Genomic DNA, 57,671 nt, shown 5'->3' with positions numbered 1-57,671 from the left:
CCCGGCCATGGCCTTAAATATATTCAGTGCAGTTTCCGAATTAATAACCACACAGCCCACTTTCAGGGGAATGGAGGCCTCCGGAACAATTCTTTGAGTCAATTCATGAACCAGAACCTGTTCATCACCAGCAGGATAGATATCCCGCAGTTCCATTACTTCCATATAATCTGTAAGTCCCAGAGCCGCGATTCTTTCTCGCATAAGGACAATGACTTCTTTGTGTTTGCCTTTGATACCGATGATGGCTTTGCGAGCTTCAATATATCTTCCCGCCGCTTCCATTCCTTTGATTATTTCATCAGGAAACTGCTCCATCAATTGCTGATCCACTCTGAGCAAGGGTTCGCATTCAGCTCCGTTGAGCAATATATATTCGGCTTTGGAAGTTAGTTTGGCGTGAGTTGGAAATCCAGCTCCTCCCGCCCCAATAACCCCTGCATCCTTGATAATGGTCAGTAGATCCAACGTTTCTCACCTCCATGTTTAAAACTTACAGTCTTCGTCAATGATTCCTACAATGACGGCATCAATCGGTATGTCTTCCCGATCCAACATTTTGCGAGCCGAACTGCCCGTACAGACAATCACTCGCTCGCCAGCGCCTGCACCGATGGTGTCGGCAGCGATCATCAGACGACCAGCATCACTACCACCGAGGACTTCTAGCATCACGAATTTCAGTCCTACGAGGGAATCGGCTTTTCTTGTCGACCATATGCTATCCATTACTTTTGCTGCTATCATCGAATCTCACCTGTATTTGGTTCTTTCATTTTATATTGTATTTCTTGAATTGCGGCTTCCACCGACGCGGTATCTCCAAAGATGGCGATCATAATTAAATTCTGCGGGCAATGGCCTTTAATGTCTTCCACTACTACCCCAGCTGCTTTTTCTGCGATATCAGCAGCAAAAACCATATCAATCAGCTTCCCCTGAACCAAACCTACAGCATCATAGTTCTCGAGGGGGATCGAGGAAGCCGAACCTTTGCGCCGAAAGAGAATATCCACAGTCCCGCTAGAAGGGGATTTAATAATTCGATAATCCATGCGTAAACGTCACTCCTGTCTAAAGGCTTTCCTGTGTGCAGTTAAGGGCAATCCCCAAAGGGGTTACAAACATGGGGTTTTGCGGTTTATAAGTAGGAAGGTTAGTTTGTTTGGCGATAATGTCTTCGATTCCTTCCAGGCAACAGGTTCCACCTACTAGATAGATTTCTTTTACTGGGTATTCGGATATATGCCGACTGATAATGGAGGAGACTTTTTCAATGACAGGTCGTACTATGGTAATCAATTCCCGATGGTTTTTAAAATCCCGCTTGTATTGATCTGCATCGTCAAAACTCATTTTATAGGCTCCGGCAATGACCAGAGAAAAGTGAGTGCCACCTGTAGGTTCATCGGCAACGTAAATCACATTGCCGTCTTTCAGGATGGCAATCCCCGTAGTACCGCCACCAATATCGACAATCGCACCGTCTTGAATCTTAAGTACGGCATTGGCCGCCGTCGGTTCATCCAATACGTTGGTAACTTCGAAACCAGCCCCCTGTACCACATGTTTAATAGCTCCTGAGTCAAGGGTATCAGTTCCCGGAGGAAGCGCCGCGGCTGCATAGATCAGTTCTACGCCCAGTTTCTGTTCGAGTTCTTGTTTTAATTCTTTGACTATACGAATCGCCCCGATATAGTCCACCACCATGCCATCTTTGACGACACTGGCAAAACGATAGGCACCGGCAACAGGCTGATAATTCTCATCAAGGACTGCTAGCACAATATAGGCTGTTCCCAGGTCAACACCAGTGTAATAAACGGACGATTTATTCAATATTGGTGTTGTGATGACTTTCTCAAAATCACGAACGAGTTGATCGCAGTATTGAAAAGCTGAATTTACCGTTTCCATTTTTGTCCTCCTAAACACTTCCACATCATTATGCAGAGTATGTTAATGATCAGATTGACCGTATCAATCAGGTCTTGCCGTGAACAGGCCTGCTTCTCCTCATTCCAGAAGGCTTCCAAGAGGGCTGGCTCGACTTCTAGGAGGGAGGCACGTAAGTGATTTAACTGGACAATCTCTTTTCCGTTTTCCAATCTCACGTGAAACTCATTGATCTCAACGGATTTTTCCAGATCATCGGATCGTTTCTTAATTTCTTCTTCCGACCATCCCCAAAATTGGAGGTTGTCCGGGGCTATCTTTTCCCGTTCAGCATTTTGCACGTTTTTGAAGCATTTACCTAAGGCCATGACCTCTTCTGACAGGTCAGAGTCTCCAGAGTGTAAAAGTTCTGCCGCGATTAGGAGAAATAAGGACTCTATGCAATCCATTCTTCTCCGCAATCTCAAGGTACACCAGGTTTCTCGAACTTGTACCTGATTTGATTCGTCGATGTTTGATTTCTTGCCCTCACTACACTGAGTCTGTCCCAGCGTGACTCGTCTGTCTGTTAGAAATTGGCGGGCACCTGGCGTAATCTTTGTATCTAGTTCCAAAACGTAATGAGTAAAGGGTTCTGTTTTATATAAATCTCGCAATTCCATCTCGGTGATGAATTTCATTGCCTCACCTACCTTTCCTGAAATCTCTTTATATCAAATATCTCATTAGTTAATTGCTGGAGCGTATATCCAGAAAACATGAATAACTAAAACCTAAGAATATTAATGGAATGCTATATATATGAAGAAAACTTATTTCTGTTAAGTTGTTTCTTATTTTCCAAGTAAATATTGTTTCAAGACTTCCACTCCTATATTGTCTTTCAAAGAAATCCAGAAGTATGGTTCTGTAATTCCGATTCTTTTCAACTGTTGAATGCACAAATTAACATTTTCCGGAGCTAAGTCAGTCTTGGTAATCACTCCAATAACGGGACAAGTAAACGTCATGGCAAAACCAGGCGGATATACTTCAACGAGTCTGGATTGATCAACAAGGATGAGTACATGAGATGCGGCTTGTGCAGTTGCAATCAGGTATTTGTACATAGAAGCGTTTTCAAGATATGAGCCCGGTGTATCAATGGTATTTTTCCCATAAATAACATCTTGTGTCTTTTTTAATAACCTAGTGGAATCATTTAAAACATTGGCAAGGGTTGATTTGCCAGCTTGGGTTGGTCCGACGACCATAATTCGTTTTTTCATGTGCGTGTAATCTTGGCAGGCGTGAAGCCTAACAACTTTTCCAAGGTGTCATTAATGGCAATCATGGCTGCTTCGACACTTGCCACATCACCGGAAATGACTAGGGATCCAGTAAAACGATCAAGAAAACCGATCTCTACGTCCGATGTCTTTGTGGCGACATCGGCTGCTATAATTGCCGTCTCACTCGGAGTGAGGGTTAAAATGCCAATGGATCCTTGTTCTTCAATTCCCAGGCGTTCATATATTTCTTGTACGGGCGAAGCTATGATATGGGCCAGAGTGACTTGCTTGCCAGGCACAGATTCCTGGATAATACGTTTTCTGTCAAACTCATCGCCTACACTCATAAAACCCCTCCGTCCTGTCTATAGCCTTTAATGTCTGATGACCTCGACCTTTAAGTCATAACCTTTAATGAGTTCTTCGATTTTATCCAGCTCTTCTTCTTTGAAGCTCAAATCTTCGGTGATGGTGTACAACATGTCCAATTGCTTATATTTGTTGATGCCTAATTTATGATAAGGAAGCAAGTCGATGCCCTGAAAATTCTTGTAGGTTTTAAAAGATTGTAGAAATTCCAAAGTTTTGCCAATGGTGTCTTCACTATCATTCAATCCCCTTATGAGGGGCATCCTGACTTTGACATTAAACCCTCGGTGTATGAGTTCAGTTAGATTATCTAAAATACGTTCATTGCGCACTCCGGTAAGTTCATAATGCCGCTCAGAATCAATTTGCTTAATATCATACAGAAATAAATCGGTAAACTGAGCTATCATGAGTAGGGAGTCCAGCTTCACATACCCGGAGGTTTCGATGGCTGTGTGGATTCCCATCCGTTTGCATTCCATCAGGAGATTGGTGGCAAATTCTGGCTGTGCTGTAACTTCCCCTCCCCCAAGAGTGACTCCTCCACCTGAACTGTGGTAGAAGAGCATATCTTGTTCGATGATTTCCAGGACTTCGGAAATAGTTTTGTCCGTGCCGACAATGGACAAAACCTGTTTAGGACAAACGATTTCACACTTTCGGCACCCTATACAGTCAATGTTTCTCTTGACTTTATGCCTAGGTGTTTCACTTCTGAATCGCAATTGCCCGTCTTCTTCATTCAGGAAACAATGTATGTGGACGGGACAAACAGGAATACAGTTACCACAGTTAATGCATAAATCTTCTTTGACCATGACCTGATATTTACGAACAAGTCCCTCAGGATTAGAACACCAAAGGCATCTCAGAGGACAACCTTTAAAGAAAATTAATGTTCTAACCCCCGGTCCATCATAGATGGAATATTTCTGGACATTGAAAATTCTCGCTTTTCTCTCTAAGATGCTACTGGTTTCTGTACTCATAATGTCCCCATCCCTTAAAGAAAACTCGGCTGGCGCGAAAGCGGCCGCCTTAGTTGCACTTATGCTTCCAGAAAGTATTACGTTAAGTTATGCTTTCTGGCTAGCATAAAATATGGCTACTGAAAATTCAGGTTTGATTCCAACTTTTAGGAAGATACTTTTTGAGAAGTCTTCTCCCTTCATCGTTGATGGAGTAGTAAATGACCAATTCACCTTTGTCATCAAATACTACATCATTATCGTCGACGATAAAGTTCGCTTTCATGTCCAAGAGATGATCAATAAAGACTGCTTTTTTAAACTGCTTTTCTGTGCCATATTCGCCTTGCAGTGCCTTCATAATCTGCTCGACAGAGGTTTTTTCAACAGTGGAAATATAATGAAGCATTCTAAATCGCAGTGGTAATAGATCCGCCATGATTATGCCACCTCGCCTTTACTGAAGAATTGCTTAGGATTAATAGCCACAAGAGTTGTACCAATTAGTACCAAGCCACTGCCTATAACCAAGTTCTGTGTAAGGGGTGAGTTCAAAAAGATAACAGAGAAGATAACGCCCCACATAACATAGGTTCCATTAAGAGCCATCCCTTTGGCGACTCCGACTGTACTGTTGGCCTTATACCATGCCAAGTAAGATACCGCTCCAGCCAAGGCAGCAATAGCAAAGGCGCCAAAGGCTTGGGGTAAAGTCAGGACTTGGGAAATGACAGCCCAGCCACCGACGAATGGAAGAATGAAAATAGCTAGAAAAAGACCGGAAGTCAGTTCTCTGATATTGATTGCAATTTTCGGGTCAATCATGGACATACCGAATACTGCCAAAACGGCTTCAGCGCCCCAACCCAAAGCAGCTAACGATGCAAATAAAAGACCGATGTAGAAGGTTTCGCTGTTCCCACCTTCGGGCGGTACATAGGATATGACGATAGCTCCGATAACAGAGATAAGCATGCCAACCCAAACGCGGGGCACAATGTTTTGTTTGAGGAAAATCCGGGAAAGAAGAGCACCAACGATGGGATATAATGCGGTAATTGTTAAGGCATAAGCAGGACCTGCCATAGAAATTCCCAGAAGGTATCCACCATTAGCAATAGGTCCACCCAGCAAAGCGGCTACGACAACCATTAGGCCGGGAAAGGTTTTGAGACTACGTTTGATTTCCTGTAAACGTCCGGCCCCACCGTTATAGAAGAGTAGCCATAGGCCTGCAATAAAATCATTCATACAGGCAGCGGCCAGTGGGATGGCAAATATGGCAGCTTTTCCACCCATTACAGGCACAAGAGCTAAGGCTAACCCCAAGAGTACACTGTTCAAACCCCAGGTACAGCCGCTAAAAAGACCTGTGAAGATGCCTTTTCTGGCAAAATTGGCATTCAATTTTTCCTTCATCATAATCGCTTTTTGGTTTCCCGATATGCTCATCTAGACTATGCTCCCTCCTTATTTATGGAATATCTGAAGAACTTACATTCTTCCGATATTTTCCACACAAATTAAAGTTTTATCCAATCGTACCACTCCCACTTCTACAAGCGGGAGTGGTACCCCGTACTAAAAATGATCCAACACGGTTCTGCTGATGATTTCATCCTGTACTTCCTTGCACAGTTCTACGAAGTAAGCGCTATACCCAGCGACACGAATTATCAAGTCTCGATACTTGTCAGGTTCGATTTGGGCTTTCTTCAAAACTTCATTGTCAACATAACTGAATTGCATCTGACCATTGCCGAGAATAGACGCTGTTCTGAGCAAGGTGATCAGGCCATTCTCTCCTTCAGGCGTTTCCAGAATGCCGCGTAACAGTTTGAAGTTGTGTACCATGCCGATACTCATAGACTCGTTACTAAGCTTGCTGACCGATTTAATGATAGCTGTGGGTCCCAATTTATCGGCACCCTGGGTCGGGCTGATTCCGTCTGACAAAGGTGTCCAGGCCAGACGTCCATTGGCTGATGCGCCGGTAAGTTCCCCGATGGGCGTATTGTTGGAAATGGAAAGTGTACCATGAGTGAAGCGCGAATAGAGCATCTTAAAGGTGTTGTGAATCCGTTCAGTCCAGATAACGATATCTGCAGCAATTTCATCAACATAGTCGTCGTCATTCCCGTATTTCGGTGCATTCAGGCAATCTGTCCGAATGGTTTCGTAGCCTTCAAAATTCGCTGCCATAGCGTCTCCGATTTGTTGGAGCGTATATTTCTTGTCCTCGAAGACCAACTTTTTAATAGCCGCCATAGAATCTGCATAGGTTCCCAAGCCCGAGAAGATAAGTCCGGGGCCGCAATTGACAAGAGCGCCGCCGCTTGTAACATCCATGCCTTTTTCCATACACCCTTCTACCAGCAATGACATGAGGGGTTTTGGAACAAGGTCGCGATGAACGCGCTGACTGACAATGGTTCCAATGGCAGACAGGCGGACAATATGCTCTATTTGTTTTTTGCAGGCAGCGTCAAATTCTTCATAGGTCTTGATATTGTCAAGATCTCCCGTGTCAATACCTTGCATGGTGCCATGCCATTTCATCATGCCGTGATTCAGAACAAATTCTATGGCAATGGGCCATTGGGTATAACCGGTGGATGTCCACTGATAGATTCTGCCGGATTTTTGAGGTTCCACGCAACCCATGAGGCAATAGTCGCGCGCATCTTCAATGCCGAATCCCTTGGCAAGCATCATTTTGATATGCGTATCATCAAAGTGACAGGCAGGGAATCCAAGCCCCGCTTTCACAACATCTACAATTTTCTTCAGATATTGTTGCGGTGATTTATTATGAATTCGGCAAGCGAGGGACGGTTGATACATCTTGGTAAAACGAACGGCATCCATGATCAGATAAGTCAGGTCATTGGTTGCATCGCCACCGGTTCTCTTCTGTCCGCCTATGGTGCAGTTGATAAATGGTTGATAGCCGGCGAAATATTTCGCTCCCAGTTCACTGGACAGCCACATGACTTCAGAGCATTTAATAATAAAACAGCTCAACAGTTCAAAAGCTTCCAGTTTGTTCATTCGGCCAGATTCCATATCGACCTTAAACATGGGATAAATGTATTGATCCAAGCGTCCGACGGAAATTCCTGTCTGGTTTTCTTCCACCACAAACAAGGATTGCAGTGTCCAGATCGACTGAAGTGCTTCATGGAAGGTGCGGGGAGGGTTGGCCGGTACATGAGTCAGAATATCGGAAATCTTGTAAAGTTCTTTCTGTCGAGCTGAGTCATGTTCTCTGTCAGCCAGCTCTCTTGAATAATCAGAAAGTCGTTTGGCATAAGCCAAAATACCGTCACAAGTCTCAATCTCCGCTTTATAGAAGTAAATCTTATCTAAATCGTCCGGGTTCTCCATGGACAATTTGCTCAATCTGTCGACAGCTTCCTGTCTTGCACCATTAATACCTTTTTTAATCAGGATGACATCATAACCTGGGCAGGTGTCACCACCACCGTTTACCTGATGATAAGAAAGATCACTTACAAACGATTCGCCTGAAAATGCCCATACGCCAGCTTCTTCATATTGTGTCTGACAAATCTCATCCAGACTCTTACCTTCCCAGTAAGGGAAGATCTCTTCCCGCAAAACCCGCTTGTCTTCTTCACTGATTTCAAAGGGATCCTGCATCCGGGTTGACATGGTGTCCAGTTCGTCTCGAACCCATCTCCAGGCAATATCTGGGGATACAGCACCAGCTCTCGGTTTACCGCAGGGATGTCCCACAATCAATTCATCGTTTTGAATCAGCAAGGGAGCTGTTTCACAGGCTTTTCTAAAGCACTTGGCCCGCAGAAGGATTTTGGGCAACCCCGTATTTTCTTTGCTCACTTGGGTGAAGGCTCTGGCACGATAGATACTAACACTTGGTTTAACCTTTAAATATGCTGCTTTCAATCGCTCCATGCGCGGCGTCAGTCCCGTGATTTCCCCTTCATACACAGGCGATTTTGTCACACTGTTCGTTGCTGGACTGTTTGCGGACAATTCCTTGGAAATTCCTTGAAACAGCTTCATGATGGCGGCCGTTTCTTCCGGGGACAAGTGTTTTGTTACATCCGCAAATTTATTCGAAAATTCTTTAATATCCAACTTTTTTTCCTCCCTCTTACTTTAAGTAGCAGGATAAATTTCTTATTCTCTGATCTATTAAAATGATTTTTGATAGATACCAATTAGATCTTCTCTAGACGGCTGTCTAGGATTGGTGGGAGTACATCGATCATGAAGGGCCAGATCAACCATATTACTCACTTCGTTCTCAAATTTGCTTTTATCAATTCCCAATTCTCGAATACCATTGGGGATGCCCAGTGATTTCTTCAAATCCTTAATGGCCTGCATGAAATTTATTGTCCCTTCCCGGTAAGTCCGAGCTGGTAATTGCAAAATAGCAGCCAGTTTTGCGAATTTTTCCGAGACATGTCTACTGGCATTGCTATTCAAATTAGCGTTATATTCAAGCACTGCACTCAGTAAAAGCGCATTTGATCGCCCGTGGGAAATGTGAAAAGTTCCTCCTAAAGCATGGGCCAAGCTGTGGTTAATCCCCAGATTCGTATTTGTAAAGGCCATACCCGCTATACAGGATGCGTTTTGAATGCGTTCTCTCGCAAAAGAATTGCTTACATCGTTGTATAAAGTCCTGAGATTATCAAAAATTAATTGCACCGCCTTCTCCGCAAGCGCATCTGTGCAATCAGTTGCCTGCGTAGAAACATAAGCCTCGATGGCATGTACCAAAGCATCTATACCGGTATCTGCCACCACCGCCTGGGGAACATGCTGGATACAAGTGGAATCAAGTATGGCTATATCCGGAGCCATCCACTCATCTACTATGCACACTTTTTCGCCTTCCGCAGTAATGACAGAGAAATTCGTCACTTCAGATCCTGTACCACTTGTGGAAGGAATAGCAATAAATAGTGGTTTCTTAAATTCTTCCCCAGCTGCCTTTTTGAACTGCCACAAGGAGTATAAAATGCCCTTGGCAGCATCAATGACAGACCCTCCACCCAAAGCAACGATGGTATCTGCATGGGTTTCTAGGTATCTCTTCATCCCCGCAGCAATGACTTTTACATCCGGATCAGGGAGGACTTCCGTAAAAACAGCAGACTTTATTCCTGTTTCATTGAGATAATCTATAGTTTTTTGGAGGTACCCCAACTTCTCCATTACGGAATCAGAAACAATAAACGCACAGGTGCCTTTGATTTCTTTAAGAAATTCCATGGATCCCTCATTAAAATAAATCTTAGGTTTAATGACAAATTTTTTCACTAACTCCGTCACCTCAATCGTCTCCGCACTACTTTAGTTGCTCTAGCAGTTTTTCGAGCAACTCTTTCAAATCATTCGTACTTTCAATGGATCTCTGATTCGTGGAGCAACGAGTCCCGCTTGTTTCAGCGACTTCCTCCGCCTGCACACCGTTAGTTATATCCTCCAGCTTCCGCACACTATAGCCGACTTTTCGGATATTAATCAAGTTCATTGGTGTGACATTATCAGAAGTGAACCCGCCACCTGCTGCGCCGGAACCCAAGGTTAATGCCGGAAAGAGATTTGTTGTCGCTCCTATACCCCCTAATGATGCGGGAGTATTCACCAGCACTCTTGATACTGGTTTTTTTAGGGCAAATTCCCGAATCACACTCTCATTCTTCGAGTGAATGACCAGGGTATGCCCCTTGCCCTCATTGATAAGCAATTCTATGCATTTTTCACAGGCATTCATCCAGTCCTTTTCAACATAGAATGCCAGAACTGGGCAAAGCTTTTCTCTTGAATACGGATTGGTGGAGGACACATATTTTTGTTCTGAAATTAGTACTAACGTATCTTCCGGGACACATAGGCCGCTTAATCGTGCCAACTCTAGAGCCGATTTCCCGACAATTCCCGGATTCAAGCTGTCATCAGGACGGGAAAAAAACTTACTAAGCTGAACTGACTCCTGTCCTGACATGAAATAAGCTCCATTTTTCCTGAGCTCTTGTCTTACTTCATCGGCAATACAGTCCTCAGCAACAATGGATTGTTCCGAGGCTGAGACAATTCCGTTATCGAAAGTTCTGCTGAGAATAATATCTGCTACTGCCTTTTTAATGTCAGCCGAACGTTCAATAAAGGCGGGTCCATTACCCGGGCCACCATAAATAGTCGGTTTTCCGGATGTATACGCCGCTCTGACCATCTTGGGCACACCCGTAATCAGAATAAGCGATGTGTCTTTGTGGTTCATCAACGCTACCGTACCGTCCACAGCCAGCGTTCGCAAATATCCGATGGCACCATTTGGCAATCCACTTTCTTCCGCCGCCCGTATTAATATATCAAGCACCTTGGCGATCGTTTTTTTGGCCTTAGGATGAGGAGAAAAAACAATAGCATTACCAGATTTTATGGCAATCAGGGCTTTATATATTGTAGTGGATGCAGGGTTGGTTGAAGGGGGCAACGCGGCAATAACTCCAACGGGTACGCCAATATCCATGGTCTTGTTTTCTTTGTCTTCACGAATAATACCGACAACTTTCATGTCCCTGATTTTCTTATAGAGAAATTCACTGGCAAATACATTTTTGACAAACTTGTCCTGCCATTTACCAAATCCTGTTTCTTCTTGGGACATAATGGCTAGTTCTTTGGCATATTTATGCACTGCTTCAGCCATACGCCCAACAATTTTATCCAGTTTTTCCTGGGGAAAAGACGCCAGTATCTTTTGCGCCTCGCGGGCGTTTTCCACAAGAATCCGGGCCTCTTGAACGGAGAGCAAATCATTGTCAATTCTATTCATATCCCAGTCATTCCCCCCTTTCCACTCGCAGAATCAGAGGTTTAACAAATGCGTTATTTACCAGTCGATAACGTATTTGGCAATAATCTTCTCTACGTCCGGATGCGGTCTGGCAATGACATTGGAGCTATAGATCTTACCAATCTTGCTGGCTTCTTTGATGCCTGCTTCTACAGCCGCTTTCACCGCGCCTACATCCCCACGAACTACAACGGAAATCAAACCGGAAGCCACATTTTCATACCCAACCAATTCCACATCCGCAGCCTTGCACATGGCATCCGCAGCTTCTAGCACCGAAACCAAGCCATACGTTTCTATGAACCCTAATGCACCATTTTTGTCCACACGGATACCCCTCTCCAACATAGTCAATGTTTACTCCGCATCAATGTCATGTCTTGTAACAATCTTACCTACCCGGCTGATGGGGCGCGGCATAACATGGGAGGCTGTCATCTCGCCAATGGCCGCTGCCGCAGCTGCACCTTGTTCTACAGCTGATCTTACTGCTGCCACATCACCTTTAACCATGACAGTGACAAGCCCGGAGCCTACATTTTCATACGAAACAAGAACAACGTTAGCAGTTTTACACATGACATCCGCTGCTTGTATTGCCGGAACCATACCTCTTGTTTCAACAAGACCCAATGCCTCTTCTCCAAAGTATTCCATCGAAACAACCCCTCTTTCTATAAATTTTAACTTCCAAGGATTGTCTTTTATCTTTTTATAGATCTACCGATATCTGTTACTTTTATAATATTGCATGCGGAAAATAGTATTTTGAAGAATAAATAGATATAATTAGCATTATTATATCTATTAAAATTCAGTTCTTGTATTAAAGCGATTTACTTGCATAATTGAGACAAACGTCAAAGAATCACTAATACGTCAAGTTAAGACACCTTTATCAACAAATTGCGATTTAACAAACTCCCTAGATTATTGAAATTATCCGACCCTAGCATGAACTATCCGAATTCATCGGTCCAGATGTATTGATTTTGTTAGCTTTTTTTGCTAAAGTAAATTAACAATAAACCTAAAATCCAAGCTTGATAACTTGGTGGAGTTATATATGAAAATGGAAGAATTAGTCCAAGAAAAGTTGCGCTATGCTTTTCACGATGAAAGCATCGTATTTGACAAATCCCGCTTTGCTGGCGGACTTACCAATTACAACTACATAATGAACATTAAGGGTATCGAATATGTCATCAGGCAACCGGGCGGCATGACAGATCAGATTATTGATCGAAAAATAGAAAGGGTCAATAATCATATTGCCTCAGAGTTTGGCGTGAACTCTGATTGTATTTACTTTGATGAAAACAGCGGAATCAAAATAAGCACATACATAAAAAATAGCCGAAACATGGCTCATGCTAATCCAGGCTCCTCTAAAAACCTGGAAACTGCTTCCAGTATAATGAAGCAAATCCACTCCTCTCCAAAACATTTTTCAAACCGCTTTGATTGGCAAATGGAGCTTTCCAAATACGAAATGATTATCGAACAACTGCACGGCGACTTTTTCTTTGATTACACAACCCTAAAAGACCAATTAGTCACTTTTGTCCAAAAAAATATTAAAAATACAATCTTAGTCCCCTGTCACAATGACACAGTGCCTGAAAACTTTATCATTGACGATACTGGCAGAACATACCTTATAGACTGGGAATATTCTGGAATGAACGATCCCTGTTGGGATGTGGCAGCCTACATTCTTGAATCCAAACTATCCTCAGAAGCTATCCACCATTTAGTTCAGAATTACTTCGGTCATCCACTCACCCCTATGGAAGAATTAAAAATAAAAAGCTTTATGATGGCACAAGATTTACTCTGGACAGCCTGGGCTTTAATCAGACATTACAATGGAGACGATTTTCTGGAATACTGCTGTATTAGATATGAACGCTTTCGAAGAAACATCAAGACAATGACTAAATCCCCCCATTGTTCCATTGCCAGCATGGTCCTGAGTTAAAACTACACAACGTATATTGGTGAAGTTCTAACGAATATTTCTTTTTAAAATGCAAAAAAGTCATGAGGCTGTACAATGTAGTACCTCATGGCTTTTTTCAATGTTAATGACTAGACTGATAAATGCGTTATTGTTGAACCTCAGAGTTACAATTTTCGTAGTTTTTTTTTGCGACCTTAGAGGTATTCCATAATATGCGACGAATAATAATTCTATTATAAGACACAAAAGTCACAAAATAGATTAAGGAAGGTGTAATTGTAACAATGAAAAAAAGTCTTGCAAAATGGTTTACTGGAATGATGATCGGAACACTGCTCCTGACTACTGCCGGATGCGGAGGGGGTTCTGCACCCGCCGCTAATTCTGCTTCACAAGGTGGAGAAGCTGCCAAGATCGGTGTCGTCGCCTATATGTCTGGGGGCGGAGCGGCCTATGGCCAGGCCCAGAAGGAAGGTCTGGAGCTCGCTAAGGATGAGATCAATGCCCTAGGCAAGGTTAAAATTGAACTTGTATACGAGGATTCCCGTGGGGACAAGACCGAGGCCATTAATGCGGCAAATAAATTAATTAACAAGGATAATGTCGTTGGAATTATTGGACCGACTTTAAGTGGAGAAATGTTTGCAGTTGGCCCGATTGCTCACCAGTCAGGAGTTCCAATCATGGGAACTTCAACCACGGCTGAAGGGATAACTGATATTGGGGAGTTTGTCTTTCGGAATGCATTGCCTGAGTCTTCAGCAGTCCCCCAAGCCGTCAAGATGGCCGTTCAAAAATATAACTTAAAAAAAGTTGCCCTTATGTATTCTAGCAATAACGACTGGGCCGTCTCCGGTTATAAGACGATGGAGCAAGCCCTTAAGGATAATGGGGTAGAAGTATTAGCTACTGAGACCTTTGCCGATAAGGATACGGACTTCTCCGCTCAGTTGACAAAGATTTCCTCCTTAAAACCAGACGCCGTCATGGTATCAAGCCTCTATCAGGAAGCAGCCCTCGTTTTAAGGAAAGCCAGAGAAACTGGAATTAATGTTCCCTTTGTCGGTACGAATGGCTTTAACTCTCCAGAGTTGATCAAGATCGCCGGCAAAGCAGCGGAAGGGGCGATTGTGGCGAGCCCTTGGTACCCAGGTAAAGAAAATGAAAAGATTAAGAAGTTTGTTGCAGATTATAAAGCAAAAAATAATAAAGTACCCGACCAGTTTGCCGCCCAAGCATATGATGCACTTTACATCTATGCTAGTGCTTTGGAGAAAGCCGGCTCAAGCACAGACCGCACAAAGCTACGCGACAGCTTAGCAACCATTAAGGATTTCCAAGGTGTCACCGGAAAGTTTGCTTTTGATGATAAGCGGAATCCCTTGATGGACGCTACTGTTTTGATCGTGAAAGATGGTCAGTTTACGGAACTTAAATAAACTTTAGGAGTGAAGGTCTTGTTTTGGCAACAATTGGTTAATGGCTTGACATTAGGAAGTACCTATTCATTAGTCGCCTTAGGATATACCCTAATTATGGGGGTCCTAAACATTATCAATATGGCTCATGGAGAAATATTTATGTTCGGAGCTTTCGTCGGATTGTTTCTGATGACTTATCTGAAGGTGAATATCTTTGTGGCCATGGCTGGCGCCATGGTGGCCGGTGCGTTGCTAGGTACTCTTTTAGAACTTCTGGCCCTGCGTCCCTTGAGACGCCGGGCCGTTTCCGATCTGGCTCCTTTGATTAGTACGATCGGAGTATCAATCTTTCTTGAAAATCTGGCCTTAAAAGTCTTTGGGCCGCAATCACGGGCTTTTCCTTCTGGAGCATTATCTGGAGCTCAGATACAACTTGGGCCGGTACGAATAACCCTTGTCCAAATTGTAATTCTTGGAATATCCTTTGGCTTGATGTTTGTTCTTCGTTTTTGGTTGTCTAAAACTCGTGTTGGCAAAGCCATCCGCACAACCGCTGAGAACATCGAAACGGCCAACCTCCTAGGTATTAACACCAACAAAATCATCTTATTAACCGTCGCACTCGCTTCAGGGTTAGGAGCCGTTGCAGGAGTTCTGGTTGGACTCTCTTTTAATGCAGTTGAGCCCACCATGGGATTGAGTATGGGCTTGAAAGGGCTTGCGGTTTTGATCCTTGGTGGAATGGGTAATATCACTGGAGCTATGTTAGGAGGCCTGATTCTAGGAATCGCCGAAGTATTCACTGTAGCTTACGGTGCATCTTCATATAGGGATGCCGTAGCCTTTGGTATGATTATTCTGATTTTATTTATTCGTCCTCAAGGACTTTTTGGGTCTTCGTCGCGACAAGGAGGACGCTTCTAAATGGACGTTATATTTAATCAATATTATCTTCAAATCGCAATATTTGTGTTGGTGAATGCCATCCTTGGGGTAAGCATCTATATGACGCTATCAACGGGGCAGCTATCATTGGGAAATGCCGGCTTTATGAGTATCGGAGCCTATACTTGTGCGATCCTGACCGTAAAAACAGGTTTACCCGTCTATTTGGCCATTCCAATCGGTGGTATCGCTGCAAGTTTCATTTCGATAATCATTGGATTTCCGGCTTTACGACTTACAGGAATTTATCTGGCGATTGCTACACTTGGATTTGGAGAAGTTGTTCGAGTCATCGTTTTAAACTTATCAATTACAAATGGTGCCTTAGGGATTTCCGGAATCCCTACCCTTGGAACAAAGATCGGCAAAGTGCTCTCTTCCCTAGGTTTATCTAAGGGGTTTGGCGGGTTAAGCGCTCAGCAGACCAGTACCTTGCTGGTTTTAGTTCTTCTCATTCTCATCCTCGCTGCTCTGGTATTTTTCTGTACGAGACTTAACCGCTCAAGAGTCGGTCGTGCCTTTGCTGCTATTAAAGCGGATGAGTCGGCGGCCGAAGCCATGGGAATCAATACGACGTATTATAAACTACTTGCCTTTGCTTTAGGAGCTTTAATCGCCGGGATGGCTGGCGGTCTATCCGCCCATTTAACCTTTTTTATCGGGCCGAAGGATTTTGCCTACCACCGTACCGTTGAGATCCTTACTTTTGCGGTCTTAGGCGGAAGCGACTTAATTATAGGTCCAATCGTCGGAGCATTACTGCTAACCTTGCTACCTGAACTGTTGCGCTCAGCTTCTGAATACCGTCTGATGATTTACGGAGCGCTGATGGTTGCTATGATGGCCTTTCGTCCTCAGGGACTCATTAGTGAGGAGACGGTTCGTTTCTGGAAGCGTAAGCTTGGAAGGAGGATTAAATAATGACGTTAGTCCTTGATCAAGTGAGTAAAAGCTTCGGTGGTTTGGCTGCGTTAAGTGACGTGAGTCTTAAGGTGAATGATGGGGAAATCCTAGGGATTATCGGTCCAAATGGCGCTGGCAAGACGACGCTCTTTAACCTAATCACGGGAATCTTTCTTCCTACCGAGGGAAAGATTAGCTATCAAGGTAAAAGTTTGTTAGGCATACGGCCGTATAAGGTTACAGCCTTAGGCTTAGCTCGGACATTCCAAAATATCCGTCTGTTTGGGCATATGAGCCCTCTGGACAATGTCATGGTCGGGGCACATTGTCGAACTAAGGCTGGAGTTTGGAAAGGATTATGGCGCACTCCCGCCCAGCGCAAAGAAGAGAAAGCGACCCGAGAACGTGCGCAAGCTCTACTTAAGTTAGTAGGCATTGAAATAGACACGGATGCCCCTGCGGGTTCACTCCCCTATGGGCAGCAACGGCGCTTGGAAATTGCCAGGGCCCTCGCCACAGAACCCGAATTAATTCTTCTCGACGAACCTGCGGCAGGGATGAATGAGAGTGAAACCGAAGACTTGAGTCTTTTGATTAAGAAAATACAAACGATGGGGAAAACCGTCATATTAATTGAACATGATATGAACCTTGTCATGAACGTCTGTGACCGACTCGTGGTGATTAATTTCGGGCAAAAGATTGCTGAGGGCACACCGGCCGAGATTCAGCAAAACCCGTTGGTCATTGAGGCTTATTTGGGCCGGGAGGAGGCGTAGAGATGCTGAACATCAGCGGTTTGTCAACAAATTATGGTAGTATTCAAGCAATCAAAGGGATCGACCTAGATGTTCCCAAAGGCTCGATCGTTTCCCTCATTGGAGCGAACGGAGCTGGGAAGACAACCACGATGAAGTCTCTTGTTGGACTTCTCAAGCCTCACGCTGGGCAGATTAAATTCCTAAGCCAGGAGATTCGAGGTTTCGCCCCTCACAAAATTGTAAACCTGGGTATGTCACTAGTCCCGGAGGGTCGGAATATTTTAGCAGGGATGACGGTTCTTGAGAACTTGGAAATGGGAGCCTATCAGAGGAAGGATAAAGAAGTTCTAGCTGATTTAGAGAAGATTTTTAAACGTTTTCCGATCTTAGGGGAACGGAAGCAACAATTAGGAGGAACACTTTCTGGAGGGCAACAACAAATGCTGGCGATTGGCCGTGCGCTCATGGCTAGACCGAAGCTTTTATTGCTTGATGAACCCTCCATGGGCTTGGCCCCTCTGGTTGTTGCTGATATCTTCAAGGTTATTCAAGAGATCAATCAGGAAGGTACGACCATTCTTCTTGTTGAGCAAAATGTCCGTCAAGCCTTAAAGATTGCTCGCTATGCCTATGTTCTTGAAACAGGGAAGATCGTCTTGCACGGGAAAGCTGAAGAGGTTGCCAAAAATCCTCGTGTTATGGAAGCCTACCTGGGCGGAGCGAAGGCAAATACCTAATGTATTTAATGCATTAAATGTATTTGTTAGTCAATTCATTTCATCATCTAATAATCCCCCCCTTGTCTAGGTGTGGGGATTATTTACACGAAGATTTTCTTTATTTATCCAAACCAATCCAACCTGTAAGCCGAAGAGAGGAGAAGTTAAAACATGGGAGATCACACCTATAAAATAGTAAAAAATAAGGTCACCGAAGGACTCCAGGATATGGAGTCACGGAAGGGACGATTTCGAGCCTTTGATGCAATTCGCCCAGCCATGTTAAAGATGGTTCCTAATTATCCCGAGCTTTCCGATCGTTTGCGCAAGATTAAAAAATACAGTATGGATCATATGGATGAAGTAATTGCGAAAGCGCAAAGGTCGTTGGAAGGAAAGGGCTGCACAGTTTACCTTGCTGAAACTGTTGATGATGCTCAGAGATATATTGCCAGCCTCATTCCGAATGAGGGGTTGGTGGTTAAGTCCAAGTCGAATGCGGGTAAAGAAATCAATATTTCACATTACCTCGAAGATCGTGGTGTGACCGTAGTAGAAACTGATCTCGGAGATCGAATTAACCAACTGGCGAAGTGCGAGGCGAGCCATTCCCTTGCTCCTGCTATTCACATTCCTATCGAAACAATAACCGAGCTTTTTTCTGAAGAGGCAGGAACAACGTTGGAATGCACTCCCGAAGCATTGGTAGTGTCTGCGCGCAAGGGACTCCGCAATTTTTTGGTTAAAGCGGATGTGGGAATCTCGGGTGCTAATGCGATTGCAGCAGATACGGGGAGTATCTTCGTGACTGAGAACGAAGGAAATATTCGGGCGGTTTCGATGATGCCTAAAGTACACATTGTGATCGCAGGTGTGGAGAAAATCGTCTCGACCCTTGAAGATGCTATGCAAGTTGTGCGGGCGGCAGCGGTCTTCGGCGTCGGCCAGGATATCGGGACCTATGTTTCAGTGATTTCAGGAGTGAGTGAATCCCTCGATCCTGATCTTGAGGAGTATTCACACGGTCAGGGGCCTAAAGAGGTTCATATCGTTTTATTGAAAAATGGTCGTAAGGAAGCGATAGATGCAGGATTTAAAGAATCTCTTTACTGTATCAATTGTGGAAGCTGCTTGAACTTCTGTCCAGTCTATGCGGAAGTTGGTGCTAAGTACGGATATAAGTACCTCGGGGGACGCGGCCTAGTCTTTGCTGCCTTTCATGGTGACTTAGAAAAATCTGAGGAAAATGGCTTGTCTCTCTGTATTGGATGTCAGAGATGCCAAAGTGCATGCCCCGTACAAATGGCGACACCAGCTATGTTATGGAAGCTTCGGCAAGATGCTGTCTCCAAAAAAGGGCTAGGTTGGAAGAAGGATTTGGTCTTCTCGATGTTAACCAAACCCCAGACACTACCAGTGGTAAGTAGACTAGCAACGACATTCGGAAAGTTAGCCTTAAAAGAATCTGGTAAGGGGATGACCTCCCGTTTAACGTTCAATTCCTTGGGGTTACCGCAAGAGCGTGTGATTCCGCGCTTCTCTGACAAGTCCTTTACGAAAATCGCCAAACCTAAAATGATTGCTAAACCGATTAAAAAGGTTGGTTTTTATCCTGGGTGTGTCGTCAATTACACTGAGACAGATCTTGGAGAAGCTCTTCTTCATGTCTTAGGAGAAAATAACGTTGAGGTTAAACTCGCCAAAGAGGATGTTTGTTGTGGTATCCCCAGTGTTGTGAGCGGAGATCTAGATCATGCCAAAACTATGGCTCTAAAAAACATCGAGATTTATAGTTCTTTCGATATCGATGCCTTGGTTTTTGTTTGCCCGAGTTGTGCAGTCGCTTTCAAAGAAGAGTACCCTAAACTGTTTGCGGAGGATTCCCCTGAGCTTCAGGAAAAGGTGAAAAAACTCGCTCTGAAGGTAAAAGATATTAATGAGTTCCTTATCCAAGATATTGAGTTAAAGCCTCCTAAACAAATAGTCACGGAAACCGTGACCTATCATGATCCTTGTCATCTCGCTCGAAGTATGGGTGTGAAAAAGGAGCCACGAGAACTTATCCAGAAGATCCCTGGGCTGAAATATGTGGAAATGCAGGATGCCGATACCTGTTGTGGATTTGGTGGATCGTTTAGCTTGAGCTTCTATGAACTATCACAACGGATTAACGAAGGAAAATTGAAGAACGTTGCCGATACTGAGGCCACCACTCTTGCGACGAGTTGTCCTGGATGCATGGTTCATTTCCGCGATGGGATTGCTCAGCACAAAATGAAGCAAAAGGTTTCCCACGTAATTCAGATTCTGAGCCGAGCCTATGGGAGGAGATGAGAAGAATGAACAGTACAAAAGTTCAAAGGATTTTAACGCAAATTAGTTCTCGCCGCGATACGCTTCTTCAGGAGTATCCTAATTTAGCTAGCCAGGTGCAAGCCATCAAGAGCACGATGGCGACCAATCTCAAAGAATCTGTTGAAAAGGCGACTACTTCTCTCAAAGGTAAAGGCTGTCATGTGATTTTTGCTAAGGATGCCAGAGAGGCTCAAGAGCAAATCCTGAAAATCCTGGCGGGCAATCAGAGCGTAGCGATGAGTAAAAACTCTGTTTTCACCGAAGTTGCTCTGAGAGATTATTTGAAATCGAATATGGTTGAGGTTCTTGATACCGATCTGGGGGAAAAGGTTGTCGGGACAAAGGTCGAAGCGCACCCTTGGATTGCTAGTATCAATACGTCAATCCCCAACAAAGAATGGGTAGCTCAGATTAAGGATGAGATCAAGCAACAGGTAGCCCATATGGAGTATGGAATTACAGGCGCAGAGGCCATCATTGAACAAAATGGAACCCTTGCCCTATTAGAAAGTGAGGGAAATGTACGATTCACCTCGAATCTTCCGTATAACCATATTGTGGTGGCAGGAATCGATAAAATCGTCCCCTCACTCGAAGATGCCTTGACCGTTTGTCGAGCGATCAGTGTGTATGGAATGGGAAAAGATATTCTTAAATATATTTCCTTTATCAGTGGACCTAGCAGAACGGCGGATATCGAGTTTAGGATGGTCCAAGGTATGCATGGTCCCAAAGAAGTGTATATCATTTTACTCGATAATGGGCGTTTAGCGGCGGCTGAAAACCAGCAGTGGGATTTACTTAAATGTCTGCACTGCGGAGGGTGTCTCGTCGATTGCCCAAAATACCTTGCAGAAGGGTTAGAGAGGGGCTATTATTACACCGGGAAAAGGGCAAAAGTCTTAGCGGCCTTTTTAGAGGGCTCCAAACAAGCCAACGATGCGGATTGTGGAGACTGCTCATTGTGTAATAAAAACTGTCCCGCGGGTATACAAGTCTAGCTGGCGCACTTAGAGCATTGCTGGATACCGATTTCGGAGATAATAAGCAAACAAGACTTCCAAGTCTTATTCGAAATCAAAAAGTCATAATGAAATGACAGGCGGTTCCAGGGTCAATAACTGCACAAACGAACAATGATGCCAAGAAAGCCTGGACCGATCGGTCCAGGCTTTCTTACAAAACAACTGATTAAATACAGCCATCTAATATTGCACTTAATGTACCTCTTAATCATTAAACAACAACATGCGATTATCTTCCTAAATAAGAAAAATGCATATAATCATTTGACGATTTCCAAGCGTTTCCTCCCCATGTAAAACCGTGTTTATTGAACGTGGTCACCACATTGCCTTTTTCAGGTAAGGAATAGATGTTGTTCGCTGGATCCCAAAAGGAGCCAGCTACAATTACTCCACCGCTGGTTATCATATAGTTCTCATTCTTGAGGCGTACATCTTCATGCACCTCAAAGGTTTTCGTTATGTATGCATCGTGCCATGAGCAACATTGAAGTTGCTATCTAATTCCCTTAATAGCAGAACCATATGTCCAGAATTTAATTATAATCATACAAATAAAGATCAGCTGCATATTATATCAATGAGTGAAAGGAAGTGAAGATCAAGTACACTAAGGTATTTATACAAAAGGCATAGTTTGAAAGGAGTGAAAATAAATAATGGGGACGATTTCAAGAAAAGTATATGCGATTATGCTCGCGATTTTATTCACATTATTTAGTTGCGCTACTCCAGTTTTTGCAGCAAACGACAGTGTCCATGGAATGCCTTTAAGATTTACCGTCTACATGGTGGTTGGCACAATAGCATTCATTGTAATCCTTGCTATTACGACTACACACAAAAAAAGTAGCTAAGGGTTCAAGGTACACTGAATCACTGGTGAAATGTTGTAACGAGATTAAAGTCCATAATCGCCTAAACCATTGGTTTAGGCGACTTTTCTGGCATGGCTACAGAAGAAAAGCAGGTGCCTCCCTCTATGAGGGTAAGAATATTGGAACACTTAAAGACTGGGTATGCCTCTTTAACTTCTTCGCTGATTTTAGTCAGTTGTGATGTCTGTGCCAACAGTCTGCCATGTATCGCCACTATGGTACTCTGGGGAACCTCTTATACATTTGCTCTAAGACCCTAGTCAGAAGTTCATTGAGAATTATGCGTGTCGAGTTGTCTTTTTAATTTTCTGAACCCAATATACATACTAATCCGCCATGGTAGAATCATGCTAAAGGCCAGGATAAAGAAAATACCGCTCATTTGGGCAGGATCGATATTTATGGTCTCAGCAAGAATAATTTTCGCAATCATCCTTAAAGCAACTAAGCCTATCAATGCTACTAAAAATAGCTTTGATCTTTGGAGATAGATTTGGTTGTCTCGAATTTCAAATTTAGAGGTTTTTATTAAGATGATCGAGAAAAGCATTCCCATGACAACGGAACTTATCAGTTCAGTGAATGTTGGCCTAAACATTGGTAGTATAAACATACTCGCACCAGTAGCCATGAACAATGGTGGTAAAATAATCTTTTTTGCTACTGCTGGTTTTTTTGTGTTTCTCAATCGCACCAAATTGACAACAACAACCATGAACAACGACACAACAATTGATGCAATTAGTAAGAACTGTTTTGTTAACATCATTATGATTAACCCTTCTGTCGTCCAGTTTTACACGTACCAAAATCTAACTGTTTGCTTTCATCAATGAAGCAAACAGTTAGATTTTGCAGACTTAAAGAGATAACGAGAACTTCTATCTAGCTTCCTATTGTTCAATTGTTCTTTAGAACTGACAACCATCCATAGACTTGATGGTTTACCACTGCCTAATAAACTTGCGGCAGATATTGCACTTACTGCAAGCTCAGAATTCGGAACCATAACACGTTCCATTGTACTATAAATCGTTTGGAAAGGCCAAACCAAGCTAATGAAATTCCAGTACCAAAGACTGAGTTGTTATTCACGTACTGCGTTGTGGATGAGAGAGCAACGCACTGGCTAACCCAATGCGTTGCTGCATGCCTTTACTATACGAACGGACTACCAAATACTCAAGCTTAAGACCTTACAAAATCTTTCTGTGTGCATCGAGTATGGAGCTGCATCATTATAACATTCATAAGCTTCTCTCCGCCTTAGCTTGAAATATGCTTGTTTAGTTTATCAATCAGTTCCTGTACCGAAACGCCATGCACCATGCAAGCCTGCTCCAGGCTTTCGCTAGTGGAAGAAGGACAACCCAGACAATGCATTCCCATCTCTAAAAAATAAGGTGCCGTTGTTTGGTCTGCCTTTAAGATTTCCCCGATTAACGTATTTTTTGTCACGGTCATTTTCATTTCCTCTTTTCTTTAAAAATATATTTAGTTAATTAAGCTTATTGATCTATTAACTTGGTGAAGAATCCAGGTCCTGTCAGGACTTGTTCAATTTTAGGCAAAGCGATCCCTAAGGCTTCTTTCAATACATCTTCAACGGTTTCCACCGCTACAATTTGAACCTTATTTTTAACTTCTTCCGGGACATCCAAAAGATCGGCAACATTATCTTTGGGAATCAAGACTTTGGTGATCCCAGCACGTTCCGCAGCTATCAATTTTTCCTTTAATCCTCCGATTGGAAGAACAACACCCCTAAGCGTGATTTCCCCCGTCATGGCCAGTTTCGCATCCACCATGATCCCGGTAATCAGAGAAGCAAATGCCGTAAATAGGGCGATTCCTGCAGACGGCCCATCCTTGGGAACGGCTCCGGACGGTACATGAACATGTAAGTCTTTATCTTTAAACTGAATGGCATTCACCGGCAACCGAGATTTCAAAAGACTTAAAGCAATCCTTGCCGATTCCTTCATAACATCTCCTAACTGACCCGTTAAGATGATGTGATCGTTTCCAGGCATTTCTGTTGCTTCGATAAACAGAATTTCGCCCCCCACCGGCGTCCACGCTAATCCGGTGACAACGCCCGGCGGATTAATTTCTTGAGCCATGTCATGCCTGGACATTTTTCTGCCCAGAATCTCCTCCAAGGCATCCGCTTCAACAACATAAGGTTTTTCAATGGTTCCAAGTACAATCTTTTCCACGACACTTCTGGCAATGGCGGCCAATCGTTTCTTTAGTCCCCTGACCCCGGCCTCCATGGTGTAGTCTGAAATGATGTTCTTTAAGGTTTCATCACTGATTTGAACATCAGCCTCCGTTAAACCATGTTCTTCTAGTGCTTCCTTAATCAAATGATTTTTACCAATGTTAAACTTTTCATTCATTGTATAACTTGAAAGCTGGATGACTTCCATGCGGTCCAACAAGGGGCCGGGAATGTTTTCAAGGGAGTTTGCTGTTGCAATAAAAAATACGTTGGACAAATCGTAAGGCAAATCCAAATAATGGTCTGTAAAGGTATTGTTTTGTTCAGGATCCAACACCTCGAGTAACGCACTTGCTGGGTCCCCGTTATAACCCGTCATTAATTTATCCACTTCATCTAAAACCATAACCGGATTCATGACACCAGCCTTTTTGATGCTTTGCAGGATGCGTCCGGGCATTGCACCTACATAAGTTCTGCGGTGCCCACGGACTTCAGCTTCGTCGCGAATACCACCCAGACTGAGTCTCGTATATTTTCGGCCCAATGCTCCCGCGATACTCTTGCCCAGGCTTGTTTTCCCGGTTCCAGGAGGACCCACGAGCAGAAGGATAGAACCATGTTTATCTTTCTTTAATTGCATGACCGCAAGATGCTGTATGATACGGTCCTTTACTTTTTCTAGGCCATAATGCTGCTCATCTAGGATACGCCGGGCTTCTCCAATATCAACGAGTTTCTCCGCCTTCATTTCCCAAGGTAGTTGTACAAGAAGATCTAAATAGTTTTGAATCACATTATAATCCGAGCTTGCAGGATTCTGACTTTCCAGTTTGCTTAACTCTTCTAGTGAAGCGCTTTGAATCTCTTCAGGCATGTGTGCCTCTTCAATGCGTGTTTTATAATCTTTCTTCTTTTTGCCGGCTGGTTCGTCTTCATTCAGTTCTTTCTGAATCTCTCTTAGCTGTTCCCTCAATACTGCTTCACGATAATTTTTATTCGCTTTTTCAGAAAACCGTTCGGACATTTCGATCTGGAGCTGAATCGATTCTTTGTAGTGTAAGAAATAATCAATAAACGTCAAACTGCGCTCCTTTAATGACGCTGTTTCCATCAAGGTATATTTTTCTTCCTTTGAGAATGGAAGAAACCGCGAGATATATCCTATCAGAACATTAAGATCCTTTATCTCATCAATGGCTTTTACAATACCCTCTGACTCTCTGAATTTGGCTCCAACTTGATGAGATATATTTTGAATATAGGTCATCATTTCTGTCTGACCGGTTTCGTTGAGGTCGATGACTTCCTGCGCGGAAACTGTTTTTCCAGTGATCATGTTTTCGGCAATGTTGATATCCGATACTTCCACACGGTTTAAGACCTTGACTTGAACATGGTATCCTTTTTCGCCGGGGTTCACCTCTAGTACTTCAAGGGCAACGCCTGTTGTGTAGAAATCCTCCACCTTGATTTCATGTCGGTCCCTATGGCGCTTTAACGGCAACGCCACAATCTCTTGATTTTTGTCTCGAATACAGGCCAGCTCATCCTCGCTGAAACGGTCTATTCTTAATGGATAAGTCATTCCTGGTAATAAAACAAGATTTTCTATTGCTAATATCATATAAATTGTCTCCTCTTTCATAAATGAATGCTCGTTTATTGACTTTTAAATAGGGAAGCGAGTTATTACCCTCGCTTAAGAACTACTAGTAATCTACCCTTTTGAGACCGAATGACCCTAGATCAGACTAGTTTCAAAAATCTCTAAGAAGTGCCTTTTGAATGATATAAATCAACTCGTCCAAGCGTTCCATGGCAATGCTTTCAGACTCACAACTTTTCACTGCAATCATTTTTACAGGGGAAAACAGAATAGCGTACAAATTATCATTGTTGAAATTATTTAATATCTGCCGTTTCTTTAAATCCGTCAGCAACTGATTTAAATCCGCCGGTCCCTTCATCGAACCACAACTGCTCTGAAGGACAGGGCAGGTACTGAATTGTTCAATAAAATGAAAGACTTCTTTGTTTTCAATAATAAAGAAATAATATCGCCGAATCAATTCCGCAATGATTTCTTCCCCCACCATATTGGGACTTAAACATTGAAGCAAATATTGAATCGTGTCTTCCGAATATTCCAGATATATTTCTCTAAGCATGGCCTCTTTATTTTCATAATAGATATATACTGTCGCTGGAGATACGCCAGCGGCCTTTGCTATTTTTGAAATAGATGTGCCCTGAAACCCCTCCTCCAGAATCAATTGCACTACTGCAATTTTAATGCATCTTTGCTTTTCGTCATCTTTTCTTCTCATGCGCGCCGCCTAACTTTTCGACAAAATTGATGATAAATTTATAATAAACGATCATTCATTTATTGTCAAGTGGGACGCGAGTGAATTTTTAAGCGCTGTAACCTGTCCCTCTGCATTTAGTTTGTTACATCCACAACTAAGAAGCTGAGTACTGCGGCATTCATCGGAAGATCAGATTCGCTTCATGGGTATCTGGATCCTTGGCAGCGAAATCGCTCAACTCCCATATAGTTCCTTGATTGTTCTAGCCTGTCCCAAATACGAATGCGCATTCGTATTTGGGACAGGCCTGGACAAGACGTGGCCCGGATAGGCAAAACCCGAAACAAACACCATAGGAAATGACGTGAGGGGGAGAAAAACGGACTTTGACTTTCGAACAAAAACGCTCTGAGAGAGCCAGAAAAGTGGAATGTGAAAACAAGCAAATTGACTGTCAGAGAGGAATTTGGACTTTTAAATTTAGTCTAATCGATTTTCATTTAAACAATAAGAGGTATATACTAGTGCATCCGGGTAAAAATTGGCCAACCTTACATAGTTATAGGACTCTAGAAACAAAGAAATTTAATGTAACCTTTTGACATGCTCAACCCCTCTATATATTGAAGGGGGACAATCAGACGAAAATGGGTTTTGGCCAACTTGTCATAGTGTTAGTTATCGACGCAACATCTTTAATTAAACACTGAAATTGAATGTATAAAGGAGAAAAGAATATGAAATTTATAGGTAAATCTAAAGCTATAGCAGTTACTATTTTATCTGGTGCCGTATTATTAACATCAAGTAGTGCTGTTTTTGCTTCTAGCCAGACTGAAGTTCAAGCAAAATCTGTCGTTTCTGAAAAGGCATCAGTTATTAGCCCAAATTCAGTAGTTCTTCCAACTGCGGTGTGGGATGTTGCAACCAAGGGGGGGTATTATTTTTCTGGATGGTCCAATACCCAGACTTTGTATACTGAGTATAGGATTACCGGCAAAACCACTTATCATCTTCATGTTTATGCGGCTAAGGCTATGACTGTGAAGGTGAAAGACATCAATACAGGCTACACATACTCTACTAAAAGTATGACCACAAACAGTTTTGCTGATTGGGATGTTTTGGGAAATGGAATGACTGCTTCATCACAAGTTTATGTTTCATTTTCGGGCACAAACATTGACTTTAATGGAACTATAGATTAATGAAAAAAGTATAATATTAAAAGCCCCTAAAGTCATAATATTGGATTCAGGGGCCTTCTTTAATTTTTAGAAGGTCTTTTTCTATGGAGGTTTTATTTTTATATGTCAAGTAATATGCTAAAAGTATTAGCTTTGTTTTTTATGGTAATAGATCATATCGGGAGTTTTATTCCCGGTTTGCCTGTATATTTTCATTGGATAGGAAGACTCTCCGCACCTATTTTTATATTTTGTTCTGCATGGAGTTTTACATATACAAGTAACAAAAAAAGTTATCTTATAAGGCTTTATGCTGCCAGTTTGGTAATGGCTATAATACAGTGTTGGCTTGTTATAGATAACAATTTTTTCAGATCGCTTTTCTCCCTGTGTGTTATTATATTTTTAATAGACTCCTATAAGAATAAAAATACAAAATTCAAAAAATATTTATATGTTTATTTGACATGGCAAATTATTAGCGTTGCTATTTGTATCTTTTTGCTAAATGTTATATTTCCGTCGGCATACTTCGTCTCTTATTTTTTATCGGCACTGTTTGGAAACGTATTTTTATTAGAAGGTGGACTGGTTTATGTATGTTTGGGTGTTTTAATATACCTAACAAAAAACAATAAAAAATCATTGATTATAGGATATATAAGTTTCTGCGTTCTTTATTTCATAGTAACAGTAAAACCCTATCTGCCAATTTTCCTTGGCAAACTGTATACTTGGGGTCTGCCCTTTTTATCTGATACCATTGAATATACACTAAACATGATTATCGGCTTAAGACCAATGGATATAGGAGGGTCAATGTTTTTCCAAAATTATCAATGGATGATGATAATGGCCTTACCCTTTATACTTGCCTATAATTCTAAAAGAGGTAAAAAGATGAAATACTTTTTCTATATATTTTATCCTGTTCATATCGTAATACTTTTTTATGTTGGAAATATGATTTTTAGATAAAACAAAGAAGCAGAGTTGAGAGTTAAAGACCTTAATTCAGTAAATCCGGTCAGGATCGAGGCAAAAAAAGAGATGCAAGATAAGTTATAAAGATATAGGGATGTCGCCAACAAAACCTACTATAAGCGTGCCAACAGTGACAAGTTAAGATTAACACATGATTATCTTTTATTATTCTTCATGGCCTCTACTAAAGCGTCTATGACTTTGAACTGAGATCTATATCCCAGAATACAAAAATTAAGAGCCCTCCCAGTAGAATCAATTATCTACTTAGGGAGGGTAATTTTATAGAAAACAGGAGAGCAGCAAATATGTTTTAACCCTCTTTCGCTATCAAATTTTGTTTACGCCTCCCTATATAGAGACTAAAACATGGCAAAAGGTTACGTGAAAGGTAATATTTTTTAATTTAAGAGGATTTATTTGATATTCCTTGAATTAGTAATCGAGGGGGGTTAAAAATTGTCATTATATGGTATCGATTTAAATATATTTGAAATTCTTGTCAAGCAAAATTATAAAAAAGTCTACCAAATTGTTTATACTTATACCAAAGATAAATATATATCAGAGGATGCGGTTCAACAGGCGTTTATGATAGCCTATAATAAGATACATCAATTGAAAGACAAGGATAAATTTGCTTCGTGGGTTATTTCTATTGCTATAAATGAAGCAAAAAGAATGTTAAATGATAAAAATAATGCCCCTATGATCACCTCGATAACGGATATCCACTTAAACCAGCTGCCAGATAGTAAGGAATATGATATAGAACTCAAAGAAGACATTGGCAATGTCCTTAATAAATTAAAACAAAAAGATATGGAAATCTTAGTGTTTAAGTATTATGCTGACTTAACATTGCAACAGATAGCTGATTTATTGGGCAATAAGCTATCAAATACAAAAGTTAGATTACATAGAGCGAAGGAAGCATTTAGAAAACTGATTGATAATGATATTAATGAAAATATAGGAGGTTAATACTCAAATGGCCTTATCAGAAATAGAGCTTGACCAACTAATAGCAAGTCATCTGTCAAAAGATTTAGATGCCAATATTGAGGTTCCCGATATTGAGGATCAATGGCAGAAAATTAAGGGACAGATATTAAAAGATAATCCAGTAATCAAAAGAACTTCACCTAATATAAAGAGAGTCGCTGTGGCTGCTGCAATTCTCATATCAATTGGCTCATTAAACTTCTTGTACCCAAACAACGCAAATGCTGTGGGGGGGAAGATCGCTGAGTTTTTTAACTATATTGTTGGAAAAACAACACAAAATAAAGCTGAAACTTACAAATCGGTTAAAGACTCTGGTGTGCCAACGATACAGGATGTTGGAGATATTTTTGAAAAAGAAGTTACGCTTGCTGAAGCGCAGACTTCGATCCCTTTTAAGTTGGCCACCCCAAGTTATCTACCACATGGAGCTAATATAACAAGGGTTGTTCTTACGTCTCTAGGCGCAGATGTTTATCAGATTTCTATTGAATATAATTTTAATGAACGTGCAATCGTTTTTAGCCAACAAGTTAGCTCTAATGGGATTTCACGGGGAACGTTGTATGATACAGATGATACTGTTATAAAAGAGCTATTCGTTAACGGTAGCCCCGCTATCTTATTTATGAGAAAGAATAGGATAAACACTTTAAATTGGGAAACAAGGGGTCTATTGCTACAAATTAAAGGAGAAATTACCGAAGATGAAATTATAAAGATGGCTCAATCTGTTAAATAATAAATACCACGGCTTAAACCGTGGTATTTATTATTTAGGGATAACATAGCTGTACCCTTTAATTGTTGGATTCTTGAGCATGATACAGGTTAACTATTATTCATAATAAATAGATGTCGAGTAAGATTGACCGCTCTCGTTTACGCCGCCATTCAATGATGTGTGTTGTGCCATTACCCTATAATTATACCCCTTTGATACTGTAATGGTCTTTCCCCCAAAAACATAATCCGAATTGGCGTTACTGTAACTATAGCTGCTTAATGTAGACCATTTCCCTCCGGAATAATATTGCAAACTCAATTTTAGACCTATTTCCCCGACTGCATAGGATGTTGATGTTGAACCAGTAATCCTGATTGTACCATCACCATTGTTAGCTATATAGCATTGTCCATCTGATATTGTTTCGTAAGCTTGTGGTGTTACTACCCCACTCCCGCTTAATTTGGCTTCCGTAGCTCCTAAAGCTACTTGGGTCCCTAGCAGCATGAAGATAGCTAGAAGCAAAGGAATAAGTTTTTTCATTGCACATGTCCCCTCTCTGTTATTCTAATATATAGAGTATAAGAGTGGTTCAAAAGGTTACAAGTATTTGGTGTAAATTTTTAAAAGCAATACGGAGGGTGTAGTTACTTGGGGTAATTGACTTAAGGAAGAAGGACTTAAATATTACTAATATTTAACATCCGATAATGGGTGCGTATAGGAACCTAGCGATTGATTAAGAAACGCTTTAGCTCAATGCGTCTTTTGAATGAGTCAGAAGGAGTTCATTATTTCAGACGAAACCTATTCAAAAACAGAATTACACCTCTGTAAAACTGGTCATTACGGACCATGACGGTAAAATACTCTTTGAGCATCTATAGTAGGTAGTTAGTTAGTTGGCATCAGCTAATAGAGACATTTAAGATACTTTTGGGTCGATTCAATTAGCAGTATAACAGCGAGTTTTCTCAAACTGGTGTTATTTCTTAACAGTTGGTAAAATTTTTGCCAAACATATGTAACCTTTTGTACCCCTTTTATACTCTATATAATGTGTGAGCAAATAAATCTAGTACTTCACTCGCAAATTCAAGTTTTAGTGCAAATGTTAATGCAACTCTAAAAGTGTATACCTCTGGATCGTTCGGCGAAATTCAAAATTGTACTGGTATAGGGTCAAAGATGGCAGTCGGAATGAGTGGCTCCACATGGACCCAGATGTATACATGGTCAGACCCAGCTACAGGATCATCAGAATTTCCAACCACATCGGTTACAATAGGAGCTAGCGGATATTATGTACGTGTTGTATCTAACAGCGTAGGATTCTCGGGCGGAGCAGGTTTTACGGTAACGGGCGAGACCTCTAGTACTACAACATATACCTCTGAAACTCAAAACCTCACCTATACTTGGAATTTGTATTAATAGCTCAGCTCCGTTAATAGTTATATTGACAATATCAGTTAAGTTATGCGCTTAATTGATATTGTCACCACATAGGTAATAGAATGAACTAACGACTTGTTACTCTAAAATAATTTCTTCATTTTTTTAGCTTTCGCGTTCAAATATGTTTCAATTATTGTTGGAGTTAACACTAATTGCAAACATATTTACATAATAGGGAGGAGAATAGTTAATGTTTATTTCAAAAAATAAGTGGATCTTAATATTTTCCGTTTCAATAATTGCAATATTAATTTTATTTTTAAGTTTGAAAGATAAGCCTAGTACTGTAAAAATTAATAATATGGAACAGGCGAAACAATATCTTGAAAATCATACATTTGGCGATATATCCATGATGCAGTTATATAATCAAATTCTTGTCTATAATTCTAGTATTGATCAAAAAATAGAATTAGAAGAATTAAAAATTGGACTTACTACTGATTATAAAGTAAGAGTAATGATTATGAATGTCATTGATACGTCTAATGCTGAGTTGAAGAGTTACTCTATACAATATAATAAAGAAACTAATTATTTAAATGTAATAGAAAAACAAGGAGAAGAAAACAAAACAAGACCATCCGCAACAGAAGTCTTAACAAAACTTGATAAGTACAAAGACCGAATAACGTTTCCCAAAGGAAATTATTCCTATTATAATGTTAATTTTTATTCATCGGGCTCTATAGGCCCAGGAGATAATCTATATGCAATTAATGATCAAGGTGTACATATGATAAAGGATACAATGCTAGAAGGTTTAATTTTTATGGTATATGGAGATTCCATAAAAAAAGAGGATTCTCCGATTTATTACATAATGACTTATTAATGGGGTTGCATACATGACTAAATTATAAAATCAACCTTTTACCTTTTGTACCACTTATATACTCTATATATCAGAATAATGGCGAGTAGGGAATTGGTCAAATTGCATAATTTCAAATATATGTATTTAAAATTATGATGAGGTGATATAATTTTACACGAGGCGTGTTGAGGTGGCGGAGTGGTTGATCGCACTCGACTTAATCGAGCGGTGGCTTAGGTCATTCGCGGGTTCGAATCCCGTCCTCTCCTTGAACCTTAAAAATCGTTTATTGGGCAACTTTTATGGAACGATACACATTTATTACATGAGTCCAACACAAAAGCACCAGCGTCCTTTCTGGACCTGCTGGTGCTTTTGTCATAATCTCAGTTATAGGACGCAAAAAGCGATTTGAACGTTATCGATCAATGCGATACTTTTTAAAGGAGAATGAACGATGAACCCACAAGAAAAAGTTTTTGAAATGCTTAATGCTTTAAATATCGAATACCAGATCATTAATCATCCAGCTGTTTTTACAGTGGAAGATATGCACCTGAACATAACTCAATATGGGGATGTGTGTAAAAATCTGTTCTTAAGTGATGCAAATGGTAAACGTCATTTCCTTGTGGTTTTAGATAAAGACAAAAAGGCCGATTTAAGAATTATTCGAAATCAACTAGGTTGCACAAGATTGAGCTTCGCTTCTGAAGAAAGGCTTTTTAAATACTTGCATCTTCAAAAGGGGCAAGTAACCCCACTAGGGATAATTAATGACCCGGATTCTTTTGTCGAGGTTGTACTAGACAATGATTTAGCAGGAAAAAACAAGCTTGGATTTCATCCGAATGATAATACTGCTACGGTATGGATTTCTTTTGATGCTTTGAAAAAAATCATTGAGCAAAATGGTAATATAATTCACTTTGTAACTATTTAAACCGGGTGCTTTATGTAATGGACCTAGTATTTATAGCCATCAGAAAACGTGGATTATTCTATCATGACCGTCAACAAAATGCGGCTAGGTTTTGAATACCTGCCGCATCGTTGGAAATTCAAGTTATTCGGCATCTCCCCCACTTGTCACATTTTCTCCGTCATACCTCTCACTAGAAAATCAATTACCTTATTTTTATACGCTTCATGGGTCACTGGATCCTTGGCAGCGAACTCGCTCAACTCCCATATCAGTTCCTTGAATGTTCTAGCCTGTCCAAGAATCGTATACGCGTAAGATTCTTGGACAGGCCTGGCTTCTGTATAGATGTTACTTTTTTATAGTTTGGCCGCAGACTGTAACCTCTGGACAAGCAGGATCATAACTAAATGGACAGGCTGAGTTCACCGCGGCTGGTCAATAGGTCGGAAAGGATGTGAGGACGATGGCGGTAAATGCGACGTCTTTAAATTCGACGCTGATTGTAAAATACCAACCGGGACCACACCCGCCGGCGGCCCGGAGATCAGGCAGAAAAGCCTGAATGATGTGAAGGCTAACGCCATGGTACAGGATGTTTATGATGTGGCGGCAACTTTATGCAACGGTCTCGTCCCTAATAACCTTCCTCATACGTTTAATCCATGTGCTCGCATAAGAGAGACCAGCTTTTCACGGTTTGTATCCTCCATAGTAGTGAGAGGCAATCTGAGATAATCCTTGCAGAAACCCATAGCTGCCATAGCAGCCTTGACCGGAATAGGGTTTACTTCACAAAACAGTGCGTCTAAAAGGGTAGAAAATTTAAATTGCTGCTCTGCACTGCCGGCAATGTCACCATTAAAGAAACGGGTGCAAATCTCACGTGTCTGTGCCGGCATAATGTTGGAAAGCACAGAAATGCCACCAATTCCACCAAGCGCCATAAGTGGAAGTATCTGATCGTCATTGCCTGAATACAAATCAAGCTTGCCACGCACACGCGCCATCGTTTCAACAATCTTCGAAATGTTACCATTTGCTTCTTTAATCCCTACTATATTTTCGTGTTCAGCTAATACCTCGTAGGTTGCGGGCTCAATATTAATCCCTGTCCGTGAAGGCACATTATAGAGAATGATAGGCTTTGTACTCTTGTCTGCAATTTGTGTAAACATTTTAATCAGGCCTTTTTGCGTAGCCTTGTTGTAATACGGGGTAACTACGAGCATTGCATCCGCACCTGCTTCGCAGGCACAAAGAGTGAGGTCATGCGCGTATTCGACGTCATTACTACCCGTGCCTGCGATGATCGGCACTCTGCCTTCTGCGTGCTGAACTGCGAATCTAATTGCTGCTCTGTGCTCGGCGTCAGTTAGGGTCGACGCTTCACCTGTGGTTCCACAAATCACCAGAGCATCAATCTCTTCTGCAATTTGCCAATCGATCAATTTACCAAGCTGTTCATAATTAATTCCTGTTTCGTCCAGAGGAGTGATGAGAGCAGTGGCGATACCTTTGAAAACAGTGTTCTTTTTCATATTAATTCTACGTCTCCTTTTAAATAAAAAAATAGCTGATACGGAATCAGCTACTAAATTACCCATATGATTTTCCAATCATACTGTAATATAGATAGCTCTCCGCAAACGCGACAGTTGAACAAATCTTATTTTGTTCAACCAGCCCAGTCCCCACGTAATTGGGATGGACTTCGGCATCTACACCTTTCACCGAAGCTACGGTCTTGCGTAAACCTTAACAACTTCGGGTACTGATTGTACAATGCACCTCTATCGATTATATTCAGTCTATTCATATATCGTTATACTTGTCAAGCCCAAATTAGTAGAAGCACAAGGATACGGGAGTACAATGGAGCGGTTCTTGTATATTAAATCCTTCTTGCATAGTAAAGGGTTCGGAAATCAAACCTTTTAACGATACCTATACTTTTTAACGAAAGGTAAGAATTCTGTCCGAGGAGGTGTGCATCTTTTAATGATAATGTGCAAAAAATGAAAAGCGTCGTTTCAAACGATGCTAAACTTGCTCTAAAAGGCCGAAATGCCCAGTGTTACTGGACTTTCAATTGTATCAATTATTGAGTTATGTTATGTCTAATAACTCAATAATTGATACAATTGAATTATGTACATCCTTGTGCTTCGAGGGGGGTGCATTTTCATTTAGTGGGGTGCGAATTTAAGAGGGTGCCCTTAGGGCTAAAGAGTGCTTTTTTATGGGATATTGCTAAAGCTGTACGGTTGTTCCAAAATTATTAACGATTAAGGGTTGTATAGCTCTTGAAATTTTAAATGCCGTATCAGAGACGTTCCCTCCTTCTAAAAGTAAGGACGCAATCTTTCCTGAAGAGTCAATATAATTTATTATGAGGTAGTAAGTGTACGATCTCTTTTCCTTGCTTCTGACTCTCAACCCTATAGCAAGCCCTGTTTGGCCGGAAATTAATTCTCCAACGATTCCTTGTGCCGCACTACTATAAACGATGTTTGCTATTTCAACATCTGTTTTTACTTCGGCTGCTCTTATTTGATCGAGATCAAGGTTAAATGTAATTCCTCCACCCTCAACGACGAGGCTATTAGCCGTCACGTATACATAACACGATGTTTTTTCCGCTATCGGGAGTCCCTCTACGTGTATTAGGCTACTATCGACAATTATTCCTCTTTCTTCCTTCAGTTGTTTTTGCTGCTTCTGCACCTTTAATTCCCTCTTTGCCTTGAATCCAAAAAATGCAAACATGATCGCAAATACAAAGGGTATCCAGGGATTCTCAACGCTTCCTGGCTCCATAAGTCCAATTAAAAAAATTCCTGAGCCTAATATGGCTACAAATATACATAAGATAAAAGCTACAAGTCCAATGACCCTATTATACATTGATTAACCGCCCCACCTTTTTACCCATATCATACCAGTAGGTAACGATGATTACAATTCATCGTTACCTACTGGTATGCTCATAGAATCAGCCAATTGTTGTAAGGTGAAATCAAAGTCCATCTCTTTCCCTACACTGCTTTTGCCCTCATCAATATAGTGACTTATATCGCAAAAAAATCTTTATTCCAAATATCTGAAGTTATATAGTTTTGAATTTCATTCAACATTACTACTCGAAGATTATCGGGGCATCAAAGTTTGCGGCATAGACGCTACCAGTAAGGGCATCTGGGAAGTTGTTGCCAGTGGCTATACAGACGCTTTGTCCCGATAAATCGAAGTATTGGGCTACAGCCAGAGAGATTGCATAACGGTCTTGAATGAAACTTAAGAAGAAAGCCACCCCTTTCGAGGTGACCTCCGTTTCTATATAAAATCTTCCTTCACATACTTTGAGTAAAATCCGACAAGCCCTTGCGCTCCGGCTTTAGGCCTTCGGCAAGCGCAAGCGCCTTTTCCCAGGTTTTTTCTGTTTCATATTTAAGAAATTCGTATAGGGATTTCAATTCCTCAACTTCATCATACTTCTGGAGGCATTCATAGTACAGCCGCTTCTCCTCGTCATAGACAATAAGGGGCGGATGGTCGCGGGTCATGAGAAAATAGTTCAAAAGGGTCCTGCCCACTCTGCCATTACCGTCCGCGAAAGGATAAATGTACTCAAACCGGGCGTGAAGATAGGCGGCTGCTTTCACTACATCCCCGCCATTGTAGGCATTCATTTCGGCTATCAGCTCCGTCAGGTCACGTTCCACATCATCCGCGGCGGAACCAACCTCATGGACTCCAGTCACATAATCGTGTTTTTTAAACTCACCCGGACGTTCCTCGTTTTCTATATACCTGCGCTCATCGTAGGTGCCGCTGGTGAGAACCTTATGGATTTCTCTGATCAGCTCGACACTCAGAGGTTCCTTTTTTACGATTTTGTCTTTTAAAAACTCATAGCAGAGCTTTTGGTTTTGCTGTTCGAAGATAGCGCGGGGACTGCCGGTGTAATTTGCAACCTTGCCGTTTTCAAAGATTCCTCTTGTATCGTGATAAGTGATTTCGTCGTTTTCTATCTTTCCGGAATGGAACGCAAACAGGATACGGAAGCTGTCAAGGTATTTGTCCAGCTCGGCGGCAGACAATATTTTGTATGACTTCCACAGTTGGACGGCCCGGCTGTATTGCTCCATGTGCGTTCTCCCTTTTTCACCATTACTTTCCTATTATACCATACCGCTCGAGATTTTAAGCAAACCTGGAGATTCCTTTCTGTTAGGAAGAATCCTCATTGGCTTAAGAAATTTCAGTTCTTCTTAATTGCAGAGCTAATCTCACCCATTCTCCCATGAATCCTATTTATTTTATTTCCTGTTTTCGGGTCATTAGCGGTGGTTGGATTAGGGAAATGAACCTTAAAAGCGCTGCCTTCTCCAAGTTTGCTGAATACTTGAATTTGTCCCCTATGTTCACTAGCAATCCAGGCAGCAATCGCTAAGCCCAGACCTGTTCCGCCTTGTTTTCGAGAACGGGCTTTATCAACCCTGTAAAATCTCCTAAAAATCTTTTCTTTCTCAGAATTATCAATCCCTATACCGCTATCTGTCACCGAAATTTCAATTGCATTTTGTATTATAAACATTTTCAAGCTAACAGTACCGCCTGCCGGTGTATATTTAAAAGCATTATCAAGGAAGATGCTTACCATCTGTCTTACCAAGACTTCATCACTATACATTATCACCATAGGCGCTATAGATGATGTGAATATAAGGTTCTTACTCCGAAACAGGGGCTTAAAACGAGAGACAAGTTGGGTCAAAAGATTTGACAAATTAAATTCGTCATGTTTAAACTGAATTTCACGCGCATCAATCCGGGCAATAAACAACAAGTTATTAATCAGCTTACCCATATTCTCGGTTTCACTGTAAGCATTTTGCAGCCAATCAATATTATCTTTAATACTGCCGTCCTTGTCTGCTAACGCGACATCTAGGTTACTTTGTACTACTGTCAGCGGGGTTCTCAGTTCGTGTGAAACATCAGCGATAAATTCTCTTTGCCGCTGCCAGGCATGCCTGACCGGCATCATAGCCCGACCGGCCAGCCACCACCCAAGTAAAGCCGCTACAAGAATAGATGCCACACCGGTTGCTATTAAAAGGTTAGTAAACTTGCTGATAAACTTATTAAGCATACTGAGATTACAATACGTCTGTACAACTCCATTTTCCTCGTTGTCATGAAAAGGAGTTGAAAAGATTCGATAATCAATTCCTTGCAGACTGATGATATCCCAGCGTTCTTCTTGGTCCAGCCAGGTCTGCAGTGCAAATTCCTGACTTTCCTGAAAAAGAGCCTGATTTTGGATAGTAGATTGGGTTATATCTATATTTTCATCCCGCAAGATATATTTAAACAACGGGTCAATATATTCCTCACCCGCGGGAATATTGCCCTTTTTAGGCGGTCTATCATCGAATTCCGGCAAAATGTTCAGATCTCTTACCAAGGCTGCCTTTACTTTCAGATCTCGGTCGGTTGTGATTTTATTGGTATAATGTACATTAAAATAAGCAATGCTGATGAACAGAGAAATAAACAATACTAACATCAGTGTATAGTAGAAATTTAATCTCATCCGCATATTGCGCAGTTCTCTAAACATAATTACCTCGCTTCCAGGGTGTAGCCAATTCCCCTCACCGTGGCAATAACATGACTGGCATTACCTATTTTCTTCCTAAGATAATGAATATATATTTCTATGTTATTGTCGGTTACCGTATTATCGTAGCCCCATACTTTATCGATTATTTGCTCACGGGTAAAGACCATGCCCGGCCTTCGCATGAGCATCTCCATAAACTGCACCTCTTTATAGGTGAGCTTAATTTCCTCCTTATCAATGTTAAGTGAAAGGCTGTCTGCATCCAGGCTCATATTACCTAGACATAATTCTTTACTGATATAGACAGATTGGATTCTGCGCGATAAAGCCTTTATTCTGGCCATAAGCTCTGCCATCGAAAAGGGTTTTCCAAGATAATCGTCGGCGCCCAGATCCAGACCGGAAACGCGGTCGGTAATCGAATCCAGAGCAGTTAAAAGCAATACCGGAGTTGTTATTCCGCGGTTGCGCAATTCTTTCAATAGTTCCAAACCACTTTTGCCCGGAATCATAATATCTAATATGATAATATCGTAGATTCCTTTTTCCGCCAGCATTAAACCATCGTTTCCGTCTTCAACACAATCCACTTCATAATTCTTCTGCTTAAGAGTATGAGCTATTGCCGCGCTTATCCGCTCTTCATCTTCGATTATCAATACTCGCATGACGGCCACCTCAATTATTGATAGAACTTTCGCCTTGACACAATGCGCTTTTTCTGTCAAAGGTGAAAGCTCCCTATCAAATTCCTTCTGTATCCTCTTTAGCTGTTTATCGAATTATTGCCCAGAACAAGCTCATCCTTATTTCCGGAGAACTTGCGCATTACTTTACTTCGCCAGTCATCAAAAATACTATATACGACCGGCACCAAGACTAGTGTCAGGACAGTAGACACCAAAAGACCTCCGACAACAACTGTTGCCATAGGCGCCATGGTTGAGGCCTCCTCCCCTAATCCAGCTGCCAAGGGAAGCATAGCCAATACAGTGCTTAGTGAAGTCATCAATATAGGCCTTAGTCTTACCCGGCCCGCTTCGATAATCGCTTCGTTCTTCCCCATCCCTCTGTCACGAAGCTGTTTCAGGTAATCAATTAACACAATGGCGTTAGCAACTACAATCCCCATCAGCATAATAATCCCGAGGAATGAGCTTACACTCAAAGATTTGCCTGTTATCGCCAGCGATAAAATGGCTCCGATGATAGCTGTAGGCATGGTAAACATGATTATAAAGGGATCAAAGAAAGATTCATACTGTACAACCATGACCACATACACCATAATAATCGCTAACACCAGGGCCATAAGCAGGCCCGAAAAGCTTTCCTGCATTTGCCTATTAGCACCACCGAAGCTAATGCTATACCCTTCTGGCAGGTCTATCTCGGCAGTTTGGGTTCTGATTTCCTGGTTAACACTATTGTTATCCCGTCCATAGATATCCCCGGTGACCGTGGCCTGGCGAACCTGATCAACACGATTGATCTCGACCGGTGCCCGGCCCAGCTCAAAAGAAGCAATATCGGACAACTTAATATTATCACCTTTTGCGTTAGTTATGGTCAATTTCTTTAGATCTTCCAGATCCTCAACAGCCTCTTTATACCCAAGTGCAACAGTAATATCCTCACCATTATCACTATAGGTGAAGGCCTCTAGGCCATTCATCACATTTTCTACTTCCGAGGCAATAGCAACCGGCGTCAGACCGTACATGGAAGCTTTGTCCCCGTCAATGAATACCTTTACTTCCGGTTCTCCATCTGTCAATGAATTGCTTACATTGCGGGCACCGGAAACCCCTTTTACTATATCGGCCACCTTAATCGAAATCTCTTTCAAGGTATCCAGATCATCTCCTTCGATCTCTACGCTGATGTCGTCGCCAGCCATACCGCCCATGGTCGTATTTTTAGTTATTTCAATTTTGGCTCCTGCGACTGAGGCTACTGATCTTCTTAATTCCTCCATGATTTGGTCAGTGCTTCTGCCCTTTTCTGTTTCGTCTGCAAGGGTGGCAGTGATACTGGCCTTATTATTACTGCTGCTCCTAGACATTCTCGACCCACTACTGCCTACCGTTGTGTAAACATCCTTCATTTCCGGAACTTGAAATAAAATATCTTCAATCTGAGCTATGATGGCATCAGTATCATCGAGGGAAGACCCTCTATCGGTTTCAATACTGATCGATATTTCATTAGATTCCGAGGAAGGGAAAAACTCCATCCCGATAGAGGTTACCGTCAGCAGTGAGGCTACCATAAGTACTCCTACGGTAATAAGCACTCTGCGGCGGTGCTCTAATGACCAAGCTAGAACAACTTTGTATTTTTCACCCAAATTATCTATCGAATTGCCAAAAGCATTGACTATTCGGGCAAATATATTTTTGCGCTTAGTCGGATCAACTGCCTTGATGACCTTATTGCTCAGAAAGCGTGACGAAAGCATAGGGACTACAGATATCGCTACAACAAAGGAACAAGCGATGGCTATACATATAGTCGCTGCCAAGGGTTTAAACATCATTCCGGCCATTCCTTCGACTGTCATCATCGGGATAAAAACTGCAAACAGCGTAAGGGTAGATGCCAGAACCGCTCCACCGACTTCCTTCGCTCCCAAAATAGCTGCTTCCTTCATGGAAAGACCCAAGGCCCGATGGCGGTGAATATTTTCATAAACCACAATAGAATCATCGATGATTCTACCAATCCCCATAGCTAAACCGCCTAGGGTTATGGTATTGACCGTATAACCGAGAAAATACATTCCGGTAAAGGTTGCAATTAGAGACAAGGGGATGGATATAAAGACAATCATGGTACTGCGCCACCTGCGCAGGAACATCACCAATACTACCGCTGCCAGTACAGCTCCTTCGTACAACATGCGTTTAGTGGAATCAATAGACTCCTGAATACTTTCAGATTGATCTGAAATTATCTCGTAATGCAGCTCGCCACCCAATTCTTGGCTAATTTCCTCAATTTCATTCTTAATAGCTGTACAGGCATCAACCGTATTAGAGCCCGATTCTTTTTGACAGGATATCCCTACTGAGGTTTCGCCATTTAACCTCGTATACATAGTCCTATCCGCCGTAGTATCTTCAATAGTGGCAATATCTCTCAGATAAATAGTGCTTTCCCCTATAGTTATGGGAATATTACCAATATCGGCAACCCGATTATACTCCTGTATAGTACGAACATAATACTTGCGGTTCCCATATCTAAGAGATCCCGTTGACATATCGAAGTTTCCTGCTTGCATGAACCCGTTAATATCCTCTAAAGTTAATCCGTAACTTTCCATTTTATTAGCATCTAACTCTACTTGGATTTCCCGTTCCTGCCCACCTGTTATGGAAACTGAAGAGACTTGAGATATACGTGATAAACGCGGTTCAATTGTATCTTCTGCCAAGCCTTGTAACTTTGCCAGCGACATGTTCTCACCGGATAAGCTGATCTGAATAATTGGCATCGAGGAAGAATCAAATTTCATGATAGTTGGGGAAGCTGCTCCGTCAGGAAGCCTGCTTTCAATCGTCCCCACTTTATCCCGGATATCGAGAGCAGCTTGATCCATATCTATACCATAATTAAAGGTTATCATAATCGTAGATGAACCAGAACTAGATGTGGACTGGATGTCCTCAACATCGCTCAAGCTAACTAGGGCAGACTCTAAGGGTTTAGTTACTTCTTCCTCAACAGATTCCGGACTGGCGCCTGTGTATGTAGTCATAACAGTTATCATAGGCATTTCCATCTCCGGCATCTCATCAATGGAGAGCTTGGATAGATTTATAAAGCCCAGTAAAACTATAGCCAGTGCTAAAATCGTAATACTCGCTGGTCTGTTTACCGCAAATTTAGCGATTTTGTCCATCATGACCGCTCACCCTCTTTACTCTGAATGGTCAGTAATGATCCGTCGCTAATCAGTGTATTGCCCAGAGTGACAACTTTATCACCTGCTTTTAATCCAGATAATATCTGAACATAATTCCCATCATTTATGCCAGTTTTAACTTCCACACGAGCGGCACGCATTTCCCCATTCCCTTCAGTTACACTGTATACTACATTAACCCCATTATCTGGTATTATGGATGACAGTGGAATACAAAGAGCACTTTGGACACCGCTGGCAGCGATTGAAACTTCAGCATACATACCTGATTTGGCTTCCCCATCTACATTATCTAGGGTAATAGTAACCGGATACATGCTTGAGTTGGCGGCAAGCACTGAGGCAATACTGCTGATTGTACCGCTTAATGAATCTTGATTTACAGACTTCACATACACGTCTACTTTGGCATTTAGCTTCATTATCGAAATATCTGACTCCCCAACCATAATCTCGATCTTCAATTCTTGGGGGTCACTGATGACAGCAACCGTATTAGACGTATTAACATAATCCCCAACGGAAGCATCAATTCTGCCGATAGATCCGCTCACCGGTGCAGTAATCGAGGTATAACCTATCTGCTCTTGAACCGCTAGCAATGCAGCCTCGGCCTCGGCCACGGCTGCTTCTACAGACCCTGAGTTTAATAAATCATAGGCATCCTTAGCATTTTCCAACTCCACCTGGGTTGTTGCTTCTGCGTCATACAATGATTTAGTGCGTTCATAGCTCTTGCCTGCAGCTTCCAGTTTGATCTGATTGTTGACCTGATTTGCCTTTGCAGAAGCTACCTGAGCTTCCGCCTTTTTTAAAGAAGCTTGCAGGCTGCTGCTATCTAAAGTCATCAACGTCTGTCCAGTTCCGACTTCCTGACCTTCACTTACATTTATCGAAATTATCCGCGCACTAGTCTGGGGAAGTACCTGAACTTCTCTGCTTGCCTTCAAACGACCGTTATAACTGATACTGCCATAAATATCTCTTGACTCTGCAGTCTCAACATTTACTGTTATCGCTGATTCTGCTACCGAAGTAGGCATTTGAGGGCTGCATCCTGATATCAACAATAATGAGCCCACCAATATTACTGTTACCCACTGAAGAATATTGACTCTTTTTTTATTAGTCACCCGATGATTCCTCCCCTTTGTTTATCAATCATGAAAATTATAATTTACAAACCTTTATATTTTCTTAAATAGAATACCTTATCTTAGGATTCATGTATTTCCAAACCGCCCTTACCCTACTCTTTTTTCTATGTGTCGATCGATTAATTATAGGGTTTAATATCTGCAAGGACTTCGATTTATACTTGTATAACTAAAATCAGAGTTTTATTTCTTTACTGTACAAACAAAGAAATCCCCTCGTTAGAGGGGGAGTGAAGGAGGTGAATATGAAAAGAAGGTACTGTATATTAACCCGAATTAACGGTTAACTGTCTGTGTCCAAATCGGCAGATAGCAACATTCTTAATAATAAAGGAACCATACCCACTAATAATAGGGTGATAATTAAAGTCATTCTATATTCAACTCATTCTTAACTTATTTTTCAACACCAATTTCTGAAGACACTGTTATTATCCAATATTAGACTGAAATAGGCCTGAAGATTAACTGAAAGTTTGCTGAAAAAGCTCTTAGTCTATCTTCATTATTTGTCGAAAGTACTTTATATTCATATCTGAATCGCCTTTACACATACAAAATTGGTATTCCGATCTTCTCTTACGTGCCTTGAGGATACCAAAGAGATGCCGCAGCAGGCATCTCTTTGTGCACTAGTCTCTGTCCTTTTTAATATTCAAATTTGTCTTAATCCTAGGAGGATATTGTTTCAGTGTCTCCACCATGTTAGTCGCTATCTTTAAGGCCTCTTTCCTGTTTGCTTCCTTCTTCACCGGGTCTACTCTGTTTAAGTCAACGAGAGTTTTCAGCAGTCCCCCGTAGGCGCTGAGCATATTGTCGCGGTGCATAGCGTATTGGGCGTCGTATTTCATGCTGTCGGCATTGGTATTCTCTGCTGGCGGCACAGTTTGCACAGTCTTCGGCTTGATAATCTTCCTTTCCACCGGGATCAGTTCCATAGGTTTATCTATAGGTTTATCTATAGGTTTATCTATTTCCTTTTCCGCTTCCTCTGCCTCTTCCGCCGCACTTCCTTGCTTTTGTGTCACCAGATTTTCGGGCTCTTGAAGGTCTTCTTCCTGAGGCGTCCGGCCACTTTCATCGATTGTCTTTAGTAGCTCCCGCTGGCTCATATTCCCAACATCATTGTCCGCTATAAATTGATCCCGATCCTCTAGCGGGATCCCAAACAGCGTGAGTCCTTGGGTGTAGTTCAAATGGTGCAGCGCTGCACCATTTGGGGAATCCTCCCAGTCGGAGGAGGAGAGTATAGGCCCGTACTCCCGGAAAGTTTTCATCAGTCTACTGGCCGTGCTTCGGGAGTAACTCACAGATTCAGTCAGCCATTTGAGCCACTCCCCATGGGGTACCAGCTCTTTGGCTTCCGTCAGACGCCGTCCGATCTCCACGGCATTGGTAAGCAGCATTTTGCCGCTTTCTTCCTTGATAACGTTAATCTCGGACGCAATTTGCTCAGGCGTCCTGTTGGAAATTGCCATCCTCATACCGGCGTCCCATCCTTTTTTCGGAATGTCTTTTCAGATACCGTTATAGGATATGCCGAGCCCCAGACAAGTGTGAGTTTGCTTGCAAAATACGTTGAGATTCTTCAACTGATTCCATAAGTCCGCGCAGCTTAAAGGCAGATATTGGTCTATGTCTAGTTTTTTGCATTTTACCTGCGTTATTCCATGCCAATTTTCCGGGTCCATTGAAAATTCCTCTGCATTGATAATTTCCTTTAACTTGCGTCCGATAAAGACCGTTATGAAAAGTGACAGCCCCCCTTTATCTAATTAAAAGACAGGGGGCTGTCACTTGGTTTACCTTTGACATTAACATGTGGCTTACTTTTTTGCATAGACATACCAGTAACTCGGAGTTATGAATACTTTTTCTTTTTCCTTCTCCAAGATAGGAGTCCAATTACCAAACCATTACTACAGAAAATGACCAAGCCAAAAAATATGTTATTAACAAATCCGAAATTTCCGAAATGAAATCCATTTTCAATTATTTGTAACATGATCCCAAAGATAACACCCATTGGTAGTCCCCACTGGAAAAAACCCTCACGCAGTAAGAATTTACCCATCCCTGAATTTTTGGACTTTTCCCATTCTATCCGTTCCCGTTCTTCATTATCTTTTTGTTTCAAGTTTTTCTTCCTCCCTCATAATAGAGCCCAGTGTTTACATAATAATATAAAGAGAACCCTTTATGCGGGTTCTCTGTTCTAAAGCTGGACACTTTGATTAAAAGTGCTTCTTACCGTTATCTACAACATCCTGAAAAAGAAAGAATCGTATAGTAGGAAAATCCCATTTATTAATCGGATATTCTTTCACATAACAATAATCCCAATCAAGAGTTTCACCCATTGCAATTAAACTATAGTCTAATCACAATGGATGTACTTGTTGTTGCATACTTACAAAGTTCTCTCAAATAATCTACTCTTTCCTATTTCCCCATCAACTGTCCAAGCTGCCGCTCAATGTCTTTACTGACAACAGCCTCTCCACCGCATAGGGTCGCTCCAATCAGTTTTTTATCCTTAAGATAAGTCATGACCTGATCGGACAAGCTTCCATCTGCCAGAATAATCGGGGCATTATGATTGGCCGCATAGACACTTCCAGCCAGAGCATCCGGGAAGTTATTTCCTGTGGCTATGCAGACGCTTTGACCAGATAAATCAAAGTATTTTACTACGGCAAGAGAGGTTTCATAGCGGTCTGCTCCAGCGATTCTCACAATATTAGTTTTGCCTAATGACGTGATCTGTGTGACTTGGCTTTCTACAGTTGCGCTGATGACCCCATCTCCTCCGATGATATATACTTTGGTGGGCTTGATTTCGGCAATCTTGTTCTTGACCACATCGCTAAGTCCGTCTTTTTGAACTAAAAGTATGGGGTACTGCATTTCTGCTGCTATACTACTAATGGATAATGCGTCAGGATAGTTGTCTCCATAGGCAAGCACAATCGGTGTTCCAGTCTTGGCCTTCAATTGATCCGCTATTTTGACAGATGTTTCATACCTGTCAGTCCCGCCTAATCTGGTGATATTGGCGAACCCACTCGCTGTTACTTTACCTTCCATGGCACTGCTGACGACTGCCGTGCCACCTAGGATATAGACCGTTCCTGCCGGGTTCATAGTATCCTTCATGTAGTCCAATATTTTTTCTTGATCGGCATCAGAACTTCCAACCAGTAGGATTGGCGCATTAAGCTTGTAAGCTAGAACACTTCCGGCTATGGCGTCCGGATAGTTGTCTACAGTAGCTAAGATGACATTTGCAACCTCCCCTGTACAGTTTGCTTTGGCGATGACGAGCGCAGTATCGACACTCGTCAGACCCGAAAGTCTTGTTAATCCAGAGGTTGGTTGATTCATTCTAAAGTCCCATTTGACGATATCTTGTTCCACAGAAATTGTTGGGCTTGTATAGTTGTTGTAACCATTTTTGGTGGCAACGATGTAGTAATCTGTCGTGGGGAATACCATGAAGCCATAGGCACCTGAGGCATCACTTAGCTGAGGATTTAGATTATTGTTGGGCTTAAATCCATTAATACCCGGTAAAGGTACTACAGTGTCAGGAGTTTTGCCATCGGTCTTGTTTCTTTCCGTATTGGCATAATACAAGGTGACATTTGCTTCTGCAATAGGCTTGCCTGTGGCTGCATCAATGATGACTCCATAGGGGTCGATTAAAGTACAGGTTAAACTTACAGCACCATTGCTAGAAACTGTGACATCCATTGTTCCGATCGTAATCGTTTGTCCGTTCCCTAAATCATACGTGATATTAAAGTTATTGTCCGTTCCCTTTACTAGTCTCGTCAGATTTATTGTTCCATCATCAGAAACTGTTACAGGCGAGCCTGCTGCTGTTGCAAACGTCACTTTAGAAAGATCACTTAAAGAACTCTTAGTTCCGTCAGGTTGTTTTAGCATTACAGTTTGAGCTACATTCATGGAAACTGTAAAATTCCCATTACTATCCGCAGTTACGGTAGCTGTCACATTGGAAACCTGTGTACCATTACCGTCTATTACACTACCGGTAACGGTAGTAGGGGTTGGTGATGGGGTTGGCGAGCCGCCACCGCCGCCTCCACCGTGGGTCGGTGCCGCATTGACCGTCACCGTTGCCACATTGCTCGTTGCAGTGGCTGTCTGGTTCCCAGTTGCTCCACTGTCAGTATTAGTCACTACACAATAGTAATATTTGGTTCCCTCAGCGTCTGTCGGTGCTGAATAGCTGCCGCTTGCCGCACCGCTGATGATAGCTCCACCCGTGGTGCTGTTTACTGTATTGCTGTACCACTGGTAGGAGAGCACCACTCCACCGCTTGCTGTAATGGATAAGTTTGCTGTTCCTCCTACATTCACCGTTTGATTACTTGGCTGGGTATTGATGGTCGGTACTGCCACGTTGGTCGGGAATACCGCTGTCACAACTCCTGAACCAGCACTATTGGTTGTTGTTGCTCCAGCCACTGTAAAGAAGTTGGTAGACACACCCGTCAAGGTATAACCTGCTTTGGGTGTGAGCGTAATTGTTACCGTGTATACTGTACTCGGTGCAAATGTTGTATCTGCTGGTGACCAAGCAATCGTTGCTATGTATTCTGATGTAGCAGCTATTGTCGATACTGGAGTTGCACCTGTTACTGGCGCCGTTACCCCAGCTATGGCTGCTGTATCGATTGTGACTACTGCTACTGCTGCTACTGTTGCCGTGGCTGCGTTACTTACAGTCTCACCTGTGGCTTGGGCTGTCACGGAAATGGTGTCACCTGATGCTAATGTTAGTCCGGAGACTGTCCAGTTTCCGCTTCCATCAGCGGTTACTGCCGGTTTGGCTGTTCCATTAACGCTTAACACAACGCTCGCTCCTGCGACAGTTGTACCACTCACACTTGTATTCCCTGCGGTGGGTGTTCCCATAATCGTCGGGGTTGCTGTTTGTACAGGTACAGGTGCTGCTGCTACTGTTGCCGTGGCTGCGTTGCTTACAGTCTCACCTGTGGATTGGGCTGTCACGGAGATGGCGTCACCTGTGGCTAAGGTTAATCCGGAGATTGTCCAGTTTCCGCTTCCATCAGCTGTTACAGCCGGTTTGGCGGTTCCGTTGACGCTAAGCACAACGCTCGCTCCTGCGACGGCTGTGCCAGATACGCTGGTAGCACCAGCGGTGGGCGTTCCCGTAATCGTCGGGGTTGCTGTTTGTACAGGTGCTGTGGTATTAATTACGATTGTAAAGCTTCCGCTTGAAGACCAGTTGCCGGCGGCGTCTTTTTCCTGCACATAAAGCGTATGCGATCCTTCGCTCAACGCGCTGCCGGGAGTATAGATTGGAGAAGTCGTTGCTGTCGTCCCGGAGGAAAGATCGCTGTCATCCAACTTGTACCTGTAATTGCCGTCACCCTCTCCGCCTGACGACCAGGTCCAGGTCGGCGTGTTATCGTTGGTTGGCGTAGCCCCTGTCACCGTCGGGGCGTCCGGTGGAGTGACATCCATAATTATGCTAATGCTCCCGCTTGAAGACCAGTTACCTGCGGCGTCTTTTTCCTGCACATAAAGCGTATGCGATCCTTCGCTTAACGCGCTGCCGGGAGTATAGCTTGGAGAAGTCGTTGCTGTCGTCCCGGAGGAAAGATCGCTGTCATCCAACTTGTACCTGTAATTGCCGTCACCCCCTCCGCCTGACGACCAAGTCCAGGTCGGTGTGACGCTGTTGGTCGGCGAAGTTCCTATCACCGCCGGGGCGGTCGGAGGAGTAATATCTACAACAATGGTAAAGCTGCCGCTATTCGACCAGCGGGCCGGAGATGCACCATTCGATTCCTGTACATAAAGCGTATGAGGACCTTCGGATAAAGCGCTTCCCGGAGTGTAACCCAATGAGGTCGTTGTAGTAGCTCCCGAAGTTAAGTCGTTATTGTCGAGTTTATATTGGAATGTCCCATTGCCCCCTCCACCTGCAGTCCAACTCCAGGTAGGCATCGTGTTGTTGGTATATCCTGCTCCAGTCACCGAAGGAGGAGTTGGCGCTGGAGTGTAAGTTAAATCCAGCTTTGACCATAAATTTGTATTACTATCCTGATTGCTAACAAAGTTAAAATCATCATTCGTACCTGAGCCCTCTGTTCCTGTCAGGACGAAAATAACATCTGTTTTCCCAGCATCAACACACGATTGAATATAGTCTTTAACATTAAATTCTTTCCAACCGCTAGAAGTTACTGGAACATTTGAATAAGGAGCAGTAGGACCTATAGTAGAATCATAAACAATACCTGCTGAATTATAAGTAGGAAAAGCCGGACTTGGGTCAGTTTCATTCCAAGATTCATCCGTAGTTGATATTAAATTCACCACTGGGGCTCCTTGAACATCTACAACATAAAATTTAAATGTGGCATAGGTAATTGTTCCTGTAATTCCGGCAAGACTTAATTTGATAGCCGATCTTGCATATGTGTAACCTGGTTCACTCCCAACCCAGTTAATGTTCATAGTTCCAGAATTATCTTTAATCGTATCGGTTTCAGCAACTGTATATGATCTGTTTTCTACTCTAGTACTATCAGTCGCAACATCCTGTGATACATTAATTAAATCACTTGCTGCAAAAGCAGCATCATTAGATGTAAAGCTTAGAATTGATAAAACTATTAAAATCAGAAATAATTTAAAATATGTACTTTTTATCACAATATGCTGGCACCCCCGTAAAAAACTTATTCTTATAATCTTTAACCTCAGATTAGCAAACCATTATTTAATGCCCGTCTTTTGTTTGTGTCAAGTTCATCATATTGCTGTTAATATGATTTTAAAGTTCATAGCCACCTAGAGGATAAAAGCAACTATCTTCCAGGTGGTTCAAGGCTTTTATAATCACGATCCGACAGATATTGTACATAAATATGTTTTTTGATCTGTACCAGATACAGAAGAAACTACGATATCAATTGTATTACTACCTGAGCTCACCGGAACCGTTAAGGCAACTCCACTGGTTGCAGGGGTGCCTTTTATTTTGATTGTAGCGCCAGTATCCTCTGCGGTAGCGGTTATTAAAACACTTGTGGTACCGCTGGTCGTAGTAGTATACGCAAAAGTATTTTGATTGAAAGTCGGGGAAAGCGTGAGTGTCACCCTTCCTGACTTAATTACCAACCCCGTCAAATATGGACTGCTGGCTCTGGTCACATTGACTGTATATGTCTGCGGGTCACCTATAACAGGAGTTACTACTGCATTGACCGATGTAACGACTCCCGCTGTCAGGCTGATTGGCTGAGAGGACTGCCCTCGCGGCACAGGAACACCGTTTACCGCAACTGTGGCATTAGGGTCTGTCGTTGTTGGTATCACGGTTATATTTTCGGTGTCAAAGCCCACCGATGCTGTATAGGTAGTGGTTGTTTTTATAAACGGTTGACCAAGGGGGAAGCTGGTAGTACCGTTGTTTAGGCTGAGTGCTGATAGAGTCGAGTCGGTGGGAGGTGCATCATACACTTCAAAATCCGCGATCGAGGCAAAATTGGTATTACACCTTAAGCCTTTGGTAATGTAAACCCTTACCCACCTGACCTTGCTGGGTATGATCATCCTGTCGGTCGAATTTGCCGAATTGTCGGTTACGCTGTCAAGGTCAAACCAGTTTAAATTATCAAGGCTTCCCTGGAACTTGTAATCTATCAGGTTATAATTCGGCGACCAGCCAAGGCCTCCCATCTGCCTGACGACCCAGCGGTTGACCCAACAGTTAGTGCCGAGGTCGACCCTCAACCAATTGGGTGCCGGTGCTCCCGACAGTGGAACCGGAGAAGAACCCAGCCATCTGTTCAACGGTGCCACTGATCCGTCAACCCCTTTTGCTGGTATAAAGGGATTGACGAAACTGCTCGCGTCTGCGGCCTTATTTAGAACAATATTACTCATATTACTGTCCATCCTTTCAAAAATCCCTTAGTTAAAGTTTTATATCCCTTAATCCCTGGTCGGGTAAATGCCGGAGATACAAATATAATATCCCGTCCCAGGCAATGCTTCTGCTCCCTGCAGGTTGGGGAGATTGAAAGTAGTTTGGCCGTCTCCGCCAAATTTGTTGCCGATTAATGAAAACAGAGCTGAATTCTGCTGTATATAAAGCTGCTGTCCGTTGCAAAGCATCCAGCCCATTGGCACGAAACTATAGGGGAAAACAACAATTTGTCCCAAGAAATAATCCATGATCTTATCCTCCCTCAATAAATTAAGATTTTCCTCAAATTCTAAACGTTCCGATTAATTCCTGCTGGGATATGTGCCTTGTACCGCTATGCAGTAATGCATGCCCATGCCTTGCATAGGCAACGCATTTCGCAGGTCAGGCAGGCAGAAGGTGGTAGTGCCGTTTCCGCCAAAGGTGGTGCCGAGTAGTGTAAACAAAGCCTGATTTGTGGCAATGTTCAGCGTTTGTCCCTCGCAGAGCATCCAGTAAGAAGGTGCAAAATCAAAGGCAAATAGCTCAATATCTCCTAAGTATGGGTCCATAATTTACTCCTTCCAAAATAAATAAATTTAGTAAAATAAGAGTTAATTTTCCACTATAATTTAAATAATGAAAAATTGGCTATAGGTCTTTATTCCCTTTTATAATAAATTTTGATATATAACAAACAATAAATTAATTCCCCCTTCGAAAATCGTCATTACAAATTCTTCATTATAAGTCAAAAAATTACTCTAAATATTGCAATAGCCCTTAATATAGAATTGAAACGAAATGACACAATCCCTTCTTTAGCACTACTTTTGTGCCAGCTGAAAAACCTCATTAACTGATATTTCAATTTTGTTACCCCACCGAATACAGATTCCATCAGTTGTTGCCGTTTTAAAAAACTGCTTGTCAGATAGCATCCCAAACCTAACAGTATGAAGCCTGCTTTCAAGATTCAGCGTTACGCAGCTGCCGTTGTCAAGCTGTACCTCTAAGCGGTAGTCCTCCTTGGGCACCACATTTTTTATACGGCTCATTGCATCACCTCCGAAAACTAAAAGTTCACCATACAATGATTGTATAGTGAACTTTTATTATTTTATATCACCCACTGGGTGAATTTTCGTAATGAATCTTTCAGCTTCTATTCGCTCAACGTTTCCAAATATCGTTTCAAAAGAACCCGTGAGTTCACGCCTAGCTTAACAAATATACTTTTTAGCTGTGTTTTGACTGTGTTGGGTGAAATATACAATCTTTCACCGATTTCTTTATTGGTATGTCCGTCAACTGCAAGCTGTACTATCTCTTTTTCTCTACTGGTTAGCCTGGGATTTTCCTCTACCGAAAAGTTTTCCTTAATCATTTGCTCTACTGACTTCTGATAGGTCTTAAAAAGCTCCAATATTATGCTAATATCCTCTCGATAATTACCATCCTCATAAAGTTTCTCAAGGAGAGGTTTAATATAATCACAGTTCTCTACAAAGGGTACATACACTTTGTCCGGCATGGCTATAGAAAGTGCCTGCCTTAGGGCAGAACGTGCTTCGTACTCCCTGAATACTTGTTTGTTTGCCGCTGCAAGGTAGATGTAGGTATAAATTTTTCCGAGCAAATTAGGGAAAACAGAGACTATGCCGATAAAATGTTCAGCGCTCCCTATGAGCTTTAAATATTCTCCGTTAATTAAAAGGACTCTGCCATAGACAATATTTAACATCGGCACCGTTGGAAAAAGAAGCCTGCTATTGTTAAAATCACCTATTTCTATCCAGCTTGGTATTTTATCCCGTCGATACAAGAGAGAATAAACAAACCCCTCACATATATTAATGGTATAAATAAAGTTTCTTTGACTTACGTCCGAAATACTCTCGTACATGACCCGAAAAAGTTCCAACATATGGGAATAATCCCCTTTGAAAAAAGCAAGGCGTATTTGCAGAAATAGAGCGCAAAGAACGATCCCTGTCTGCTTATTTACCTGAGCCTTGTATAAGGCTTTATGGATCACAATCTCGGCATTGATAACATCGCCCATGTTAAAATATCTTTCCGCTTCCATGATATATTCAGCTCCATAGCCGTGGCCGTTGGTAATTTGGTAATAATAGGGCAAATTCTTTATTAAGTCTAGAACGTGTTCTTCAAGCTTGCCGCACTCTCTATAAAACATATGTAAAACCGATGGAGCTCCATAAGTCCAATTAGCTTTCAAATCTATAAATGAAGTAGGTTCACTAAGCAATTTGCTTGCTTTTCGGTGATGCTCTGACATTTTGTTAATATCGTTATATCCAGTGAAACTTAGTAACAGCTCATATTCCCCTAAAAGCCGCTTTCTAAAGTCATCATTCAAGCTCTCATCCCTTTGAAGGTTGAGGTTAAATTCACTGCAAGCCTTACTAAACATAACTGGTTCTTTATAAGATATAAAAGCCATAGCAAATATAAGTAAAGCAAAGTGATGCGTGCCCTTCACCTCCTCAGGGCATTCTTCAAAATACTTTAAGAACAATTCTTTTTTATTCTCGTTGTTCAATCCATTAGCCTTGTTTTGTTCCAGTGAGAAAAGCAACTGATCAAAATCCTTACACTTATAAAAATAGTGCATAGCGGCAAAATAGTCACCCGTTTTCAAGTACCACTGAGCAGCTCTCCGTTCGATTTCCGTCCTAACGTTTTTGCTTTCCAGCATGTCTTTGAGGAAGTTGGTAAAGATATTATGCATTTGATAGGTTTTAGTCTTGCGATCGTATTTCACGAAAGCGTTTTTATTTGTAATCTCAGTTAAAAGCTTACCTGCATTTTCTTTTTGCCACATGTGGGAAGCCTGTTCAAGGGTAAAGCTGTCTAAAATACAGAGGGTTAAGAGGAAATCTTTGATTTCCTCCGAAAACGGTGTGTAGACTGCTTTTTCAACAAGCGAATAGATGTTGATTAGAGTGGTAAAATTGCCATCCTCAATATAGTTAAGCATCAGAAGATACAAGGCACTTATCCAGCCTTCGGTAAAGGAATACAGCTTGTCTGCTTCAGTATCCTTAAGACTGATTCCGCACAGCCTGTAATACTTTATAACTTCCTTGGACCTTAGTTCAAAGGTTTCTTTGGTTATATGATTTAAATACCCTTTAAGCATAAGTTCATCAATGTTTTGCAGCTCTGTAAAGCGTGCAATAAGGACTATGTGAAGATTATCTATTTCATTTCTTACTAGAAACTCAATAAAGCTGTTGATATCGGAACTATCCATCAGGTGGTAATCATCAATCACGAGCACAGTTTGAACAGGTAGCTTAATATCTACAATAATATTAAAGGCTTCCTGCCTTGAAACGCTGTCATTAGGAAACCCAAGCTGGATAAGACTCTGTGAGCGGTTGTCATCCAATTTACTAAACAGGCGTCCAAATCCATACCAATTGCTGTTTGTTGAACTGTCATTTACTTTTTGCCATAATACATGGGCTCCGGTACTAATTAAATGCTCCCTGACAGCAGTTGTCTTCCCATAGCCCATGGGTGCTTCAACGATAGTCAGAGGATGATCAAAGATCCTGCCCATGGCTTCAGTTATACGCTCTGAAAAATATAAACTTTTGGTATTATAGCGTTTTGCTATGGCCAATAAATGCACCACCTTCGCGATCACGGTAGAGATGCCGGTTACCCGACACCCCCCACAGTCGAGTAAGCCAAGGGAATCTCACCCTTTGCTTCAAACGGAGCCGGACTTCTTACGAACCTCATAAATCTCTAAACACAATGACAAGTTGACAAAAGTATGTTTCCTCATATTCGGTCAAATTCGGGCTTGTGCGTCGATTAATTTGTTTTTAGTGTGCCGTTTTTCGGTCTGATTTACATATTCTATCCTTAGTCTAGAAATCCTTTTTTCTTTTATACACTCTGTTTTACTATAGTTTTCGTTTGAGAATTTATAGCTAATTCTACTACTGTCAACTAGATGAATATTACGGCTCAAGAGAGCCACAAAGCTGCAGAACCCCCCACTTGTCCATATTGACGCTATCGTAGGCGAGATAGATTTCTCGTTTACCTGTATCTTTGTTGTCTTTATAAAGCTTAATCTTGTTGTAGGTGTCGGAGTCTATCGATAGCTTATGGACGTAGTCCGTCATGAGGCTGTTATCCCCGACGATAAAGTCCAACAACAGATCATCTATATTTCTAACGAACAAAGAGCCAAAGTCATCAAAGAAGACATAGTTCTTGCCTGAGTTAATGAGAGTCAAGTCCAACGCCTTGCAGATGATGTCCAACAGCTTTTGATTATCCTCGCTCATGGTAGGTATCCTGTACCCTGTATCGTCAATTTGACCAAGCTTGAGCTTAAAATCTGTGGCTATCTTACGTTCGGTACACGGCGGTTCCTCAGTTTACGCTGTAACTTGTCGATAATACTCTGAAAAGGACAGGAATCCAAATCCTTTAATAACATTGTTTGTTAGGGATTTGGCTAGGATTGGGCTATTGGATGTTCTCCAGTAGCTCTTTCTTGTGTTTGCATATTCCCATGCTTTCTGCTCGCGGATCCCCAGTGACTTAAGCATTTTCAGCTTTGACCTCACTCGTTTCCACTGTTTCCAGTAGATCATGCGAATACGTCTTCGCATCCAAGAATCGGTTTCTAACAGCAACTTCTTTATGTCCGCTAGCTTAAAGTAGTTTACCCACCCCATAATGTAGCGTCTGAGTTTTGTAGCCCTGAGCTCATTACCCATTCCGTTACTTCTGCTAGTGAGTTCTTTTATTTTACTTCTCTACAACTCCTGCTCTCAGATATTTATGGATTAGCGATATTACCCGTCCATCCTTGATTGTTCTTGACAGCACTTCTATTAATTTACTTTGATTCACGATATCGAAGTACTTTTCTTTAGCGATGTAAGATAGAGCCATAAGATTTCTCTAGTACAAGATCATGAAGTCTTGTAAACTAGCAAAGAAAGAAGGGCT

Annotated in this window: 52 protein-coding genes, 4 pseudogenes and 1 riboswitch (1 of these 57 running past the window's edge); of the genes and pseudogenes, 16 read left to right on the top strand and 40 right to left on the bottom strand. The window is 42.0% G+C overall.

The window, feature by feature from the left end; translation table 11 throughout:
- The 15 genes from E4K67_RS00280 to E4K67_RS00210 form a co-directional block, all read right to left on the bottom strand.
- Positions 1–468, bottom strand: partial view of a 4Fe-4S dicluster domain-containing protein gene (locus E4K67_RS00280; RefSeq protein ID WP_135544428.1) — the 5' end (the start) only. The gene continues 870 nt to the left of window position 1, outside the view; only the first 468 of its 1,338 coding nucleotides appear in the window; it begins with the start codon at positions 466–468; its stop codon lies off the left edge, out of view.
- An 18-nt stretch (positions 469–486) separates the two neighbouring features.
- Positions 487–747, bottom strand: coding sequence for a EutN/CcmL family microcompartment protein (locus E4K67_RS00275; protein ID WP_135544427.1), 261 nt, complete (start codon positions 745–747; stop codon positions 487–489).
- Positions 744–1,055, bottom strand: coding sequence for a BMC domain-containing protein (locus tag E4K67_RS00270; RefSeq protein WP_135544426.1), 312 nt, complete (start codon positions 1,053–1,055; stop codon positions 744–746). Before E4K67_RS00270 ends, E4K67_RS00275 begins: the two co-directional genes overlap by 4 nt.
- A 19-nt stretch (positions 1,056–1,074) precedes the next feature.
- Entirely contained in the window at positions 1,075–1,917 is an 843-nt protein-coding gene (gene eutJ, locus E4K67_RS00265) for an ethanolamine utilization protein EutJ (protein WP_135544425.1), read from the bottom strand.
- The gene (locus E4K67_RS00260) at positions 1,905–2,576 is read right to left on the bottom strand and encodes a cobalamin adenosyltransferase (protein ID WP_135544424.1); all 672 of its coding nucleotides are present in this window, start codon (positions 2,574–2,576) and stop codon (positions 1,905–1,907) included. The genes eutJ and E4K67_RS00260 overlap by 13 nt, the downstream gene beginning before the upstream one ends.
- Positions 2,577–2,729: 153 nt before the next feature.
- Complete coding sequence (locus E4K67_RS00255) at positions 2,730–3,164, bottom strand: EutP/PduV family microcompartment system protein (RefSeq protein WP_135544423.1); 435 nt, start codon at positions 3,162–3,164, stop codon at positions 2,730–2,732.
- A complete protein-coding gene (gene eutS, locus E4K67_RS00250) occupies positions 3,161–3,514 on the bottom strand; it encodes an ethanolamine utilization microcompartment protein EutS (protein ID WP_135544422.1) in 354 nt (117 codons plus the stop codon). Before eutS ends, E4K67_RS00255 begins: the two co-directional genes overlap by 4 nt.
- A 27-nt stretch (positions 3,515–3,541) precedes the next feature.
- Positions 3,542–4,525, bottom strand: a complete 984-nt coding sequence (gene cutD, locus E4K67_RS00245; RefSeq protein WP_135544421.1) for a choline TMA-lyase-activating enzyme — start codon at positions 4,523–4,525, stop codon at positions 3,542–3,544.
- Positions 4,526–4,652: 127 nt separating this feature from the next.
- On the bottom strand, positions 4,653–4,943 hold the full coding sequence (locus tag E4K67_RS00240) for a hypothetical protein (RefSeq protein ID WP_135544420.1): 291 nt from the start codon (positions 4,941–4,943) through the stop codon (positions 4,653–4,655).
- 2 nt (positions 4,944–4,945) lie between these two features.
- Complete coding sequence (locus tag E4K67_RS00235; RefSeq protein WP_135544419.1) at positions 4,946–5,956, bottom strand: DMT family transporter; 1,011 nt, start codon at positions 5,954–5,956, stop codon at positions 4,946–4,948.
- Positions 5,957–6,085: 129 nt separating this feature from the next.
- The gene (cutC, locus tag E4K67_RS00230) at positions 6,086–8,629 is read right to left on the bottom strand and encodes a choline trimethylamine-lyase (protein ID WP_135544418.1); all 2,544 of its coding nucleotides are present in this window, start codon (positions 8,627–8,629) and stop codon (positions 6,086–6,088) included.
- 57 nt (positions 8,630–8,686) lie between these two features.
- Positions 8,687–9,823: a 1-propanol dehydrogenase PduQ gene (locus tag E4K67_RS00225; RefSeq protein ID WP_135544417.1), complete on the bottom strand. Its 1,137-nt coding sequence runs from the start codon at positions 9,821–9,823 to the stop codon at positions 8,687–8,689.
- 28 nt (positions 9,824–9,851) lie between these two features.
- Positions 9,852–11,345 carry an acetaldehyde dehydrogenase (acetylating) gene (locus tag E4K67_RS00220; protein WP_135544416.1) on the bottom strand — a complete coding sequence of 498 codons (1,494 nt, stop codon included), beginning with the start codon at positions 11,343–11,345 and terminating at the stop codon, positions 9,852–9,854.
- A gap of 57 nt (positions 11,346–11,402) precedes the next feature.
- Positions 11,403–11,693 carry a BMC domain-containing protein gene (locus tag E4K67_RS00215; protein ID WP_135545119.1) on the bottom strand — a complete coding sequence of 97 codons (291 nt, stop codon included), beginning with the start codon at positions 11,691–11,693 and terminating at the stop codon, positions 11,403–11,405.
- 30 nt (positions 11,694–11,723) lie between these two features.
- On the bottom strand, positions 11,724–12,023 hold the full coding sequence (locus E4K67_RS00210; protein ID WP_135544415.1) for a BMC domain-containing protein: 300 nt from the start codon (positions 12,021–12,023) through the stop codon (positions 11,724–11,726).
- A 409-nt stretch (positions 12,024–12,432) separates the two neighbouring features.
- Here E4K67_RS00210 and E4K67_RS00205 point away from each other — a divergent pair, with 409 nt between their 5' ends.
- The 8 genes from E4K67_RS00205 (at position 12,433) to E4K67_RS00170 (ending at position 21,434) form a co-directional block, all read left to right on the top strand.
- Positions 12,433–13,347: a choline kinase family protein gene (locus tag E4K67_RS00205; protein ID WP_135544414.1), complete on the top strand. Its 915-nt coding sequence runs from the start codon at positions 12,433–12,435 to the stop codon at positions 13,345–13,347.
- Between the two features lie 266 nt (positions 13,348–13,613).
- Complete coding sequence (locus tag E4K67_RS00200) at positions 13,614–14,768, top strand: ABC transporter substrate-binding protein (protein WP_135544413.1); 1,155 nt, start codon at positions 13,614–13,616, stop codon at positions 14,766–14,768.
- A gap of 18 nt (positions 14,769–14,786) precedes the next feature.
- Positions 14,787–15,674 (top strand): branched-chain amino acid ABC transporter permease, encoded by an 888-nt coding sequence (locus E4K67_RS00195; RefSeq protein WP_135544412.1) that lies wholly within the window; start codon positions 14,787–14,789, stop codon positions 15,672–15,674.
- Positions 15,675–16,616, top strand: a complete 942-nt coding sequence (locus E4K67_RS00190; protein WP_135544411.1) for a branched-chain amino acid ABC transporter permease — start codon at positions 15,675–15,677, stop codon at positions 16,614–16,616.
- Positions 16,616–17,377 (top strand): ABC transporter ATP-binding protein, encoded by a 762-nt coding sequence (locus E4K67_RS00185; protein WP_135544410.1) that lies wholly within the window; start codon positions 16,616–16,618, stop codon positions 17,375–17,377. The genes E4K67_RS00190 and E4K67_RS00185 overlap by 1 nt, the downstream gene beginning before the upstream one ends.
- Positions 17,378–17,379: 2 nt before the next feature.
- Positions 17,380–18,096 carry an ABC transporter ATP-binding protein gene (locus E4K67_RS00180; protein ID WP_135544409.1) on the top strand — a complete coding sequence of 239 codons (717 nt, stop codon included), beginning with the start codon at positions 17,380–17,382 and terminating at the stop codon, positions 18,094–18,096.
- Between the two features lie 153 nt (positions 18,097–18,249).
- The gene (locus tag E4K67_RS00175) at positions 18,250–20,412 is read left to right on the top strand and encodes an LUD domain-containing protein (RefSeq protein ID WP_135544408.1); all 2,163 of its coding nucleotides are present in this window, start codon (positions 18,250–18,252) and stop codon (positions 20,410–20,412) included.
- Positions 20,413–20,417: 5 nt separating this feature from the next.
- A complete protein-coding gene (locus tag E4K67_RS00170) occupies positions 20,418–21,434 on the top strand; it encodes an LUD domain-containing protein (RefSeq protein WP_135544407.1) in 1,017 nt (338 codons plus the stop codon).
- A 253-nt stretch (positions 21,435–21,687) separates the two neighbouring features.
- On the opposite strand, the gene E4K67_RS00165 is transcribed toward E4K67_RS00170, so the two are convergent.
- The 5 genes from E4K67_RS00165 to E4K67_RS00140 all read right to left on the bottom strand — a co-directional run bounded on the left by E4K67_RS00165 (position 21,688) and on the right by E4K67_RS00140 (position 26,890).
- Positions 21,688–21,867, bottom strand: a complete 180-nt coding sequence (locus tag E4K67_RS00165; RefSeq protein WP_135545118.1) for a M15 family metallopeptidase — start codon at positions 21,865–21,867, stop codon at positions 21,688–21,690.
- Between the two features lie 737 nt (positions 21,868–22,604).
- The gene (locus E4K67_RS00160; RefSeq protein ID WP_135544406.1) at positions 22,605–23,105 is read right to left on the bottom strand and encodes a CcdC family protein; all 501 of its coding nucleotides are present in this window, start codon (positions 23,103–23,105) and stop codon (positions 22,605–22,607) included.
- 497 nt (positions 23,106–23,602) lie between these two features.
- Positions 23,603–23,800, bottom strand: coding sequence for a DUF1858 domain-containing protein (locus E4K67_RS00150; RefSeq protein ID WP_135544405.1), 198 nt, complete (start codon positions 23,798–23,800; stop codon positions 23,603–23,605).
- 44 nt (positions 23,801–23,844) lie between these two features.
- Positions 23,845–26,187 (bottom strand): endopeptidase La, encoded by a 2,343-nt coding sequence (gene lon, locus E4K67_RS00145; RefSeq protein ID WP_135544404.1) that lies wholly within the window; start codon positions 26,185–26,187, stop codon positions 23,845–23,847.
- A gap of 133 nt (positions 26,188–26,320) precedes the next feature.
- Positions 26,321–26,890, bottom strand: a complete 570-nt coding sequence (locus E4K67_RS00140) for a TetR/AcrR family transcriptional regulator (RefSeq protein ID WP_135544403.1) — start codon at positions 26,888–26,890, stop codon at positions 26,321–26,323.
- Between the two features lie 719 nt (positions 26,891–27,609).
- Between E4K67_RS00140 and E4K67_RS00135 the strand changes: the two genes are divergently transcribed.
- From E4K67_RS00135 to E4K67_RS00120, 4 genes are all read left to right on the top strand, one after another.
- The gene (locus E4K67_RS00135) at positions 27,610–28,080 is read left to right on the top strand and encodes a hypothetical protein (RefSeq protein WP_135544402.1); all 471 of its coding nucleotides are present in this window, start codon (positions 27,610–27,612) and stop codon (positions 28,078–28,080) included.
- 102 nt (positions 28,081–28,182) lie between these two features.
- The gene (locus tag E4K67_RS00130; protein ID WP_135544401.1) at positions 28,183–29,037 is read left to right on the top strand and encodes a TraX family protein; all 855 of its coding nucleotides are present in this window, start codon (positions 28,183–28,185) and stop codon (positions 29,035–29,037) included.
- Between the two features lie 465 nt (positions 29,038–29,502).
- A complete protein-coding gene (locus tag E4K67_RS00125; RefSeq protein WP_135544400.1) occupies positions 29,503–30,027 on the top strand; it encodes an RNA polymerase sigma factor in 525 nt (174 codons plus the stop codon).
- 7 nt (positions 30,028–30,034) lie between these two features.
- Positions 30,035–30,790, top strand: coding sequence for a DUF4367 domain-containing protein (locus tag E4K67_RS00120; protein WP_135544399.1), 756 nt, complete (start codon positions 30,035–30,037; stop codon positions 30,788–30,790).
- Between the two features lie 96 nt (positions 30,791–30,886).
- Here E4K67_RS00120 and E4K67_RS00115 read toward each other — a convergent pair whose 3' ends face one another.
- Positions 30,887–31,318: a hypothetical protein gene (locus E4K67_RS00115; protein WP_135544398.1), complete on the bottom strand. Its 432-nt coding sequence runs from the start codon at positions 31,316–31,318 to the stop codon at positions 30,887–30,889.
- A 657-nt stretch (positions 31,319–31,975) separates the two neighbouring features.
- On the opposite strand from E4K67_RS00115, the gene E4K67_RS00110 reads away from it, so the two are divergent.
- From E4K67_RS00110 to E4K67_RS30420, 4 genes and pseudogenes are all read left to right on the top strand, one after another.
- Complete coding sequence (locus tag E4K67_RS00110) at positions 31,976–32,209, top strand: hypothetical protein (protein WP_206752163.1); 234 nt, start codon at positions 31,976–31,978, stop codon at positions 32,207–32,209.
- 214 nt (positions 32,210–32,423) lie between these two features.
- Positions 32,424–33,068 carry a hypothetical protein gene (locus tag E4K67_RS00105; RefSeq protein WP_135544396.1) on the top strand — a complete coding sequence of 215 codons (645 nt, stop codon included), beginning with the start codon at positions 32,424–32,426 and terminating at the stop codon, positions 33,066–33,068.
- 439 nt (positions 33,069–33,507) lie between these two features.
- A complete protein-coding gene (locus E4K67_RS00100) occupies positions 33,508–33,993 on the top strand; it encodes a prolyl-tRNA synthetase associated domain-containing protein (protein WP_135544395.1) in 486 nt (161 codons plus the stop codon).
- A gap of 445 nt (positions 33,994–34,438) precedes the next feature.
- Positions 34,439–34,593, top strand: a pseudogene (locus tag E4K67_RS30420) (DUF1659 domain-containing protein); the annotation flags it as partial.
- Positions 34,594–34,622: 29 nt separating this feature from the next.
- Here the strand turns inward: E4K67_RS30420 and dapA are convergent.
- The 19 genes and pseudogenes from dapA to E4K67_RS00005 all read right to left on the bottom strand — a co-directional run bounded on the left by dapA (position 34,623) and on the right by E4K67_RS00005 (position 57,436).
- Positions 34,623–35,513 carry a 4-hydroxy-tetrahydrodipicolinate synthase gene (dapA, locus tag E4K67_RS00090; RefSeq protein WP_135545117.1) on the bottom strand — a complete coding sequence of 297 codons (891 nt, stop codon included), beginning with the start codon at positions 35,511–35,513 and terminating at the stop codon, positions 34,623–34,625.
- Positions 35,514–35,600: 87 nt separating this feature from the next.
- Positions 35,601–35,776, bottom strand: a riboswitch (Lysine riboswitch).
- Between the two features lie 449 nt (positions 35,777–36,225).
- Positions 36,226–36,879, bottom strand: a complete 654-nt coding sequence (locus E4K67_RS00085; protein WP_135544394.1) for a hypothetical protein — start codon at positions 36,877–36,879, stop codon at positions 36,226–36,228.
- A gap of 241 nt (positions 36,880–37,120) precedes the next feature.
- Positions 37,121–37,261, bottom strand: a pseudogene (locus tag E4K67_RS00080) (cell wall-binding repeat-containing protein); the annotation flags it as partial.
- Positions 37,262–37,325: 64 nt separating this feature from the next.
- Complete coding sequence (locus tag E4K67_RS00075) at positions 37,326–38,123, bottom strand: Fic family protein (protein WP_135544392.1); 798 nt, start codon at positions 38,121–38,123, stop codon at positions 37,326–37,328.
- Between the two features lie 113 nt (positions 38,124–38,236).
- A complete protein-coding gene (locus tag E4K67_RS00070) occupies positions 38,237–39,601 on the bottom strand; it encodes a sensor histidine kinase (protein WP_135544391.1) in 1,365 nt (454 codons plus the stop codon).
- Between the two features lie 2 nt (positions 39,602–39,603).
- Complete coding sequence (locus E4K67_RS00065; protein WP_338031803.1) at positions 39,604–40,332, bottom strand: response regulator transcription factor; 729 nt, start codon at positions 40,330–40,332, stop codon at positions 39,604–39,606.
- A gap of 38 nt (positions 40,333–40,370) precedes the next feature.
- Positions 40,371–43,514 (bottom strand): efflux RND transporter permease subunit, encoded by a 3,144-nt coding sequence (locus E4K67_RS00060; RefSeq protein WP_135544390.1) that lies wholly within the window; start codon positions 43,512–43,514, stop codon positions 40,371–40,373.
- The gene (locus tag E4K67_RS00055) at positions 43,511–44,668 is read right to left on the bottom strand and encodes an efflux RND transporter periplasmic adaptor subunit (RefSeq protein ID WP_135544389.1); all 1,158 of its coding nucleotides are present in this window, start codon (positions 44,666–44,668) and stop codon (positions 43,511–43,513) included. The genes E4K67_RS00060 and E4K67_RS00055 overlap by 4 nt, the downstream gene beginning before the upstream one ends.
- A gap of 656 nt (positions 44,669–45,324) precedes the next feature.
- The gene (locus tag E4K67_RS00050; protein WP_135544388.1) at positions 45,325–46,176 is read right to left on the bottom strand and encodes a DUF3102 domain-containing protein; all 852 of its coding nucleotides are present in this window, start codon (positions 46,174–46,176) and stop codon (positions 45,325–45,327) included.
- A 43-nt stretch (positions 46,177–46,219) separates the two neighbouring features.
- Positions 46,220–46,405 (bottom strand): annotated as a pseudogene (locus E4K67_RS31410) (DUF6998 domain-containing protein); the annotation flags it as partial.
- A gap of 148 nt (positions 46,406–46,553) precedes the next feature.
- Entirely contained in the window at positions 46,554–46,829 is a 276-nt protein-coding gene (locus E4K67_RS00045; protein ID WP_135544387.1) for a hypothetical protein, read from the bottom strand.
- 305 nt (positions 46,830–47,134) lie between these two features.
- Positions 47,135–51,406, bottom strand: coding sequence for a cell wall-binding repeat-containing protein (locus tag E4K67_RS00040; protein ID WP_243454282.1), 4,272 nt, complete (start codon positions 51,404–51,406; stop codon positions 47,135–47,137).
- Between the two features lie 186 nt (positions 51,407–51,592).
- Positions 51,593–52,642, bottom strand: a complete 1,050-nt coding sequence (locus E4K67_RS00035; protein ID WP_135544386.1) for a cadherin-like beta sandwich domain-containing protein — start codon at positions 52,640–52,642, stop codon at positions 51,593–51,595.
- A gap of 48 nt (positions 52,643–52,690) precedes the next feature.
- Positions 52,691–52,933: a phage tail protein gene (locus tag E4K67_RS00030; RefSeq protein ID WP_135544385.1), complete on the bottom strand. Its 243-nt coding sequence runs from the start codon at positions 52,931–52,933 to the stop codon at positions 52,691–52,693.
- Between the two features lie 54 nt (positions 52,934–52,987).
- Positions 52,988–53,236, bottom strand: coding sequence for a phage tail protein (locus tag E4K67_RS00025; RefSeq protein WP_135544384.1), 249 nt, complete (start codon positions 53,234–53,236; stop codon positions 52,988–52,990).
- Positions 53,237–53,491: 255 nt separating this feature from the next.
- Positions 53,492–53,722 (bottom strand): DUF2442 domain-containing protein, encoded by a 231-nt coding sequence (locus E4K67_RS00020; protein WP_135544383.1) that lies wholly within the window; start codon positions 53,720–53,722, stop codon positions 53,492–53,494.
- Positions 53,723–53,829: 107 nt separating this feature from the next.
- The gene (locus E4K67_RS00015) at positions 53,830–56,319 is read right to left on the bottom strand and encodes a helix-turn-helix transcriptional regulator (RefSeq protein ID WP_135544382.1); all 2,490 of its coding nucleotides are present in this window, start codon (positions 56,317–56,319) and stop codon (positions 53,830–53,832) included.
- A gap of 352 nt (positions 56,320–56,671) precedes the next feature.
- Positions 56,672–57,067 (bottom strand): annotated as a pseudogene (locus E4K67_RS00010) (XkdQ/YqbQ family protein); the annotation flags it as partial.
- A gap of 24 nt (positions 57,068–57,091) precedes the next feature.
- Positions 57,092–57,436: a group II intron maturase-specific domain-containing protein gene (locus E4K67_RS00005; RefSeq protein ID WP_158408347.1), complete on the bottom strand. Its 345-nt coding sequence runs from the start codon at positions 57,434–57,436 to the stop codon at positions 57,092–57,094.
- Positions 57,437–57,671 lie beyond the last annotated feature (235 nt).

Source organism: Desulfosporosinus fructosivorans (assembly GCF_004766045.1).
Lineage (GTDB): Bacteria > Bacillota > Desulfitobacteriia > Desulfitobacteriales > Desulfitobacteriaceae > Desulfosporosinus > Desulfosporosinus fructosivorans.
Note: the sequence above shows the minus strand (reverse complement) of the source record. Positions and strands in the feature narration are given on the sequence as shown.

Excerpts from the sequence above, each read along its gene's own strand:
- E4K67_RS00275 (WP_135544427.1), bottom strand. The coding sequence starts at position 747 with ATGATAGCAGCAAAAGTAATGGATAGCATATGGTCGACAAGAAAAGCC.
- E4K67_RS00270 (WP_135544426.1), bottom strand. The coding sequence starts at position 1,055 with ATGGATTATCGAATTATTAAATCCCCTTCTAGCGGGACTGTGGATATT.
- eutJ (WP_135544425.1), bottom strand. The coding sequence starts at position 1,917 with ATGGAAACGGTAAATTCAGCTTTTCAATACTGCGATCAACTCGTTCGT.
- E4K67_RS00260 (WP_135544424.1), bottom strand. The coding sequence starts at position 2,576 with ATGAAATTCATCACCGAGATGGAATTGCGAGATTTATATAAAACAGAA.
- E4K67_RS00255 (WP_135544423.1), bottom strand. The coding sequence starts at position 3,164 with ATGAAAAAACGAATTATGGTCGTCGGACCAACCCAAGCTGGCAAATCA.
- eutS (WP_135544422.1), bottom strand. The coding sequence starts at position 3,514 with ATGAGTGTAGGCGATGAGTTTGACAGAAAACGTATTATCCAGGAATCT.
- cutD (WP_135544421.1), bottom strand. The coding sequence starts at position 4,525 with ATGAGTACAGAAACCAGTAGCATCTTAGAGAGAAAAGCGAGAATTTTC.
- E4K67_RS00240 (WP_135544420.1), bottom strand. The coding sequence starts at position 4,943 with ATGGCGGATCTATTACCACTGCGATTTAGAATGCTTCATTATATTTCC.
- E4K67_RS00235 (WP_135544419.1), bottom strand. The coding sequence starts at position 5,956 with ATGAGCATATCGGGAAACCAAAAAGCGATTATGATGAAGGAAAAATTG.
- E4K67_RS00220 (WP_135544416.1), bottom strand. The coding sequence starts at position 11,345 with ATGAATAGAATTGACAATGATTTGCTCTCCGTTCAAGAGGCCCGGATT.
- E4K67_RS00210 (WP_135544415.1), bottom strand. The coding sequence starts at position 12,023 with ATGGAATACTTTGGAGAAGAGGCATTGGGTCTTGTTGAAACAAGAGGT.
- E4K67_RS00205 (WP_135544414.1), top strand. The coding sequence starts at position 12,433 with ATGAAAATGGAAGAATTAGTCCAAGAAAAGTTGCGCTATGCTTTTCAC.
- E4K67_RS00200 (WP_135544413.1), top strand. The coding sequence starts at position 13,614 with ATGAAAAAAAGTCTTGCAAAATGGTTTACTGGAATGATGATCGGAACA.
- E4K67_RS00190 (WP_135544411.1), top strand. The coding sequence starts at position 15,675 with ATGGACGTTATATTTAATCAATATTATCTTCAAATCGCAATATTTGTG.
- E4K67_RS00185 (WP_135544410.1), top strand. The coding sequence starts at position 16,616 with ATGACGTTAGTCCTTGATCAAGTGAGTAAAAGCTTCGGTGGTTTGGCT.
- E4K67_RS00180 (WP_135544409.1), top strand. The coding sequence starts at position 17,380 with ATGCTGAACATCAGCGGTTTGTCAACAAATTATGGTAGTATTCAAGCA.
- E4K67_RS00175 (WP_135544408.1), top strand. The coding sequence starts at position 18,250 with ATGGGAGATCACACCTATAAAATAGTAAAAAATAAGGTCACCGAAGGA.
- E4K67_RS00170 (WP_135544407.1), top strand. The coding sequence starts at position 20,418 with ATGAACAGTACAAAAGTTCAAAGGATTTTAACGCAAATTAGTTCTCGC.
- E4K67_RS00165 (WP_135545118.1), bottom strand. The coding sequence starts at position 21,867 with ATGATAACCAGCGGTGGAGTAATTGTAGCTGGCTCCTTTTGGGATCCA.
- E4K67_RS00160 (WP_135544406.1), bottom strand. The coding sequence starts at position 23,105 with ATGATGTTAACAAAACAGTTCTTACTAATTGCATCAATTGTTGTGTCG.
- E4K67_RS00150 (WP_135544405.1), bottom strand. The coding sequence starts at position 23,800 with ATGACCGTGACAAAAAATACGTTAATCGGGGAAATCTTAAAGGCAGAC.
- lon (WP_135544404.1), bottom strand. The coding sequence starts at position 26,187 with ATGATATTAGCAATAGAAAATCTTGTTTTATTACCAGGAATGACTTAT.
- E4K67_RS00140 (WP_135544403.1), bottom strand. The coding sequence starts at position 26,890 with ATGAGAAGAAAAGATGACGAAAAGCAAAGATGCATTAAAATTGCAGTA.
- E4K67_RS00135 (WP_135544402.1), top strand. The coding sequence starts at position 27,610 with ATGAAATTTATAGGTAAATCTAAAGCTATAGCAGTTACTATTTTATCT.
- E4K67_RS00130 (WP_135544401.1), top strand. The coding sequence starts at position 28,183 with ATGTCAAGTAATATGCTAAAAGTATTAGCTTTGTTTTTTATGGTAATA.
- E4K67_RS00120 (WP_135544399.1), top strand. The coding sequence starts at position 30,035 with ATGGCCTTATCAGAAATAGAGCTTGACCAACTAATAGCAAGTCATCTG.
- E4K67_RS00115 (WP_135544398.1), bottom strand. The coding sequence starts at position 31,318 with ATGAAAAAACTTATTCCTTTGCTTCTAGCTATCTTCATGCTGCTAGGG.
- E4K67_RS00110 (WP_206752163.1), top strand. The coding sequence starts at position 31,976 with ATGAGTGGCTCCACATGGACCCAGATGTATACATGGTCAGACCCAGCT.
- E4K67_RS00105 (WP_135544396.1), top strand. The coding sequence starts at position 32,424 with ATGTTTATTTCAAAAAATAAGTGGATCTTAATATTTTCCGTTTCAATA.
- E4K67_RS00100 (WP_135544395.1), top strand. The coding sequence starts at position 33,508 with ATGAACCCACAAGAAAAAGTTTTTGAAATGCTTAATGCTTTAAATATC.
- dapA (WP_135545117.1), bottom strand. The coding sequence starts at position 35,513 with ATGAAAAAGAACACTGTTTTCAAAGGTATCGCCACTGCTCTCATCACT.
- E4K67_RS00085 (WP_135544394.1), bottom strand. The coding sequence starts at position 36,879 with ATGTATAATAGGGTCATTGGACTTGTAGCTTTTATCTTATGTATATTT.
- E4K67_RS00075 (WP_135544392.1), bottom strand. The coding sequence starts at position 38,123 with ATGGAGCAATACAGCCGGGCCGTCCAACTGTGGAAGTCATACAAAATA.
- E4K67_RS00070 (WP_135544391.1), bottom strand. The coding sequence starts at position 39,601 with ATGTTTAGAGAACTGCGCAATATGCGGATGAGATTAAATTTCTACTAT.
- E4K67_RS00060 (WP_135544390.1), bottom strand. The coding sequence starts at position 43,514 with ATGATGGACAAAATCGCTAAATTTGCGGTAAACAGACCAGCGAGTATT.
- E4K67_RS00050 (WP_135544388.1), bottom strand. The coding sequence starts at position 46,176 with ATGAGGATGGCAATTTCCAACAGGACGCCTGAGCAAATTGCGTCCGAG.
- E4K67_RS00035 (WP_135544386.1), bottom strand. The coding sequence starts at position 52,642 with ATGAGTAATATTGTTCTAAATAAGGCCGCAGACGCGAGCAGTTTCGTC.
- E4K67_RS00030 (WP_135544385.1), bottom strand. The coding sequence starts at position 52,933 with ATGGATTATTTCTTGGGACAAATTGTTGTTTTCCCCTATAGTTTCGTG.
- E4K67_RS00025 (WP_135544384.1), bottom strand. The coding sequence starts at position 53,236 with ATGGACCCATACTTAGGAGATATTGAGCTATTTGCCTTTGATTTTGCA.
- E4K67_RS00020 (WP_135544383.1), bottom strand. The coding sequence starts at position 53,722 with ATGAGCCGTATAAAAAATGTGGTGCCCAAGGAGGACTACCGCTTAGAG.
- E4K67_RS00005 (WP_158408347.1), bottom strand. The coding sequence starts at position 57,436 with ATGGGTAATGAGCTCAGGGCTACAAAACTCAGACGCTACATTATGGGG.